Source organism: Arboricoccus pini (assembly GCF_900187945.1).
In the GTDB taxonomy this organism is placed as follows: Bacteria; Pseudomonadota; Alphaproteobacteria; order Geminicoccales; family Geminicoccaceae; genus Arboricoccus; species Arboricoccus pini.
Genome location: NZ_FYEH01000015.1, coordinates 1 through 56,049, shown reverse-complemented (window position 1 = coordinate 56,049; position 56,049 = coordinate 1). Strand labels below are relative to the sequence as shown.

The 56,049-nt window shown below is 64.3% G+C and carries 53 protein-coding genes; 25 read left to right on the top strand and 28 right to left on the bottom strand.

What is annotated here, in order from left to right; genetic code table 11:
- Positions 1-43: 43 nt before the first annotated feature.
- A complete protein-coding gene (locus tag CFB17_RS16300) occupies positions 44-1,000 on the bottom strand; it encodes an aliphatic sulfonate ABC transporter substrate-binding protein (protein ID WP_088562639.1) in 957 nt (318 codons plus the stop codon).
- A 263-nt stretch (positions 1,001-1,263) separates the two neighbouring features.
- Between CFB17_RS16300 and CFB17_RS16295 the strand changes: the two genes are divergently transcribed.
- Positions 1,264-2,235, top strand: coding sequence for an alpha/beta hydrolase (locus CFB17_RS16295; RefSeq protein WP_088562638.1), 972 nt, complete (start codon positions 1,264-1,266; stop codon positions 2,233-2,235).
- A 259-nt stretch (positions 2,236-2,494) separates the two neighbouring features.
- Here CFB17_RS16295 and CFB17_RS19300 read toward each other — a convergent pair whose 3' ends face one another.
- From CFB17_RS19300 to CFB17_RS16265, 6 genes are all read right to left on the bottom strand, one after another.
- The gene (locus tag CFB17_RS19300; RefSeq protein ID WP_088562637.1) at positions 2,495-2,704 is read right to left on the bottom strand and encodes a hypothetical protein; all 210 of its coding nucleotides are present in this window, start codon (positions 2,702-2,704) and stop codon (positions 2,495-2,497) included.
- Positions 2,705-2,976: 272 nt separating this feature from the next.
- Positions 2,977-4,203, bottom strand: coding sequence for an amidohydrolase family protein (locus CFB17_RS16285; RefSeq protein ID WP_088562636.1), 1,227 nt, complete (start codon positions 4,201-4,203; stop codon positions 2,977-2,979).
- Between the two features lie 14 nt (positions 4,204-4,217).
- On the bottom strand, positions 4,218-4,919 hold the full coding sequence (locus tag CFB17_RS16280; protein ID WP_088562669.1) for an SDR family oxidoreductase: 702 nt from the start codon (positions 4,917-4,919) through the stop codon (positions 4,218-4,220).
- A gap of 141 nt (positions 4,920-5,060) precedes the next feature.
- Positions 5,061-5,531, bottom strand: coding sequence for a PIN domain-containing protein (locus CFB17_RS16275; RefSeq protein WP_088562635.1), 471 nt, complete (start codon positions 5,529-5,531; stop codon positions 5,061-5,063).
- Positions 5,521-5,772 (bottom strand): type II toxin-antitoxin system Phd/YefM family antitoxin, encoded by a 252-nt coding sequence (locus tag CFB17_RS16270; RefSeq protein ID WP_207762140.1) that lies wholly within the window; start codon positions 5,770-5,772, stop codon positions 5,521-5,523. Before CFB17_RS16270 ends, CFB17_RS16275 begins: the two co-directional genes overlap by 11 nt.
- Positions 5,773-5,849: 77 nt before the next feature.
- Complete coding sequence (locus CFB17_RS16265; RefSeq protein ID WP_088562633.1) at positions 5,850-6,830, bottom strand: replication protein RepA; 981 nt, start codon at positions 6,828-6,830, stop codon at positions 5,850-5,852.
- A 620-nt stretch (positions 6,831-7,450) separates the two neighbouring features.
- On the opposite strand from CFB17_RS16265, the gene CFB17_RS16260 reads away from it, so the two are divergent.
- Both CFB17_RS16260 and CFB17_RS16255 read left to right on the top strand, forming a co-directional pair.
- Positions 7,451-8,698, top strand: a complete 1,248-nt coding sequence (locus CFB17_RS16260; RefSeq protein ID WP_088562632.1) for an AAA family ATPase — start codon at positions 7,451-7,453, stop codon at positions 8,696-8,698.
- Complete coding sequence (locus CFB17_RS16255; protein WP_088562631.1) at positions 8,691-9,704, top strand: ParB/RepB/Spo0J family partition protein; 1,014 nt, start codon at positions 8,691-8,693, stop codon at positions 9,702-9,704. Before CFB17_RS16260 ends, CFB17_RS16255 begins: the two co-directional genes overlap by 8 nt.
- 50 nt (positions 9,705-9,754) lie before the next feature.
- On the opposite strand, the gene CFB17_RS16250 is transcribed toward CFB17_RS16255, so the two are convergent.
- Positions 9,755-10,594, bottom strand: coding sequence for a ParB/RepB/Spo0J family partition protein (locus tag CFB17_RS16250; RefSeq protein ID WP_088562630.1), 840 nt, complete (start codon positions 10,592-10,594; stop codon positions 9,755-9,757).
- 296 nt (positions 10,595-10,890) lie between these two features.
- On the opposite strand from CFB17_RS16250, the gene CFB17_RS16245 reads away from it, so the two are divergent.
- The 3 genes from CFB17_RS16245 to CFB17_RS16235 all read left to right on the top strand — a co-directional run bounded on the left by CFB17_RS16245 (position 10,891) and on the right by CFB17_RS16235 (position 13,852).
- Positions 10,891-11,622, top strand: a complete 732-nt coding sequence (locus tag CFB17_RS16245) for a hypothetical protein (protein WP_088562629.1) — start codon at positions 10,891-10,893, stop codon at positions 11,620-11,622.
- A gap of 422 nt (positions 11,623-12,044) precedes the next feature.
- The gene (locus CFB17_RS16240; RefSeq protein WP_165769659.1) at positions 12,045-12,506 is read left to right on the top strand and encodes an SRPBCC family protein; all 462 of its coding nucleotides are present in this window, start codon (positions 12,045-12,047) and stop codon (positions 12,504-12,506) included.
- A gap of 152 nt (positions 12,507-12,658) precedes the next feature.
- Complete coding sequence (locus CFB17_RS16235; protein WP_088562627.1) at positions 12,659-13,852, top strand: aminotransferase class V-fold PLP-dependent enzyme; 1,194 nt, start codon at positions 12,659-12,661, stop codon at positions 13,850-13,852.
- A 77-nt stretch (positions 13,853-13,929) separates the two neighbouring features.
- Here the strand turns inward: CFB17_RS16235 and poxB are convergent, their stop codons facing one another.
- The 4 genes from poxB to CFB17_RS16215 form a co-directional block, all read right to left on the bottom strand.
- Entirely contained in the window at positions 13,930-15,657 is a 1,728-nt protein-coding gene (gene poxB, locus CFB17_RS16230) for a ubiquinone-dependent pyruvate dehydrogenase (protein ID WP_088562626.1), read from the bottom strand.
- 104 nt (positions 15,658-15,761) lie between these two features.
- Positions 15,762-17,087 carry an LLM class flavin-dependent oxidoreductase gene (locus tag CFB17_RS16225; RefSeq protein WP_088562625.1) on the bottom strand — a complete coding sequence of 442 codons (1,326 nt, stop codon included), beginning with the start codon at positions 17,085-17,087 and terminating at the stop codon, positions 15,762-15,764.
- A gap of 307 nt (positions 17,088-17,394) precedes the next feature.
- Entirely contained in the window at positions 17,395-17,958 is a 564-nt protein-coding gene (locus tag CFB17_RS16220; protein WP_088562624.1) for a flavin reductase family protein, read from the bottom strand.
- 63 nt (positions 17,959-18,021) lie between these two features.
- Positions 18,022-19,053, bottom strand: coding sequence for a histone deacetylase family protein (locus tag CFB17_RS16215; protein ID WP_088562623.1), 1,032 nt, complete (start codon positions 19,051-19,053; stop codon positions 18,022-18,024).
- A gap of 174 nt (positions 19,054-19,227) precedes the next feature.
- Between CFB17_RS16215 and CFB17_RS16210 the strand changes: the two genes are divergently transcribed.
- Complete coding sequence (locus CFB17_RS16210) at positions 19,228-20,145, top strand: ABC transporter substrate-binding protein (RefSeq protein ID WP_165769658.1); 918 nt, start codon at positions 19,228-19,230, stop codon at positions 20,143-20,145.
- Positions 20,146-20,158: 13 nt separating this feature from the next.
- Here CFB17_RS16210 and CFB17_RS16205 read toward each other — a convergent pair whose 3' ends face one another.
- Positions 20,159-21,148 carry a DUF808 domain-containing protein gene (locus CFB17_RS16205; protein ID WP_088562621.1) on the bottom strand — a complete coding sequence of 330 codons (990 nt, stop codon included), beginning with the start codon at positions 21,146-21,148 and terminating at the stop codon, positions 20,159-20,161.
- A gap of 143 nt (positions 21,149-21,291) precedes the next feature.
- Positions 21,292-22,005: an SDR family NAD(P)-dependent oxidoreductase gene (locus tag CFB17_RS16200; protein ID WP_088562620.1), complete on the bottom strand. Its 714-nt coding sequence runs from the start codon at positions 22,003-22,005 to the stop codon at positions 21,292-21,294.
- 88 nt (positions 22,006-22,093) lie between these two features.
- Between CFB17_RS16200 and CFB17_RS16195 the strand changes: the two genes are divergently transcribed.
- Positions 22,094-23,488 carry an amidohydrolase family protein gene (locus CFB17_RS16195; protein WP_165769657.1) on the top strand — a complete coding sequence of 465 codons (1,395 nt, stop codon included), beginning with the start codon at positions 22,094-22,096 and terminating at the stop codon, positions 23,486-23,488.
- 21 nt (positions 23,489-23,509) lie between these two features.
- Here CFB17_RS16195 and CFB17_RS16190 read toward each other — a convergent pair whose 3' ends face one another.
- From CFB17_RS16190 to CFB17_RS16170, 5 genes are read right to left on the bottom strand one after another with little or no spacing between them, the layout of a single operon-like run.
- Complete coding sequence (locus CFB17_RS16190; RefSeq protein WP_088562668.1) at positions 23,510-24,715, bottom strand: Zn-dependent hydrolase; 1,206 nt, start codon at positions 24,713-24,715, stop codon at positions 23,510-23,512.
- Positions 24,716-24,742: 27 nt separating this feature from the next.
- A complete protein-coding gene (locus CFB17_RS16185; RefSeq protein WP_088562667.1) occupies positions 24,743-25,465 on the bottom strand; it encodes an amino acid ABC transporter ATP-binding protein in 723 nt (240 codons plus the stop codon).
- Positions 25,466-25,512: 47 nt separating this feature from the next.
- Positions 25,513-26,409 carry an amino acid ABC transporter permease gene (locus CFB17_RS16180; protein WP_088562618.1) on the bottom strand — a complete coding sequence of 299 codons (897 nt, stop codon included), beginning with the start codon at positions 26,407-26,409 and terminating at the stop codon, positions 25,513-25,515.
- Positions 26,406-27,239, bottom strand: a complete 834-nt coding sequence (locus tag CFB17_RS16175) for an ABC transporter substrate-binding protein (protein ID WP_088562617.1) — start codon at positions 27,237-27,239, stop codon at positions 26,406-26,408. Before CFB17_RS16175 ends, CFB17_RS16180 begins: the two co-directional genes overlap by 4 nt.
- 41 nt (positions 27,240-27,280) lie before the next feature.
- On the bottom strand, positions 27,281-28,198 hold the full coding sequence (locus CFB17_RS16170) for a polysaccharide deacetylase family protein (RefSeq protein ID WP_088562616.1): 918 nt from the start codon (positions 28,196-28,198) through the stop codon (positions 27,281-27,283).
- 198 nt (positions 28,199-28,396) lie between these two features.
- Here CFB17_RS16170 and CFB17_RS16165 point away from each other — a divergent pair, with 198 nt between their 5' ends.
- The 4 genes from CFB17_RS16165 to CFB17_RS16155 are packed head-to-tail and all read left to right on the top strand — an operon-like array spanning position 28,397 to position 30,494.
- Positions 28,397-29,038: a TetR/AcrR family transcriptional regulator gene (locus CFB17_RS16165; RefSeq protein ID WP_088562666.1), complete on the top strand. Its 642-nt coding sequence runs from the start codon at positions 28,397-28,399 to the stop codon at positions 29,036-29,038.
- A complete protein-coding gene (locus CFB17_RS16160) occupies positions 29,035-29,490 on the top strand; it encodes a nitroreductase family protein (RefSeq protein ID WP_207762138.1) in 456 nt (151 codons plus the stop codon). Before CFB17_RS16165 ends, CFB17_RS16160 begins: the two co-directional genes overlap by 4 nt.
- A 6-nt stretch (positions 29,491-29,496) precedes the next feature.
- Entirely contained in the window at positions 29,497-29,724 is a 228-nt protein-coding gene (locus tag CFB17_RS20095; RefSeq protein WP_207762137.1) for a nitroreductase family protein, read from the top strand.
- Positions 29,721-30,494 carry a class II aldolase/adducin family protein gene (locus CFB17_RS16155; protein ID WP_088562615.1) on the top strand — a complete coding sequence of 258 codons (774 nt, stop codon included), beginning with the start codon at positions 29,721-29,723 and terminating at the stop codon, positions 30,492-30,494. Before CFB17_RS20095 ends, CFB17_RS16155 begins: the two co-directional genes overlap by 4 nt.
- A 15-nt stretch (positions 30,495-30,509) precedes the next feature.
- Here CFB17_RS16155 and CFB17_RS16150 read toward each other — a convergent pair whose 3' ends face one another.
- On the bottom strand, positions 30,510-30,965 hold the full coding sequence (locus CFB17_RS16150) for a hypothetical protein (RefSeq protein WP_088562614.1): 456 nt from the start codon (positions 30,963-30,965) through the stop codon (positions 30,510-30,512).
- A 138-nt stretch (positions 30,966-31,103) separates the two neighbouring features.
- Here CFB17_RS16150 and CFB17_RS16145 point away from each other — a divergent pair, with 138 nt between their 5' ends.
- Positions 31,104-32,420, top strand: coding sequence for an NtaA/DmoA family FMN-dependent monooxygenase (locus CFB17_RS16145; protein ID WP_088562613.1), 1,317 nt, complete (start codon positions 31,104-31,106; stop codon positions 32,418-32,420).
- A gap of 263 nt (positions 32,421-32,683) precedes the next feature.
- Here CFB17_RS16145 and CFB17_RS16140 read toward each other — a convergent pair whose 3' ends face one another.
- Positions 32,684-32,863 carry a hypothetical protein gene (locus CFB17_RS16140; protein ID WP_088562612.1) on the bottom strand — a complete coding sequence of 60 codons (180 nt, stop codon included), beginning with the start codon at positions 32,861-32,863 and terminating at the stop codon, positions 32,684-32,686.
- A gap of 255 nt (positions 32,864-33,118) precedes the next feature.
- On the opposite strand from CFB17_RS16140, the gene CFB17_RS16135 reads away from it, so the two are divergent.
- Genes CFB17_RS16135 through CFB17_RS16125 form a run of 3 tightly spaced genes read left to right on the top strand, consistent with a single transcriptional unit; the run spans position 33,119 to position 36,064 of the window.
- Positions 33,119-34,342, top strand: a complete 1,224-nt coding sequence (locus CFB17_RS16135) for an NAD-dependent epimerase/dehydratase family protein (protein WP_088562665.1) — start codon at positions 33,119-33,121, stop codon at positions 34,340-34,342.
- Between the two features lie 10 nt (positions 34,343-34,352).
- Positions 34,353-35,171 carry a glycosyltransferase gene (locus CFB17_RS16130; protein ID WP_088562611.1) on the top strand — a complete coding sequence of 273 codons (819 nt, stop codon included), beginning with the start codon at positions 34,353-34,355 and terminating at the stop codon, positions 35,169-35,171.
- Positions 35,156-36,064 carry an NAD-dependent epimerase/dehydratase family protein gene (locus CFB17_RS16125; protein ID WP_088562610.1) on the top strand — a complete coding sequence of 303 codons (909 nt, stop codon included), beginning with the start codon at positions 35,156-35,158 and terminating at the stop codon, positions 36,062-36,064. The genes CFB17_RS16130 and CFB17_RS16125 overlap by 16 nt, the downstream gene beginning before the upstream one ends.
- A 177-nt stretch (positions 36,065-36,241) precedes the next feature.
- Here the strand turns inward: CFB17_RS16125 and CFB17_RS16120 are convergent, their stop codons facing one another.
- A complete protein-coding gene (locus tag CFB17_RS16120) occupies positions 36,242-36,922 on the bottom strand; it encodes a DJ-1/PfpI family protein (protein WP_088562609.1) in 681 nt (226 codons plus the stop codon).
- Positions 36,923-36,977: 55 nt separating this feature from the next.
- On the opposite strand from CFB17_RS16120, the gene CFB17_RS16115 reads away from it, so the two are divergent.
- From CFB17_RS16115 to CFB17_RS16105, 3 genes are read left to right on the top strand one after another with little or no spacing between them, the layout of a single operon-like run.
- Positions 36,978-38,030 (top strand): GlxA family transcriptional regulator, encoded by a 1,053-nt coding sequence (locus tag CFB17_RS16115; RefSeq protein ID WP_088562608.1) that lies wholly within the window; start codon positions 36,978-36,980, stop codon positions 38,028-38,030.
- Positions 38,027-39,736 carry a gamma-glutamyltransferase gene (ggt, locus tag CFB17_RS16110; protein ID WP_088562607.1) on the top strand — a complete coding sequence of 570 codons (1,710 nt, stop codon included), beginning with the start codon at positions 38,027-38,029 and terminating at the stop codon, positions 39,734-39,736. The genes CFB17_RS16115 and ggt overlap by 4 nt, the downstream gene beginning before the upstream one ends.
- Entirely contained in the window at positions 39,733-40,698 is a 966-nt protein-coding gene (locus tag CFB17_RS16105) for a phosphoglycerate dehydrogenase (RefSeq protein ID WP_088562606.1), read from the top strand. Before ggt ends, CFB17_RS16105 begins: the two co-directional genes overlap by 4 nt.
- 24 nt (positions 40,699-40,722) lie before the next feature.
- Here CFB17_RS16105 and CFB17_RS16100 read toward each other — a convergent pair whose 3' ends face one another.
- From CFB17_RS16100 to CFB17_RS16085, 4 genes are all read right to left on the bottom strand, one after another.
- Positions 40,723-41,928: a mandelate racemase/muconate lactonizing enzyme family protein gene (locus CFB17_RS16100; protein ID WP_088562605.1), complete on the bottom strand. Its 1,206-nt coding sequence runs from the start codon at positions 41,926-41,928 to the stop codon at positions 40,723-40,725.
- 115 nt (positions 41,929-42,043) lie between these two features.
- On the bottom strand, positions 42,044-43,267 hold the full coding sequence (locus CFB17_RS19295) for a mandelate racemase/muconate lactonizing enzyme family protein (RefSeq protein WP_165769656.1): 1,224 nt from the start codon (positions 43,265-43,267) through the stop codon (positions 42,044-42,046).
- Positions 43,264-44,661 (bottom strand): MFS transporter, encoded by a 1,398-nt coding sequence (locus CFB17_RS16090; RefSeq protein WP_133063938.1) that lies wholly within the window; start codon positions 44,659-44,661, stop codon positions 43,264-43,266. The genes CFB17_RS19295 and CFB17_RS16090 overlap by 4 nt, the downstream gene beginning before the upstream one ends.
- Positions 44,662-44,776: 115 nt before the next feature.
- On the bottom strand, positions 44,777-46,153 hold the full coding sequence (locus tag CFB17_RS16085; RefSeq protein ID WP_088562603.1) for an MFS transporter: 1,377 nt from the start codon (positions 46,151-46,153) through the stop codon (positions 44,777-44,779).
- A gap of 152 nt (positions 46,154-46,305) precedes the next feature.
- Between CFB17_RS16085 and CFB17_RS16080 the strand changes: the two genes are divergently transcribed.
- The 5 genes from CFB17_RS16080 (at position 46,306) to CFB17_RS16060 (ending at position 52,161) form a co-directional block, all read left to right on the top strand.
- Positions 46,306-47,013, top strand: coding sequence for a FadR/GntR family transcriptional regulator (locus tag CFB17_RS16080; protein WP_088562602.1), 708 nt, complete (start codon positions 46,306-46,308; stop codon positions 47,011-47,013).
- Between the two features lie 61 nt (positions 47,014-47,074).
- Entirely contained in the window at positions 47,075-48,064 is a 990-nt protein-coding gene (locus CFB17_RS16075; RefSeq protein ID WP_088562601.1) for a dihydrodipicolinate synthase family protein, read from the top strand.
- A gap of 367 nt (positions 48,065-48,431) precedes the next feature.
- Positions 48,432-49,835 carry an MFS transporter gene (locus CFB17_RS16070; protein WP_088562600.1) on the top strand — a complete coding sequence of 468 codons (1,404 nt, stop codon included), beginning with the start codon at positions 48,432-48,434 and terminating at the stop codon, positions 49,833-49,835.
- A gap of 21 nt (positions 49,836-49,856) precedes the next feature.
- On the top strand, positions 49,857-50,921 hold the full coding sequence (locus tag CFB17_RS16065) for an aldo/keto reductase (RefSeq protein WP_088562599.1): 1,065 nt from the start codon (positions 49,857-49,859) through the stop codon (positions 50,919-50,921).
- 19 nt (positions 50,922-50,940) lie between these two features.
- Positions 50,941-52,161 carry an MFS transporter gene (locus tag CFB17_RS16060; protein WP_207762136.1) on the top strand — a complete coding sequence of 407 codons (1,221 nt, stop codon included), beginning with the start codon at positions 50,941-50,943 and terminating at the stop codon, positions 52,159-52,161.
- A 307-nt stretch (positions 52,162-52,468) separates the two neighbouring features.
- On the opposite strand, the gene CFB17_RS16055 is transcribed toward CFB17_RS16060, so the two are convergent.
- Positions 52,469-54,793, bottom strand: a complete 2,325-nt coding sequence (locus CFB17_RS16055) for a tetratricopeptide repeat protein (protein WP_133063937.1) — start codon at positions 54,791-54,793, stop codon at positions 52,469-52,471.
- 321 nt (positions 54,794-55,114) lie between these two features.
- On the opposite strand from CFB17_RS16055, the gene CFB17_RS16050 reads away from it, so the two are divergent.
- Positions 55,115-55,549 (top strand): hypothetical protein, encoded by a 435-nt coding sequence (locus tag CFB17_RS16050; protein ID WP_133063936.1) that lies wholly within the window; start codon positions 55,115-55,117, stop codon positions 55,547-55,549.
- A 318-nt stretch (positions 55,550-55,867) separates the two neighbouring features.
- Here the strand turns inward: CFB17_RS16050 and CFB17_RS19290 are convergent.
- On the bottom strand, positions 55,868-56,049 hold a 182-nt coding region (locus CFB17_RS19290), incomplete at its 5' end, for a hypothetical protein (protein ID WP_165769655.1).

Genomic DNA, 56,049 nt, shown 5'->3' with positions numbered 1-56,049 from the left:
AAAGTTCAGATTTACCGCCAAGGAGCTGGCCGGCGAGTTGATCTCAGGATGGCCGCCAGATCGGCACGGCGCTGGTATTGAGCGACGTCGGGATCAGTCCGGCATCGTGGAAGACATCCGCCAGCTTCTGCTGGCTCTCGAGATCGACCGCCGTCACCGGTGCCACATCGTAACTCCGCCTACTGTTCACCTTGGCGATCACCGGCACTGGCACGTCGCCCCAAACGGGAGCCAGCAGGGAGGCCGCTTCAGCCGGGTGGGCGCGCATCCAGGCCCCGGCCTCAGCCAAGGCGCCAAAGACGGCCTTGACGATTTCCGGATTCCGGCTGGCGAAATCGGTCCCCACCATATAGTAGCGGGTATAGTCGGTAAGCCCGTCGGCACCATCGGCCAGAATCCGCACTGGCGATCGCGCCTCGGCGATCGCCAGGAACGGGTCCCAGATCGACCAGGCGTCGATGCTGCCGTTCTGAAACGCGGCCGATGCATCGGGCGCCTGCAGATAGGCGATCGTAACGTCTTTGACCGACAGGCCGGCCTTGCCCAGGGCAGCGATCAGAAGATAATGCGCGCCGGAACCCTTCTGCACGGCAATCGTGCGCCCCGCGAGATCGCTCACGGCCTTGATCGGTGAACTGGCGGGCACGATGATCGCTTCCGCGTGCGGCGAAGGCAGCTCTTTGGCATAATAGGTGAGCTCGGCGCCGGCCGCCTGCGTGAAGATGGGCACGGCATCGGCACAATCTGCATGGAAGTCGACGACCCCGGCGTTCATCGGCTCCATGACGCTGGTGAACTCGGAAAAGACAGGCTCGCAGCCAAGCGGCGAGAGGCTGGCAGCCAGCCTGCCATTCGACTTTAGGACGAGCAGGAGGGCTGAAGATTTCTGATAGCTGAAGCGAACGGAGGTGGCCGCGCGAGCCCGGCTTCGAGCGGACATCCCGGCTACGCTGAGAGTGGCTCCGGCGCTAAGGAGAAAACGACGCGACATGACGGACATGGAAGATCCAAGGACTGCTGATGGGGCCATCAAAGCCACTAATAAGAAAGCGCTGCCCTGTAAATCAGCGGCGCTCATGCCGGTCCGCGCGCGGAGCGGGTGAATCGATAGACTTGTTGGTGGAAGGCCCTGCCGGTATCGATAGCGACGGAGGTAGGCCATTGCCGACGAGGCCCTTGCATGACGTTGCCCCTCTCGGCCGAGAGTTCCTCCTTTCAGGTTCCAAGCGGGGCATCCTCACCCGTGCCAACGGAGGTCGAACGATGAGCAAGATCCCGACACTCGATCTCGACGCCGCACCCAATGCTGAAACCGCAGCGCTCATCCGCCATTTGGCACGCGAAGAAGGCCGGTTGGCGGACTGGCTCACGCTTGACGCGCCAGCAGGCCGCGCCCTTGCCGAAGAGACCAATCGGCGCTGGAACGTCGATCTGCCGCCGCTGGCGCTGGTCCGTCATCTCAAGATACAGGCCAATGACGAGTTGGGCACGCCGACCTTGGCGGCCCGCCTATTCGCACCCGCGAATGCCCATGGCGTTCTCCTCTATGTTCATGGCGGTGGCTGGGCCTTTTGCAGCCTTGCCACACATGAGCGCGCCATGCGCCTTCTGGCATTGGCGTCGGGGATGGCGGTTGTCGGCGTCGCCTATCGACTGGCACCGGAACACCCCTTCCCAGTCCCGCTTCTGGATACGGTCGCGGCGTGGCGCGCGCTCTCCGACGGTCAAATCGTCGGGGGTGGCCCTTATGCGATCGGCGGCGATTCCGCCGGGGCGAACCTGGCGCTCGCCGCCATGCTGCATGAGCAGCGCGAAGGGCGCGTGCTGCCTCGGCTGGCCCTCCTTTATTATGGCGTCTATGCCAATGACCACTCGACCCCCTCGCATCGCGCTTATGGTAGGGGCTTCGGCCTGACCACGCAGGGCATGGAGCGGTACTGGGCCTGGTACATCCCGGATGCCAGCAACCGTGCCAATCCCCTGGCGAGCCCGCTGCTTGCTGAGGATGCGGCGCTGGCCGGACTGCCGCCGCTGTGGCTGAACGCAGCCGGCCTGGACCCGCTCGCCAGCGACAGTCTTTTGCTAGCGGCTCGACTTCGAGACCTCGGCCGTGACGATCCGATCGTCCTGCACGCGGGCGTGCTGCACGGCTTCATGCAGCAAGCAACGGTGGTGACCGAAGGCAGGCAGGCCTTTCAAATGTCGGGCGACTGGGCCAGGGAAATTCTGGCTTAGCCGAACTGACCGCTGCGATCGTACCCGGAATTACGGCGCGCCGGAAGCTGCGGGGTCATACATCGACGCTGAGAGGCTGATCGCGCGATCCTGACAGCGGGGGCGCCGTCGATCCTCCTGACCCGGCCCCGCGCCAAGCTGCATCGGAACGTATCGCCTGCCCCGTCTGCCAGTTTCGATCGGCGCTCGCTCCGTTCGAAACTGGCATAGCAGAACTTCCGCTCCCAACCACCAGCGTAGAGATCATCCCCGATGGCACTCAGGGGAGCATGCCTGCCTCGGCAAGAATCCCGCCGTCATCTTTCAGTCCGATAAAGGCGGGTGTCCGCATAGCATCCGTGGTCGCCCCGGACACACGGCCAGGCAGATGGTCGAAGCAGGTGCGCACGTCACGCATCCCGACATCGCACGGTCCTACTTGTGAAACGCGGCCGCCCTCAATCGACGGATCGCCGGTGGCGGCGGCCATGGACCTCTCTCTATCACGGCATCGGCCGACGCCTATTTCCGCACCGGGAAATCTGCCGGACTTATCATATGCCGCATCGCTGATGCTGGGTCGGCATCTCCTCGCATTCGCAAGCAGAACCTTCATCCGGCGCTAAAAAACGCGGCGTGACATGACAATCGTGGCCCGGCCCCGATAGACGATCAACGGTTACGCGAGATGAGCAGCATTTCGGGAGATGATTGTGGCAAGGCTCTCACCCCCAGGGGTGGCCGGTCGTAGCTCCCCGGCGGTCAAGCTTCGCCCGAACGATCGACCAGATAGCCATCCCGAGCAACGAGCCGACCGGCCCGATACACGTCCTGCCGTGGCGGGCAACTGGCCACAGCCTCGGCACCATGCGATGCCTTGAGTGTGACGAAATCGGCGCGCGCACCGACGCGCAGGCCGTAATCGTCCAATCCCAGCGCCTCGGCGGCGGCATCGGTCGCAAGATCGAGGGCAACCTCGAGCTCGTCGTCTGTGTAGAAGCCCGAACGATAGCCGATCATGTTGGCCCGTCGGAGCATGTCGCCATCGCCGTAGGGCCACCAAGCATCCCTGATATTGTCGTTGCCACTAAAGACTGTGACGCCTTCCTGGCGCAACGGAAGAACCGGCGGAAAGGGATGATTGCCGGGCGCGTTGGTCATGATCGCCACGCCAGCTTCCGCCAGTTGGGCGGCCGTGCGTCGCATCGTCCCCTCATCCACTTCACCCAAGGCGTAGGCATGACTCACCGCGACCTTGCCCTGCATGCCGAGAGCCCGCGTCCGCTCGGCGATTTGCTCGAGCTCGAAGATCCCGAGCCGGGTAGCGTCGTGTAGATGAATATCAACACCCACCCCGCGGCGCTCGGCGATGCCGAAAACAACATCCAGATGTCGCTCGACATCGCGATCGAAGCTGGCAGGGTCGAGCCCGCCTACGAGGTCCGCTCCCTCGACAATGGCGGCATCCAGGAGTTCCTCCGTCCCCGGTGCCGCCAGGATGCCGCTTTGTGGAAAGGCAACGATCTGGATCTCGACCAGGGAGGCAAAGGTTTCGCGAGCTGCCAGCACTGTCTCCAGATGCCTAAGCCCGACGTCGACATCGATGTCGACATGGCTGCGCATCCGCGTCGTGCCCTGGGCTATGCAAAGACGGAGCAATGCCGCCGCCCGCTCATGCATGGGCGCCGCACTGGTAAAAAGCTCCTTTTCGATCGCCACGCGCTCACGCACGTCGAAGCCATCGGCGCAGGCACGATGCGGCTTCCAGACATCGCCGACGAAAGATTTGTCCAGATGGATGTGGCCATCGACCAGACCTGGCAGCACCAGCCTGCCGCCGAGATCGACGATCTGAGCCACGGCCTCCTCGGGAATGGCGGCGCCCGGGGTGATGGACTTGAATCGTCCGTCCTGAACCGACAGCGTCGCCTGGCTGCCATCGGCCAGTCGGGCATTCCTATAGACGCATGCGCCCTCCGGCTTCTCCATCCGTTCCTCGCCCGTCAGCTGATGTTGAAGCCGCCATCCACGGAGAGCATGACGCCGTTGATCATGGCGGCACGCTCGCTCAAAAGAAAGGCGATCGCCTCGGCCACCTCGATGGGCTCGGCGAAGCGGTTCAGCGGGATGCGCTGTAGCATCGGTGTGGCCTTGGTCGCATCGCTCCACGCCTTGGCGCCCATGGGCGTCAGGGTCACGGTTGGCAGGACGGCATTGGTGCGGATGCCATACGGGCCCAGTTCCTTAGCCATCACCATGGTAAGCGAATCGAGCGCGCCCTTCGACGTGCAATAGGACGTGTGATCGACGATGCCTACCATCGAGGCCTGGCTGGAAACGTTGACAATGGCGCCTTTCTGCCCCCGATCGACAAGGCCGCGGGCGACGATCTGGCTGGTAATCAGCGCCGCACGGACATTGACCGCCATGACGCGGTCGAAATTCTCGATTGTGGTATCCAGGAACGGCGTAAGATCGGTGATGCCGGCACAGTTCACCAACAGGTCGATCGTGCCCGCTTCATGCGTGGCCGCCTTGGTGGCCTCGGCATCCTCGAGATCGACGGCGAATGTCTCGCAATCGATCGCTGCCTTGAGCGCCTCAAGATCACCAGCCGAACGCGTGAGGGCGATAACCTTGGCCCCTCGCCCGGCCAGCAATTCAGCCGTCGCGCGTCCGATCCCTTTACCAGCGCCTGTCACCATGACGCGCTTGCCGCTGAATTCGCCGTTGATCAAAGCCCTAGCCCCTGTCGATCATATTTGGACGGAAGGCGGCTATCGGCCGGGCCTTCCCTCGTGGATTCTGAGCCTAGGCGGTTTCTTCGCCGGCGAATACGGGCATGCTCACGCATGGCGCGCCAGGTCGAGAATCTGGCTCGCCGCCCGGCTCAGTCCGACGGGACCGAAGGGATTGACGATGCGCACCCCTTCCAGTCTGGTGCCATCGGTCAGGTCCTCGGTAAGGATCGTAGTGCATCCCCCCTCCCCCGCTGTGGCTACAAGGAGGGCGTCCCAATAGGAGGCAGGGCCGCCGCGGACGCAACCGAGTGCGCGGCGCACGGTATCGTCACTGGCCAGTAGGCAGGGGAAAAGCTCCAGCCAGTCCTCCGCCTGGGCAGCGGCCTCGTCGACAGACATGCCGCATTTGCGCGTTGCGGCAGCGCAGAACTCAGAGACGACCTGAAGGGTCAGGTGGCAGTCCTGCGTGATCGCGGCCTCGACGATACAAACGGCCTGCTCGTGCCTCAGCCCCGCCGTCCGGTCGATGCTGTAGACAAGAATATTGGTATCGAGCGTGAAGCGCTCAGCGCTCATGCAGCGACGCCCGATCGAAAGTCGTGTCGACCGAACCGGCGCGGCTAGCCGTCATCCTCGCGCGGGTCCGTGCAAGCGCCTCTTGTTGACGCGGCGTCAGCATGCGACGGACGCCCATCGGCACCAGGCGGGCTACGGCGTTGCCATTGCGCGTGATGACGAATTCCGTACCGGATTCGACTTCGCGGACGCATTTGGCGAATGACTGATTGGCGTCGCGTAGCGATATGGTCTTGCTCATGCGATAGCGCTCCGCTTCCGGACTCATGTAGCACGAACCGTGCTACAGGTCGAAGAACTTAGCCGCCGACCGGAATATCAGCCTATCTCGCGCGACGCTAGACAGGTATTGCTCTCGCGCGTCACCAGACCGAGGCTGCGTCGCTCGATCGGAGATGGCGATGGATGCAAGAGGAGACCTTTACTCGAGGCGTCGACGCGCGCCTGCGGGTAGACGGCCAGGGCCATCTCGAGTGCTTGAAGGAAGCGTTGGCGGAAGGGCTTGACGCTCGCATAGCCTGGGCCGAACTGCTCCTTCATGGAGAGCCAAGAGACGGTCGTGGCTTTGGTCAGCGAATGCAGCCGATAGGCCAGCCAGATATAGATGTCGATTGTCAGGCTCTGATTGGCGATATGGCGGATCGCAGGCTCGAAGATGGGTACTGGGTGGCGACGCAGTTCCTCAAAAAAGGTCTCGCCTAGCCGCACCGTCTCGTTCCAGAGCGAGCCTTGGGCATCGTCGCCGGCGAGGTCATGCAAGGCAAAGCCGCTTTTGATGATATGGTCATGATCCCAGGCGCTGATCTTGCCATCGTCGGAATGCCATTTGAAGGTCAGACGACAGGAGCTGATGCGCGAGGCCTGTTCGCGTACGTCCTTATAGGATTTGCCGCCGATACCGATATCCATCCGCCGCAGCCATTCGCGCATCGAACGACCAAGTTCGACTTCACGGCTATTGTTACGGACAGCTTCGGTTTGAAGATAGAGTAGGATCAGTCTAGCGCGCGATCCGTAGGGCACGCCGATATAGCGATTGTCACCTTGGCCGTGGACTCTTGTAGGCTCGATCAAAAGGCTGATGTTACGCGAACTGCGTTGCCATATCTGATCGTCAGGCAGTCGTTTGTGCGGCAACGCCGTAAGGCAAAAACCGCTATAGGTGATGCCTAGTTCCTGCGTGTCTTCGGCGAGGATCTCGGCCGCGATGCGCGCAAGGCGCCGTGCTTTTTCTGTCTGGGCCATTTCGACTACGTGGTCACTCCCATGCACGCGCACGAGATCATGCAGCTTACCCATGGGCTTTTTCCTCGAACGGCCTGCAGGTGATCGGCATCGTTTGGACTCTGGCTGCAGTAGCTAGATAATATACTAGATTCTTATATTTGCTTGGGAACCAGGAGTCCACGGATAAATCAGGGTGGTTGCAGCACGAATCCAAATATTCGGCAGCAAGAGTCCAGTATTGCAACTCATCTGGAAGCAAGAGTCCACGGCTTATGCACATTGGAAGCAAGACCCCAAGCCCATCCCGGACGTCTTTTCCCTGGTGGAAGCAAGAGTCCAATCAAAGAGAAAAGGACTGAGAGAATGTCGCCGACACCTTGGAAAGGCTGGTTTTTCGAAACGCTTCATGGCAGCAGGAGTCCAACGGGCCGGGCGTCATGAATGATCCCCTCGGCCAACGTGCTGACGGAAAAGGAACCGGATGCCTCTCGTCGGCACGTTCGTCGCAGCAAGAGTCCACGCGTCATGGAAGGATCCATATATCGAGCCTTTCGCGAGTTAACGAAAAACATGAGGATCTACAAGCTATTTTCCTAAAACGGCTCGTTTTTATCCTGTTTTCAGTTTATGGGATGGTTATCCGACAGCCATTTAGGCCCCTTAGGGCCAAGCGAGTGAGTTGAAGACCGTCAATGGCACTCAAGAATCCTGCCCAGGATCTCCAGGAACTCGCTGACGCGGTCGGCGACCTGCAAAAGAACATCCTCGAGGTCGTCTACGAGCCCGATGCCCGCAAGACACTCCGCTCGTTCTCCTTGCGGGAAGCAGCGCGTTGGATCGGCGTCTCCGTCCCTACCCTGCGCGCACTATGCGCCGAGCATGGCTTAGGCGCGGAGAACGGGCGTAGTGGCTCCAGGGGTGGACTCTTGCTTACCGCTGAGGAGATGGCGACGCTGCGGAAGCAGGCTGCAGCCGCAGCCGCAGCCGGTGGCCGTAAGCGGCGTTTATTGCCAGGACGGGTCGAGGGCGAGACCGTTCAAGTCGTGGCTTCGATGATCTTCAAGGGAGGTACCGGTAAGACGACGCTGGCCGTTCATTTTGCCCAATATCTGGCTCTCCGGGGCTATCGGGTTCTCGTGCTCGATCTCGATCCGCAGGCATCGGCGACCACGCTCTTTGGCCTCAATCCGGCAGCGGAGGTGGAGGATGACGCAACCTTCTATGGCGTGGTAGGCGGCCAGCGGACGATGGCGGAGATCGTCCGGCCGACCTATTGGCCGGGCCTCGATCTGGTGCCAGCGAACTTGGCTCTGGCCCTCACCGATTTCGAGATCGCTGGTCGCGCCAAGCTGGAGCCCCGACCCATCCATCTCTATCTTCGCGACGCCCTGCGTGACGTGAAGGAGAACTATGACGTCGTGCTCCTGGATTGTCGGCCGGATCTGGGCATGACGACATTGAATGCCCTCCTGGCGGCTACCGGCATCTTCGTGCCGGTAACCATGAGCCAGTTGGACATCGCCAGCATGGGCGAATTTTTTCGCTTTTCTTCCTTCCTCTTGGAGCAGTTGCCGCAATTCGGCCTGGGCGAGGAGGGCATCGGCCTCGATTTCGTCAAGCTCGTCATCAACAGGTTCGACCCGACTCAGGCGGCCCAGGCGCAATGCCATCATTGGCTGTTGGCCCGTATGCCGGACTGGGTGTTGCGCACGCCGATGCTGCAAACGGCCGCTTTAGGCCACGCCAACGCACAATGGCAGACGCTCTACGAATATGAACCCGACGAAGGTCGGCGGCGGGCCTATAACCGGGCGCTTGAAGCGTTTGACAGGCTTTGCTTCGATCTTGAATCGACGCTCTGGCAGGCTTGGGGACGTAAGGGTTCGCCCCATGCCCTGCCCTCTGCCAGCACGCTAACGCGCGGAGGCGCTCATGACTAAGCCTAAGCGACCCAAGGATCTGCGGGCGGGGCTGGCCAGCATCTATGGAGGGACGCCACGGGCGCCCAGCGAGGATCCGGCGCCTAGGCGCGAGGTGGGTGTGATCGCCAGCGGCGGGGCGCCTGGGGTCTTCCTGCGCGAGCAACGTCAAAACCTGGTCGAGGAGAACGCCACACTCCGGAGCGAGCTGTCGCAGCTCCGCCAGGACGGTGGCGCCGACCTGCTTCTCGATCCGGCTGTGATTGGCGATCGCTTTCCATCTGATCGTACGCGGCATGCCTTCGCCGACGAAGCGTTCGTCGCGCTACGCGAGAGCATCAGGCTCAACGGCCAGGATCAACCCATCCTCGTCCGACCGCATCCGAGCGAGTCCGGACGCTACGAGATCGCCTACGGCAGGCGGCGACGGGAGGCTTGCCGACAGCTCGGTCTGCAGATCAAGGCGCGCGTCAAGGTCCTCGACGATGCCGAGCTTCTTCGTGTCATGGTGCGCGAGAATCAGGAACGGGAGCAACTGAGCCTCTACGAGCGGGGTGCCTTCGTCCGCCAGCTGGCGATGGCGGAGAAGCTTTCGGTGCGCGCTCTTGCCGAAACACTTGGAATTTCTGCTGGGTATGTCAGTCGTCTCATGCGCCTCCCGCTATTTTCGCCGGCGCTGGAGGAGCTGATAGGTGACCCGCGCGGCTTCAGCATGCGCTTGCTCGAGGAGTTGGCTCAAGTGTTGGGTGGGCCAGCCGCTGAGGAACGTGTGCTGTCGGCATGGGGTAGCGTTCGGCCCGCATCTTCGCCTGATGGGCGGGCCCGCCAAGTGCTGGCCCTTTTGCGTCCGGCCGCTGAAGATGATGACAGGCGGACGCGTAAAGTGTTGGTCAGGCGAGGGGGCAAGCCGCTGGCTTGGCGACGCGAGCGCGCGGACGGTGGTGTCAGTATCGATTTTGCTGCATCGCTGGCGCCGGCTGAGATCGACGGTGTCGTGGCTGCCCTGCACAAGGCGCTGGGTGTTTAACTGTTAAACACCGTCGCCGTGCGGACAAGGAAGCAAGAGTCCAAGAGCCCTCAGTCGCCGGCCAGGACCCGATCGATCTGATCCCGCAGCGCCTTGAGCGAGGTGCGCAGATGAGCCCCAGACTTTCCACGCAGATCGATGGTTTTTAGCGATACACGAAAGCGGTCGACGTCGCGTACGTAAGCTAATGGGGAGTTGGCGCCGGCGGTGGGTTTCCGGTCCGGGCGTCTGGCCGCGCGGGCGGCATCACGTTTGCCGCCCTCACTGGAGACGACTTTGCGCCATGTGCGCGCCTGTTCCGTCTTGTCCTTGATGCGCGAAATCTCGACCAGCGTTCCGCGCGGCACTGGCTTTCCCGCACTCTCCCGCGCCCGGGCCTCGTCGAGAATGGCGCGTGGAAGATTGGCGATGCCGACGATTTCGGAAAGGTAGGAGACGCTCTTGCCGACCAAAGCGTGCATCTGGGCCAGTGTCAGGCGCCGCTGGCGCTTGAGCCACGCCAGGCCCTCGGCCTCCTCAATGGGCGTAAGGTCGCGGCGATGGAGATTCTCGACCATCGCCATGGTATCGGAATCGGCATCCGGCAGGATGACGGCTGGAACGCGTGTCCGACCGAGCCGGCCATGCGCTGCGAGCCGCCTTGACCCCGCAATCAGCTGATACCGATCGCCGATGCGCTGCAGGACGATCGGCTGCAAGAGTCCATGCGCCTCAATCGAGCGCGCCAGCTCCTTGAGGGCTTCCTCATCGATATGCCGTCGAGGTTGATTGGGATGGGGATCGATGCTGGCGATCGCCACCTCGCTGACCGATGCTGGCCCCTCCGCGGCCTTTTTCGTCGACCGCACCGCTCGACCGCTTGCCTTCACCGTCGTCGTCCGCTGCGCCATCAAGCCTCCCTATCGTCCAAAGAAGCCATTTTACCCAAGGAGCGACTCCAATCTTTCGCGATGCTACCGCGCGGCAGCGACACGATGTCGATATCCGTCCTCGACCTTCCCAGGCCCGGCGGTCCATTTTCGTCGTTCAACCTACCGTTCCCTTGCCAAGTCTAGGGCAAGGCGCACCGGACGTCCAACAACACGCTGGTTTGTCGCGATCATCCTCCGAACAAGGCGAAAAGCGGTATCCCGCGGGTTATCCGCGTCGCCGGAAACGTTACTGATGGTATCGCTCGGGGATCGACATGGCCGTCAGAACTGGCGAACCGGCGCCGTTTTTCTACGTCGACCCGGATTGCTACTTCGAGTCGGCCGAGGGGCGTTATCTGGTGCTGACTTTCTTCAATGGCTTCACGTCATCGGCGGGCGCGGCGTTGCTGGCCGACCTGTCGGCCAAACGCGTCTTCGACGGTCTGGGTGCTGCGCTCTTCGTCGTTACTGATCCAAACGAGTCCACCAGCTCGCTCTTGGACGCCCTGCTTGCGGGCATCAAGGTGTTCCTGGACGACGGTGCGATTGCCCGCCACTATGTTGTCCGGGGAAGGGGAAACAGGGCGGTCTCGAATATCGTCTCGCCGCGCCAGCAGGTAATCGGCTTGGTTGCGGGTGAGCCTGCAACCCACGCGGCACTGATCTTTGCCTTACTGCGCGCGCGGCCGCATCCCCAACGACTCGGAAGAGTCGTTGGGGACCCGCTCGTGCTGATCATCCCGCATATCCGCGGGCCGCGTATCTGCCGGGAGCTGATCGCCGCCTATGAGCGGCATGGCGGCAGGCCCAGCGGCTTCAAGCGCGATGTGGCTGGTCGCACGGTTGAGATCACCGATCGGCAGTACAAAGTCCGTCGCGACTGGTCCATCGAGCAACTTCAACTGAAGGCTGCTATCCGGGAGCGTTCTATCCGCCGTGTGGTGCCGGCGATCGCGAAATCACACCAGCGCGGCGTCACCTGTATGGAGCGATGCGGCATATCATGATACGCCGCCGCCCGGCGGCATTTCAACACCCTCCGCGACAACACTACGCTTGGCACTTCCGATTGACGATTTGCCGTCTCCGTCAACCTGAATGCCGAGGGATTCTAGGGAGGCGAACCCCGCTTGGCGGAATTCGTTCAACAAACCTACCGGCCGCCAACAGGAGGTGGCATCGTGATTTCCTGCTCGATGCCCCACGAGGCGCTGCCGGCCACCCGGGGGGGGGCGGCGCTGCGCGTCCCTTCCATTCCTCTACGACGAGGCGGCGCGGGCGATTCGCGATATCAATCTGCGCCATGTCGGCAAGGGGAAGGGAAGGGGTGGTTACCCCCTTGATTCTGCCGTGGATCGAGCGCTTTGCTAGCCCATAGGATTTATCTTATGGGAGGCATTGGATGCCGCGCAAACTCGCCCTAGGCCTGATGGCGGCCGCTTTCACCTTCGCCATGGCCGCTGAAGCGGACGCCGCAGATGTGCGCAAGCGCCGCGAGTATGGTTCGACGCCGGAACAGGCATGGGCGGTAATCAAGGATTTCTGCTCGATCTCGACATGGCATCCGGGTATCAAAAGCTGCGAACTGAGCACCAAGGACGGTGCTACGGTCCGTACCTTAACGACTCAGGACGGCGCCAAGTTCGTCGAACAACTGGTCAGCGCCGACGACAAGACGACGACGCTGACCTACAAGATTCTCGAAAGTCCGCTACCCGTCCAGAATTATGTTTCCAGCATAAAGGTCGGCTGGGACGACGATGGTTGCGAGGTCGTCTGGACCAGCAAGTTCGACCCCAAGGGCGCCTCCGAGGCGGACGCCATCAAAGCCGTCACCGATGTCTATACCGCCGGATTGAAGGGTTTGACCCGGGTCCTCAAGCAGACCTGAGGAACGGGCCTCGGTCGCAGCTGGCATCGGCCACCTGCAGCGGGCCGCCGGCCGGAGCGCTCCTCTATTTCGGCCGGCCGTAGCCCCCATTGCGGCTATTGTCGACCGCGCGTTTTCCTGGCTTCCTCCTGGCGGGAAGGGGGAGCCCGACCATGGCTGGGAATGAGGATTGGCTTAACCTGAAGGCATTTCGCGCGGCGACGCCGGCGGCAGCAGTTGGTGTGCATCTCAACGCCGCCAGCGCCGGGTTGCAGCCACGCGCCGTGCAGCAGGCTGTGGCTGAGCAGCTCGATCTCGAGCTGCTCAAGGGGCCCCACGCGGCGATGGCGCATGCCGCTGTTCGCATCGAACCCGTCCGTGAGGCCGTGGCCGAGCTGCTAGGCCGCATGCCCGACGAGATCGCCTTTGGCGAAACTTCAGGCCGCCTCTGGGCCATGGCCTTCCATGCGCTCAGGCTGTCTCCTGGCGCCAAGATCATCGTCTCGCGCGGGGAATGGGGCAGTAATGTCCTCAACATTCTGCGTCGACGCCAGCTAGAGGACATCGAGGTGGCGGTCGTCGAGCGTGGTCGGGACGGACAGCTCATCGTCGACCATCTCCGCCATCTCATCGACGAGCGCACGCAGGCGATCTGCATGCCCGTGGTCGAAAGTGCCACGGGATTTCGGCAGCCCGTAGAGGCCGTGGGTGCCCTGCCGCGCCCCGATTCGTGCCTCTTCTTCGTCGATGGTGCGCAAGCGGTCGGGCGTTTCCCGGTCGATGCGATGGCGTTGAATGCCGATATTCTGGTGGCGCCCGCCCGGAAATGGCTGCGCGGTCCGCGTGGCCAGGCATTGATGGCACTCTCGCCGCGAGCTTTGGAGATTCTGGGCGATCCGCCGATCATCGATCAGCTGGCCGGAACCACTTTTGGGTGGGATGGCTATGCGCTCCGCGACGTCTCGCGCCGTTTCGAGGCTTATGAGTTTTCCTGGGCCGCCCGGTTGGGGCTCGGTGCCGCGATCCGGCATGTGCAAAGCTGGGGCATCGCCGCGATAGCGGCCGCGATCGATGCCAGGGTGGCGCAGATCTGCCAGGGACTGCAGGCCATCCCCGGGGTCCAGGTTTGGGAGGCGCAGGCGGATCGCCCGGCCTTCCTCACCTTCGCACTGGCCAATCACGAGGCTTCTTCCGTGACGGCGAGGCTCGCTCAGTCCGACATCACGATCGCCACGCTTGATTGGCGGACGACGCGGCTCAATTTCGAACCGCCCCGCACCTGCAATCGCGTGGCACCGCATGCCTACACGACCGAGGCCGACATCGCCCGTTTCCTGGACGCCATACACAGCCTAGCGTCGCTTTGAGCGTCGATCCGGCGAGGGGAGGGGGGAACCAACGGCCATCTTGAGGAGACGGCCGATTTTGATTCAGGTGGCGCCGCTCACCGCCGCCAGTTGCTCGTCGCCATCTCGACGAGGGCATTGCTGCGGCCATTCAGGACGGCCTTGAGCATGTACATGGTAAAGCCCTTGGCCATCTCGGCCGTGACCTTGGGCGGCATGGCGAGCTCGGACCGATTGACGACCGCATCGATGACGACGGGCCCGGGATGCGCGAACGCTTCGCGGATCTTGGATTCGACGTCGGCTGGGTTCTCGATGCGCACGCCCTTGATGCCGCAGGCCTCTGCCATGGCGGCGAAATTGGGATTGTCGAAATCAGTGCCGGTGTCGAGGAAGCCCGAACTTTTCTGTTCGAGCTCGATGAAGCCCAGGGCGCCGTTATTGAACACGACGACCTTTACCGGCAAATCGAGCTGCTTCAGGCTGAGAAAGTCGCCCATCAGCATGGTGAAGCCGCCATCGCCCGACAGCGATACGACCTGGCGCTCGCGAAACGCTGCCTGCGCACCGATCGCCTGCGCCATCGCGTTCGCCATCGAGCCATGCCAGAACGAGCCCAGGAGGCGGCGCTTGCCATTCATGCCGAGGTAGCGGGCCGCCCAGACTGTCGGCAAACCGACATCGCAGGTGAAGACCGCGTCCTCGGCAGCGATCTCGCTGACGACGCGGGTGACGTGCTGCGGGTGCAGCGGCCCGCCCGCGCGGCCGGTCGCCAGCTCATCCAGCTCCTTGCGCGCCTTCTTGTAATGGTCGAGCGCGGAGTCCAGATGCCGCCGTGTGGACTTGGCCTCCAGGCGTGGCAGCAAGGCACGCAGGGTCGACTTGACGTCGCCCTCAATGCCGAGATCGACCGGCACCCGGCGACCGATCTGCGCGCCTCTTTTGTCGACCTGGGCGATCTTTGCTTTGCCCGGATAGAACTGACGATAGGGAAAGTCGGTCCCCAGCATCAAAAGCGTGTCGCAGTTCTGCATGGCATGGTAGCCCGAGGCGAAGCCGATCAATCCCGTCATGCCGACATCGAAAGGGTTGTCCCATTCGACGTGCTCCTTGCCGCGCATGGCGTGCACGATCGGCGCCTTGAGTGCCTCTGCCACCGCCAGAAGTTCGGCGTGGGCGCCGGCACAGCCTCCGCCGCAAAGGAGTGTGACCGCCTTGGCCTCGTTGAGAAGCTTGGCCAGACCGTCCAGCGACGCTTCCCCCGGAATGAGCGAGGCGGGCTCGGGGAGGAGCCCGGCTGGCTTCGGCGCCGGCGTGGGCAAGGCAGGGAGCAGGGCGACGTCGCCCGGGATGACCAGGACCGAGACCCCGTTCGTCATCACGGCATTGCGGATGGCTATCTCGAGCATGCGCGGCAATTGCTGTGGCGAGGCCACGAGCTCGCACCAGGAGGAACATTCCTTGAAGAGATTCTCGGGATGGGTTTCCTGGAAATAACCGGAGCCGATCTCGGCTGAAGGTATCTGGGCGGCGATCGCGAGGACCGGCACCCGCGAGCGATGGCAGTCGAAAAGACCATTGATCAGATGCAGATTGCCCGGCCCGCAGGACCCGGCACAGACGGCAAGCTCTCCCGTCAGATGCGCCTCGGCGCCAGCCGCGAAGGCTGCCACTTCCTCATGGCGAACATGCAGCCACTCGATTTCTCCCTGACGGCGGAGCGAATCGGTAAAGCCGTTCAGGCTGTCGCCGACGATCCCATAGATCCGCTTAACTCCGATGGCAGCCAGTGTCTGCACCATCTGATCGGCAACGGTCTGCGCCATGGGATATCCTCCTGATTCAGGTAGGCTCTAACCATATGACGCGCAGCCTCGGAGGCAAGCGGTGGTCAGGTCTGTTCAAATGCCTGGAACCGCAGTCCTGGCGCTCAATCGAAGAAGCGATTGGCCGGTCGCGGCAGCCCCAGATTCTCCCGCAGCGTCGATCCCTCATAGGCCAGACGGTAGATCCCACGCCGCTGCAGCTCGGGAATCACCTTGTCGACGAAATCGAAGAGCCCGTCCGGCAGATAGGGAAACATGACGTTGAACCCGTCGCAGGCCTCGCTTTCCAGCCACGCCTCCATCTCATCGGCAATCGAGGCCGCTGTTCCGATCATAGTCAGGCCGCCATAGCCGCCGAGCCGCTGGGCCAGCTGCCGCACCGTCAGATTTTCGCGCCGCGCCATTTCGATGACACGTTCGCGCCCGGAGCGGCTCTGGTTGGTCTCCGGAAGATTGTCCGGCAGCGGCCGGTCGAGATCGAAGCTGCTCACATCCAGTCCCAGCCAGACCGACAAGGACGCGATCGCACTTTGCGCATGCACCTTGCTATCGAGCAAGGCACGCCGCTCCTGGGCTTCTGCCAGGCTGTCGGCTACGATCACAAAGAGGCCGGGCAGGATCTTGAGATGCTCGCGCGGACGGCCAAGCCGATCCATCCGCTCCTTGACGTCCGCATAGAAGGCGCGGCCCGCCTCGATCGTGTTCGCGGCGCCAAAGATGGCCTCGGCGGTTTCCGCTGCCAGTTGGCGGCCCGGCTCGGACGAACCGGCCTGGACGATGACAGGCCAGCCCTGGACTGGGCGGGCGATGTTGAGCGGGCCGCGGACATTTAGGAACTCGCCCTTGTGATCCAGGACATGCATGCGGGCGGGGTCGAAATAGATTCCCGTCTCGACGTTGCGAACGAAGGCATCATCGGCAAAGCTGTCCCAGAGGCCGGTGACGACGTCGACGAACTCGCGGGCCCGGCGATAACGCTCGTCATGGTCGAGCAGATCCTCGCGACCGAAATTACGGGCAGCGTCCGGGTTGGAGGTGGTAACGACGTTCCAGCCGGCCCGGCCGCCCGAAATATGGTCGAGTGAGGCAAAGCGCCTGGCTATATGGTAGGGTTCGTCGAATGTGGTCGAGGCGGTAGCGACCAGGCCCAGATGCTCGGTGGCGCCGGCCAGCGCCGAGAGCAGCGTGAAGGGCTCGAAGGACGTCACCGTGTGGCTGCGCTTCAGTGCCTCGACCGGCATGTTGAGCACGGCCAGGTGATCGGCCATGAAGAAGGCGTCGAAGAGGCCTTCCTCAAGCTTTTGCGCCATGCGCTTGAGATGCGCGAAATTGAAATTCGCATCCGCCCAGGCGCCGGGGTAGCGCCAGGCGCCCGTGTGGAGGCTGACCGGCCGCATGAACGCGCCGAGTTTCAATTGCCGTTTGGCCATGCGAGCCTCCTTGGTAAAAGTGGCTGTGGGGGACGCGGGCTTGGCTCCATGTCGATCATGGCGCGCACGGCCGGCTTTGTCACCGCGCCTTGGCAACTGCTAAGGGCCGGCCCATATGCTCGGCCACATCGAACGCCCAGCTGCGAACGGTCACGCCCGGCCTGGAGCCGTCATCGTCCCTTCGAGCTCGGATCCCCGGCCATGTCAAAAATGGGCGGTGGATTGGGGGGAGCGGGCGTGCTCATCTACGTGATGCGAGCGCAGGCGTCGAGCAAGACGGAGCGCGGGCCGTCACCAGCTCGAATCGTCAGTCGAGCAGCTCCGGCCGGAACAGCGAACGTCGGCTGATGATCCTGCCCGACTCCATGAAGACCCCGTCGCCCGTGTAGTGCAGGGTCCGGGGATGCTCGGGCGAGGGTGCTACATGCGCCTTTACCACCTCGAAGATGAAGAAATTGTAGCGCTCGACCAGCGCATCCTCGTGCATACGGCACTCGAAATTCGCGTGACATTCACCGATGAGCGGCGCCTCGACCTTGGCTGCGGCTTCGGGCGTGAGGCCGAACGCCGCGAATTTGTCGAGCTTGGCACCGGACGTATTGCCAATCTTGACCACCTCGGCGGTCAGGGCCGTCGTTGGCAGGTTGATCACGCATTCGCGGCTGCTCCTGATTAGCTCGAAGCTGTGATTGCCCGCCGAGATCATGAGCCCGACCAGCGACGGCGAGAATTCCAGCACCGTGTGCCAGCCGAGCGTCATGATGTTGCGCTGGCCCCGCCAGCTGGACGAGACGAGCACGATCGGACCCGGCTCGAGGAAGCGGCGCACCTTGCCGGTCGGGAAATCCACTTTCGGCTTGGAGCGGGTCATCGCCTGACTTCCTTCGCGAACGGGCAGGATCGAAAGCTTCCAGCTGGCGGTCTGTCGCTGAGCTCAGGCGCCGAACCCGTCGAGGAAGCGTTGCAGCAAAGTGCCCAGATGGTCGACGGCGTAGCCGCCTTCCTGGACGATGGCGGTGGGCCTGCGCGCCCGGGAGATGGCCTGGCCGGCGCGGGCGAAGCCATCGGCGGTGATTTTGAGAAAGCTCAAGGGCTCGTGCTCGGAGGCATCGAAGCCGAGACTGACCACGACCGCATCGGCGCCAAAGCGTTGGGCAGATTCGAGAGCATTATCCAGGGCCGCCAGCCAGGGGCCATCGCCGGTACCCTGTGCTAGAGGCTGGTTCAGCGTGCAGCCCTGGCCCGCACCGGCGCCCGTCTCGTCCGCATGGCCCACATACCAGGGATAGTAGCCGTTCGGATCGCCGTGGATCGAGGCGAAGAAGACGTCATCGCGCTCCCAGAAGATGCCTTGCGTGCCATTGCCGTGATGACTGTCGATGTCGAGAATCGCCACCCGATCTGCGCCATGGGCCCGGAGACGCTCCGCCGCCAGGGCCGCGTTGTTGAGATAGCAATGGCCACCTGTCCGGGCCCGGTAGGCGTGATGACCTGGGGGACGCGCCAGGGCATAGGCATGCCGGCCCGCCGCCGCGTCGTCGGCGGCGGCGATAGCACCGGTCGCCGCCGCCAGTGCGGCCTGCCAGGTCGAGGGCCCGATCGGGCAGGCGAGGTCGGCCGTGTACCAGCCAAGGCGACCGACGATTGTGGCCGAGGGCTTGGCGCCATTGGCCAGCATTTCTGGCGTTGGATGAATGTTGGGGACCGCCTCGGGCGCGCTGTCCGGCATCGCCCGCCAATCGGTGGAAGCATGCTCGAGGAACGCCAGGAAGTCCGGCGCGTGCACGGTTTCCAGCTCAGAGGGATCGACCGGCGGCGGCGATGTGATCGTCAGTCCCATGGCCTTGGCACCCTCGAGTAGGGCTAGCGCCCGGCCCGGCACCTCGAAATGCTGACGCAGATTGCCACGCTGGAGAAAGAAGGCCGGGTCGTGGGCCAACTCCATCTCGTTCCAATAGACGTTCATCGCGTTCCCGCTTTTGAAGGGTAGATGCGCCTTAGTCTGGCCAGCCGCTCTCGAATGTCCAGTCAGTGGGGAAAGGACTAGCGGGGCTGCCCCTTAGGCTCTAAGTCCTGCCGCTGGACCATGCGAGTAAAGGGTAGTGCGATGCTGCGGCGGGGCCTTTTGGCGCTCTTCGTTATGACCAGTTTGTTGGCCGGAGGGGCGGGACCAGCCGCGGCGGCGCAAAAACTCCGCGTCCTTTTGGACTGGTTCGCGAATCCCAGCCACGCGCCCATCATCGTTGCCAAGCAGAAGGGCTTCTTCGCGGCCGAGGGGCTCGATGTCGACGTTATCGTGCCATCCAGCGCCGATGATGCCACCAAGCTCCTGATCGCGAGGCAGGCCGATGTTGGTATCAACTACGAGCCCCAATTGATCATGCAACAGGCGGAAGGCGTGCCGCTCGTGCGGATCGGCACGATTATCGACCGACCACTTACCTGCCTCATGGTCAAAAGCGACGGGCCGGCCCTGGACGACCTGAAAGGCAAGAAGATCGGCTACTCGATCGGCGATCTGCAGACGATCCTCATGCGAACGATCCTGGCGCGGCATGGACTGAAGCTGGGCGACGTCGAACTCGTCAACGTCAATTTCTCCCTGGCTTCCGCTCTGGCTAGCGGACAGGTGGATGCGGTGATCGGCGCCTATCGCAATTTCGAGCCCATCCAACTCGCCATGCAGGGTGTCTCGACGCATTGTTATCCTGTCGAGGAGGAGGGTGTCCCCAGCTACGACGAGATGGTCTATGTGGCCAATCGGGGCGATGTGGGCCGTCCGGAGCTGAAGGCCTTTATGGACGCCGTTACCAAGGCGGCCGCCTGGCTGAAGGCCAATCCCGATGCCGCCTTCGACAGCTTCAAGACCTTCGCGCCAGAGCTGGACGACGAACTCAATCGTCGGTCCTGGACCGTTACAGTTCCGGCCGTGGCCTCGCCGCCGGGCGCTTTGGACAAAGCCGGCTATGAGAAGGTCGCGGCCTATCTTCAGGCGGGTGGCTTGATCAAGGAGGTCTTGCCGCCCGAGCGCTACGGTGTGGATCTTACAGTACCCTGAGCGCCGCCTTTCTTCAGACGGCCTGACCGCGCCTGCCTTTGAGGGCGCGGGCGATCGGCGCCAGGCCATAGGTCGCCAGCGGGATGAGGAGGGCACCCAGCGCCAGGCCGACAATGCCGGAGGCCGCGGCCTTGACGATCCATGCGACGATGCTGCCGCCAGCCGGCAGTGGATGGGTAACGGTTTCGGCCGCCGTCTCGATCGCATGGCCCAGGGCCGGCAGGCCATAGACCTCGAGGCCGTGGATAATGATGCCGCCGCCGACCCAGATCATGGCAGCCGTGCCGACGATCCCGAGGAGCTTGAGGAGGATGGGCATGGTCTTGACGAGGCCGCGCCCGGTGCCACGGCCGATGCTGCCGAGGAAGGAGGCATCTCGGTTGCCCGCCAAAGCCAGACCCAGATCGTCCGCCTTGACGATGAGAGCCACGACACCATAGACGGCAAGCGTGATCAGGATGGCGACCAGGGCCATGATCACGGCCTGGACCCAGATGCTGCCGGCCGGGATCGATGCCAGCGTGAACGCCATGATCTCGGCTGAAAGGATGAAATCGGTCTTGATGGCGCTTTGGACCTTCTCGTCCTCCAATGTCTTGGGATCGGCGGCCACCGCCGTCGTTTCGGCACTGACCCCGCCATGGTGCGGCTTGATCGCCCCTAGCACCTTCTCCGCCCCCTCGTAGGAGAGATAGGCGCCGCCCAGCATCAGGAGCGGCGTGATGGCCCAGGGCGCGAAATAGCCGAGCAACAGGGCGGCTGGCAGGAGGAAAATCAGTTTATTGCGTAGCGAGCCCAGCGTGATCTTCAAGATGATCGGGAATTCGCGCGCCGGCGAGACGCCTACGACATAATTGGGGGCCACGGCAGCATCGTCGATGACGATGCCGGCAGCCTTGGCGCTGGCCGTAGCTGTCTGGCCGGCAATATCGTCGAGTGATGCCGCGGCCAGCTTGGCTATGGCGGCCACGTCATCCAGAAGCGCGATCAAACCGATGCTCATCTATTCGCAGTCTGCCGTTGGCTTGGGGCGCCTTGATGCCGATTTCACCTGGTTTCGCCAAGTTAGAGAACGGGGTGAATGGGCGGAAAGGCCTCACTTGTGTCCGCTGGCCGCACCCTTTGAGCAAGGGTCTTGGGATGGCTTCAAAAGCGCTCCACCCAGGGCCTGAGGTCGATTTCGTGCGCCCAGGCACTTCGGTGCTGGGCCAGGGTATCGAGATAGACGGTGGCGATCGCATCGGGATCGAGGGTGCTGTCGGGCGCATCTGCCGGGTCTGGCCGTTTAGCCGAGCGCACGCCGCCATCGATGATGAAATGAGCGACGTGGATGCCCTTAGGGCCGAGTTCGCGGGCGGCACTCTGGGCCAGAGCTCGAAGCGCGAACTTGCCCATGGCAAAGCCAGCTGAGCCTGCATAGGCCTTTAGGCTGGCGGTGGCGCCGGTGAAAAAGATGGCGCCGCCGCCTTGCGGGATCATGCGCCGTGCTGCCTGCTGCGCCACAAGAAAGCCGCCAAAGGCGCCGATCGCCAGCGCTGTCGCCACAGCTTCGGGTTCGAGCTCGGTCAGTGGTCCGCCGGCGCGCGCGCTGGGATTGTAGAGGACGAAATCGGGGCTGCCAAAACGTTCCTCGACCTCGACGAACAGTCTCGCCACGGCACCGGCATCGGTGGCGTCGGCGGTGAAGGCCGCAGCACCGGTGGCGTCCGCCAGCGCCGCCACGCGCTGGCCGTCCCGGGCACAAATCGCGACCTTGGCGCCGCTCGCCGCGAGTCGGCGGGCCAACGCACCGCTGATCCCGGGGCCGGCACCGACGATCAAGGCTACCTTGCAAGGAGCCTGCTGCTGTCTCAACGTCATGTCCCAGCCTCTGTCGTGCTGCCGATATCAAAGAGCGCTCATGCCGGGTAGCTTGTATCTGGCAGGGCGACATGAGCGGGGAATGAGGATGTGCCTTCTTTGCGGTCCGATCAACAGAAGGCGTTTCGGCGCCTTGGCGGGACTGGCCGCCTCTGACCTTGCAGCGCCAGCAGCATCGTCGCTCGCCGCTGCCGTCCGCGGGGAATATCTCATTCGGGCCGGTCGTGTGCTGACCATGGAGCCGGGGGGCGACGTCGAGGGCGGGGCGGTGCATGTCAGGGATGGCTGGATCGTCGCGGTCGGCAAGGCGATCGAGGCGCCTGGTGCGACGCTGATCGACCGCCCGGATGCCGTCTTGATGCCGGGTCTGATCGATACGCATTGGCATATGTGGAATTCCGTCGGCCGCGGTCTTGCCGGGGGGCAGGCGGGCTATTGGCCAGCCTGGCGCCGCTTGGCGCCAGCCTTCAGGCCGGATGACAATTATCTGGGTGCCAGGCTGGCTCTGGCCGAGGCAGCTTATAGCGGCATTACGACCGTGCATAATTGGTCGCACAACACACGTGGTTACGATCATGCGATGGCGGAGATCAGAGCCCATCGAGAGAGCGGATTGCGGGGCCGGTTCGCCTTTGGTTACCCCCAGGAGATGGGGCCGGGTGCGCGGATGGATTTTGCCGCGCTGGAGCGTGTGCAGAGCGAGGTCGGCGCGGATGACGGCCTCACGAGCCTTGGCATGTGCGTGCGCGGCCCGGAGCGGAGCGAGGCCGCGATCTGGCGCGAGGAGTGGGCCTTCGCGCGCGCTCAGAAACTGCCCTTGAGCGTGCATATCGCCATCACGCGCGAGCTTGCCAAGCAACAGGCCATCGCAACGCTGGCCCGCGAGGGGCTGCTCGGCCCCGACATCCAGCTCGTCCACGCCACGCATGCGACGGTCGAGGATGCGCGTGCCATCGCTGCCAGTGGCTCACCCGTCAGTCTCAGTCCATGGACCGAGCTGCGCGTCGGGTTTGGCATCCCGCCGATCGGGCTGCTGCACGACGCCGGCGTGAAGCTGAGCCTGTCGATCGACAACACGCCGCTCGCGGGCAATGCCGATTTCTTCAATGTGATGAAGATCGCGCTTAACATCGCCGCCGGGAGTGCCGAGCGTCAGGAACCCATTCCCGCCCGAACCTTCCTCGAGTGGGCAACGATCGGCGGTGCAAGCGATCTCGGCCTTGCCGACGTCACGGGATCGATCCGCCCGCACAAGCGCGCGGATTTGATCCTCGTCGACATGGCGGACATCAATACCGGTCCGACCGCCGATCTGGATGCCGTCCTCACGCATGCGGCACAACCAGCCAATGTCAGCTTCGTCATGGCCGACGGACGGATCCTCAAGGAAGCGGGCAGACTCAAGGATGTCGACGTGCCGGCTCTGGTGCACGCGGCAGAGGACGCGCTGGCGGGCATACGGGCACGCGCCGGCCAGGGATGATTTCAGGCGGCGCGGGCCTCGTCAGCCAGCCAGGAACCGTTCGGCCGCCGTCGCCAGGATCTGGCAGCAGAGCGCCAGATCCTCTTCCTTGGTGTCCTCGGCCCAGTGATGGCTGATCCCGCCGATACTCGGGGTGAACAGCATGGCGGCCGGCATGATGCGGGCGAGATTTTGCGAATCATGCCCGGCGCCGCTTGGCATGAACTGCCAGGCGTCCGGGGCATGCTCGCGGGCGGCGGCCTCGAGGGCCGTCATCATGGCGGGGTCGCAGACGGCCGGGATGGCCTTGTCGATGACCTCGAGGAAGGCCTCGGTCCGCTCGTTGCGATTGCTCTCCTGAACGAGGCGGACGAGGCACTCCTCCATGCGCTCGAGAACGGCCATCTCGACGTCGCGGAACTGGAAGAGGATGTTCGCCTCGCCCGGGATGATCGAGGGCGCGCCGGGGCTGAGCGTGATCCGACCCGTGGTCCAGGTGGAGCGCCGGCCGCAGACCTTGGGAAACTCCCGATCGATCGCTGCCAGGAGGCGAACCGCCGCCAGACCCGCATCCTTGCGCTCGGCCATCGTCGTGCCCCCGGCGTGATCCTGCTGGCCGACGATACGGATGGCGAACTGCCAGATCGCGACGATGCCGGTGACGACCCCGGCGCGCAGCCCCTCGCGCTCCAGCTGCGTGCCCTGCTCGATATGCAACTCGTAGGCGCCCTTGTAGCGCGTGGGATCGAGGCGGAAGCGGGGTTCTCCCGAGAGGCCCGCCGCCCGCAGCGCCTGGCGAAGCGGCGTCCCGTCGGTCCGGTTGCGCGCTTTGTCGAGATCGGCCTCGGTGAGATCGCCGATCAAGGAGCGGCTGCCGAGGAAGCCGACATCGAAATGGCCCTCCTCGTCGACATAGGCGGCCACATCGACGGGCAGGCCGCTCCGTGCCAGGGCCAGTGCCGCGACGACGCCCAGCGCGCCGTCCAGCCAGCCCGCCTGGTTCTGTGTCTCGATATGACTGCCGACCAGGAGATGCGGGCCCGGGCCGGGGTGGCGGCCGATGACGTTGCCGATTCCGTCCATCTCGGGCTCAAGGCCGATCTCGGCCATCTTCGTCATCAGCCAGCGACGGGAGTCCATGTCCTCCTTGGAATAGGTCGGCCGGTGCACGCCGGTCTTATACGTGCCGATCTGGCGAAGCTCATGCAGATCGGCCAGGAAACGCGCGGTATCGACGACGACGGGCATCGACAAAATCTCCGGATTTTGAAAGGTTCAGCCGCGGGTCAGGACCCGACGGAGGAACTCCTGGGTGCGGGCAGCCCGTGGGCTTGCCATCAACTGGGCGGCAGGGCCGGTCTCGACGACGCGGCCTTTGTCCATGAAGACGATACGGTCGCCAACGTCACGGGCGAATTCCAGCTCGTGCGTAACGACGATCATGGTCATGCCGCTGCTTGCAAGGTCGCGCATGACGGCCAGGACCTCGCCCACCAGCTCGGGATCGAGGGCCGAGGTCGGCTCGTCGAAGAGCATGAGCTTCGGGCGCATCGCCAGCGAGCGGGCGATCGCCACACGCTGCTGCTGGCCGCCGGAAAGTTCGGCTGGAAAACTGCTTTGCTTGTCGGCCAGCCCCACCCTTGCCAACAGGGCTCTGGCTTCCTCGCGCGCCTCGTCTGGTGGCCGCCTCAGGACGTGCACTGGCCCCTCGATGATGTTCTCGAGGGCGGTCATGTGAGGAAAGAGATTGAAGCGCTGAAAGACCATGCCCGTCACGCGTCGCTGGCGGGCGATCTCGGCCTCGCCTAGCGGGTGCAACAAATCGCCTTGGCGGCGAAAGCCGTTGAGTTCACCGTTCACCCAGAGCGCACCGGAATTAATGCGCTCGAGCTGGTTGATGCAGCGCAGGAACGTCGTCTTGCCCGAACCGGAGGGGCCGATGATGCAGACGACCTCCTTTGGCATGACGTCCAGCGTCACGTCGACGAGGGCCGCCATCTCGCCAAAGAGCTTGCCCACCTTGCGGGCGGCGACGATCGGCGCCGTCAACGCCGGCCGCTCCCGCTAAAGCCACGGCCGAAGCGGCGCTCGATGAAGCCCTGGCCGAAGGAGAGGACGGAGACGACGATGAGATACCATATGGCGGCCACAATCAGGAGCTCGATCACCTTGGTGTTGGTGTAATAGACGTCCTGGGCGCTGCGGAGCACGTCGTTGAAGCCGACGATGCTTGCAAGCGAGGTCATCTTGATGAGGCCTATGAACTCGTTGCCGAGCGGTGGCACGACGACGCGCATGGCCTGCGGCAGGATGATACGCCGGAGCGCCTTCATTTCGCGCATGCCGATCGAGCGGGCTGCCTCGTACTGGCCGCGATCGACGGAGAGGAGGCCGGCCCGGACGATCTCGGAGACATAGGCGCCCTCGTTCAGACCGAAGCCCAAGAGTGCCGCCACGGCCGGCGTGATGACCGTCACCGTCCTGACGTCCCAGACACCGGCGATACCCAGGCGGGGAAAGACCAGAGCCAGGTTGAACCAGATCAGGAGCTGGAGGATGACGGGCGTGCCACGAAAGAACCAAGCATAGAAGATCGCGGCGCTGCGCACGACGGGGTTGGGCGAGTTGCGGGCGATGGCGCAGGCAACACCCAGGGCGATGCCGATCGCCATGCTGGCGATCGAGAGCCAGACGGTGTTGACGACGCCCATGAGGATGGTCGGCCAGGTGAGGTAATTGCCGACCTCCGGCCAGTCGATCTGGCCCTCCGCGAAGGATTTGATGAGAAAGCCCGCGAAGAGGACGATCAGCAGCACCGCCAGGATGCGGCCATAATGGCGCGGCCGGACATGGCGCAGGCGCGCGATGTCGGTATCGTCGATGCCGACATCGCCATCCGAGACGCACAGGCCCGCCGCGGCGCGGCCCTCCGCCTGCGTCATGGCGCCGGACCGAGGTTGACGGTGGCCTCCTTGTAGCTGCTGAGGTCGAGCTTCCATTTGGCGATCAGGGCGTCATAGCGGCCATCGGCGATGACCTTCTTCAGGCCCTCCTGGAAGGCGTCGCGCAGGCCCGGATTATCCTTGCTGAACGCCATGCCCATGAGGGTCGAGGAGAAGGGCTCGCCCATCGGCCGGTACATGCCGGGATCCTGGGCGACGATCGTCGGCACGGCCTCCAGGCCCTGTACGGCGGCATCGGCGCGTCCCTGCTTGAGATTGCTCAATTGCTGGCCAAGATCGGTGTCGACGATGACGGTGATCGGCTCCTTGCCGGCACAACTCTTGTCGCTCAGCGCCTTGATCGTTTCGGGGAAGCTGGTGCCGCGCGTGGTCGTCACCGTCTTGCCGCAGAGGTCGCTGACCGTCTTCAGCTCCTTGCTCGCGGCCAGCGTGTAGAACTGCGCGCCCGCCTTCAGATAATCGACGAAGTCGAACATGCCCCGGCGCTTGGGAATGTCGTAGAAGCCGCTCATGATCATGTCGGCGCGACCGGATTGCAGCGATGGCGTGAGCTGTTCGAAGGCGCTCGTCTGCCATTCGATCTTGAGGCCGAGATCGCTGGCGATCGCCGTTGCCAGTTCGACGTCGAATCCCGTCAACTCGTTGGTCTTGGTATCGCGCATCTCGAGCGGCGGGTAGCTGGGCTCGAGTGCCAGGCGCAGGGTCTTGCTGGAGGCGATCTCGGCCGGCAGCGACGCCGCGTCGGCGACCGGCGGACAGAGCGACACAAGGAGGGCTGCGGCCAGCCATCCACGGCAACGAGAGTTCATGGGCCAGCTCCTAAGGGCCAGGGTGCGACGAGGAAAGATTGCTAGCGGCTCGGCACGACGAGTTGCGGCACCGGTTCCGGCCAGAAGGGGAGGGTCTCGCGACGCGGCGTCCAGAGGCCCTTGGCGGTGACCTCCTCGATATGGGCCGCGATCTCGGCTAGCGTCGCGAACCAGACACCACCCTTCGCCTGCATGTGCTGGATGAGCTCGACCATGGCCTCGGCCCTGGCGAGCCGGCCGGAGACGAAGGGATGCCAGATCGCCGCCCAGAGGCCGCCATGGGCGTGCGCCGCATCGAATTCGGCACGAAAGACGTCCATCGCCCGTGCCGGCGACTGGATCGTCATGCCCATGTTGAATTCCTTCATGTTGACATATTGCGGCCAGTCATCGAGCGCGTGATCCGATGGCAGCTCCAGGAGCGAGCCCGTCTCGCCTTCGATGCGATAGGGAACGTCGTCGCCGCCAAGCGAGGCGTCGTAGGCGAAGTTCTCGGCCAGCAGCAGGTCGAGCGTGTATTCGGAAAACGCACCCGACGGACAGCGATAGCCCTTAGGGCGCGCCCCTGTCGCGGCGATGATGGCCTCGATGCCGCGGATGAGAACGAGACCCTCGTCGTCGCGCGAGAGCTGATTTGGCCGTTCGTGCAGCCAGCCGTGGTGGGCGATCTCATGGCCGTCGGCCAGGAGTGCTTCGATCGCCTTGGGATAGGTCTCGATGCACCAACCCGGCACAAAGACCGTCTGGCGCATGCCGAAATGGCGCCAGATCTGGACCAGGCGGGGGATCGCGACGTTCGCGCCATAGCGGAGGGACGAGGAAAGGCTGATGCGGCGGCGCGAATCGGCCGGATAATAGAGGTGGAGCAGACTTTCCGCGTCGAAATCGAAGGAGAAGCAGACGGCGCAGCGGGCGCCATTCGGCCAGGGCGGCGGATTGTCGATCAGCCTTAGACTCATGCGCACTCTTCAAGCAAATAGCGAGTAGGGAAGGCGACATTCGAAGATCCACGGACGGTCGTCTCGATCCCATCCGATCACGCCTTGTACTCATACTCTGCGCGGCGCATAGCTCTAGCGTCAACTCCATATTTGGAGTTCAGTAGAAATATAGATCGGCGGCTGACCGCCGGCACGGGCAAGACCAAGGGTGAAGGCATGGCTGGGGTCAATCTACGAGCGAAGCATCGACAAAGGCGTGTGGCACAGGTCCTGGACGCAGCCGACCTGCTCTTCGCCCGCAATGGATATGAGGCGACGCATATCGAGGAGATCGCCGAGATTGCCTCGGTGGCACCCGCTACCGTCTATAATTACTTTGCCACCAAACCCAATCTTTTGATGGAGCTGGCGCTCCGGCATGTGCGCACGGCCCTACCGGCCAGGCGCCGCATGGTGCGCAACCCGCCAGATGATCCCTTTATCGGCATCAACGCCTTCGAACGCCTGCTGGCGGAGCAGGCGTTGCAGCACCTCTCCAAGGGATGCTGGCGCGCGATCCTGGCGGCGCAATATCTGGAGCCGGCCGGCAAGGCGCAAAGGGCGGGCGGGCGCTTGAACCTCTTGATCAAGCGGCAATACGTGACGCTGCTTAGGACCTATCAGGAGCGCGGCCGGCTCGCACCCGACGTGGATCCCGTCGTCCTGGCCGACCTCATCGTCGGTATCACGACATGGAATTTCAGCCGCTTCATCGCCTCGGAGACTCTGGCGGCGGAAGACATGCTGAAGGCTGGCTCGGCCCATCTCGCGGTGATACTGCGCGGCTTGGTCCGGAACGGGAAGGGCGGCAGCGCATGAGCAGCGTGACCGCCGCCGTCAATGGCCGCCACTCGGTGCGCGCCTTCCTCGACCAGCCTGTCGAGGGTGAGAGGCTGCGGTCGATCGTGCGACAGGCGGCACGCGCACCCTCGGGCGGCAATCTGCAGCCCTGGTCGGTCGAATTCGTCGCGGGCGAACGGCTGGCGATGCTCAAGGCATTGATGCGCGAGCGTCGCGTCGCCGAGCCCGCGGGTGAGCCCCTGGCGCATGACTTCTATCCCGCAAGCCTGCCGGCGACCTACCAGGAGCGCCGGCTGCGGAACGGCGCACTTCTCTACGGGGCACTCGGGATCGCCCGAGATGATCGGGCGGCGCGGGCGGCCTGGATCGACGAGAACTTCCAGTTTTTCGGCGCGCCGCAAGGCCTTTTCTTCCTGATGCCGGCCGCTTTCGGTCGCTATCAATGGTTGGATCTGGGTATCTTCCTGTAGACCGTCATGCTGTTGTTGCGTGAGGCCGGGATCGATACCTGCCCGCAGGCCGACTGGGCCATGCATGCGGGTGCGGTGAAGACCTTCCTCGGTGTTCCGCCCGACTGGGATCTCGTCTGCGGCATGGCGGTGGGCTACCTTGACCCAACGGCGCCCATCAACCGGGTCCGGAGCGAGCGTGACGACCCCTTTGCCACCCCTTGGCGCATGCCCCTCGACGAAATGGAAGGATGAAGCCGTTGCTGAAGCCCCCGAGAAAACCCGATCCCGACCGTCGCCCGACCGAGATCGAGCTGCGCGAAGACCTGGCGGCCGCCTATCGGCTCTTCGCGATCTTCGGCATGACCGACCTCGTCTACACGCATCTTTCGGCGCGATTGCCGGGGCCTGATCACCGCTTTCTCGTCAATCCCTACGGGCTTCTCTTCGAGGAAATCACCGCAAGCTCGCTGGTTGTCGTCGATGCGGGCGGCGAGCCGGCCCAAGAGACCAGCTGGCCGGTCAACCCCGCCGGCTTCGTCATCCATTCGGCCATTCACCTGGGCCGTCCCGATGCGCATTGCGTCATGCACACCCATACTTTGGCTGGGATGGCGGTGGCGGCGCAGGATCAGGGCATATTGCCCTTGAACCAGATGAGCATGGAGTTCCACGGCAAGGTCGCGATCCACGATTACGAGGGGATTGCTGACAGCGACAATCTCTCCGAGCGCGAGCGGCTGGCCAGGGACCTCGGCGACAAGCCCTGCCTGATCCTGCGCAACCATGGTCTCCTCACCGTCGGCCGCACGATCGCCGAAGCGTTCTACTGGATGTATTATCTGGAGCAGGCCTGCCGTATCCAGCTCGCCGCCCAGTCGGGTGGCGTGAAGCTGGTCATGCCGGGCGAATCGACGGTTGCCCGGGCCAGCCTTCAGTTCACCAGCGATGCCAGCAAGGGCTGGCTGCCCTGGCAGGCGCTGCGCCGCAAGCTCGACCGCGAGCAGCCCGACTACAAGGATTGAGGCAGCGCGGCTGCGTCAGGTCGCCTGGTTGTCGAATTGGCTGCCGGCGGTGACGAAGGGCAGGATCTTGATGCTGCCCTCAGCCGTACAGACGAAGCTGCGGACGCCGGCATAGGAAATGGCGGCATCGTCCAGGAGCTTTTGCGCCGCCGCCTCCATGCCCGCCGGAACGTAGACGAAGAAATGGCGGACATGGGTCGGCGTGTCGGTGTCGGTCGCTTCGGAGACGGCCTTGAGCGATGCGGTCGCCGCCGGATCGACGGTCATCAGCACTTCGCCCGCCTCGCGCAGGCGGCCGGTCGAATCGACGATCGCGATGTCGGGATAGTGATAGCCGTCGGCGAACGGGATGGCGCGCTTGGGCTCGGGGACATTGACGATCGTCACATAATCCTCGGGCCATGTGGTCTGGCCGGCGAATGGAAAGCGTGTGGCCGCAACGTGCGCGACGACGGCGTCATGATCTGACATCGGTTTCCCTTCGGTCGAAGCGCGGCGATGACACTTGACTTGGAGTTGACTCTAAATCCACTATCGAGGCTGATCACAGGTCGTCAAGCTGCTTTTCCTGGAAGAGCGCGGGCGGCCGGCAGCGAAGGAGCGATTTCGATGGCGGACAAGCGTTTCCATCTCGGCTGGTTTCTGGCCGGCTCCAGCGTGCAGGCCTGGGGTGAGCCCTGGTCGGGCAATATCGGCAAGGAGTGGATGGTCCCCGATTTCTTCGTCGACGTCGCCAAGCTCCTGGAGAAGGCCTGCTTCGACTACGTGCTGCTCGAGGATTCGAGCTATGTGGGCGAGAGTTTCGGTGGGTCGCGCGACATCTATCTGAAGAATGGCCTCTCAGTGCCGCGCCAGGATCCCTCGGTGGTGGCCAGCCTGATGATGGCCGCCACGCGGCGGATCGGCATCGTGCCGACGCTGGCGACCTTCGCCTATCCGCCCTATCTCCTGGCTCGTCTCGTGGCGACCCTGGATCAGGTCTCGCAGGGCCGGGCCGGCTGGAACATGGTGACCGGCAGTTCGGACTTCGCCGCCCGCAATTTCGGCCTGGATGGCATGCCGCCGCACGATCAGCGCTACGACATGGCCGATGAATATATGGAGGTCGTGAACGGGCTCTGGGATTCCTTCGAGCCCGGCGCCATCGTCGCCGATCCCGAGAGCGGCGTGCTCATCGATCCGGCGAAGGTGCATGCCATCGATTATGCTGGCCAGTACTACAAGTCGCGTGGGCCTCTCAATTCCGGGCCTTGCGTGCAGGGGCGTCCGGTGATCGCCCAGGCCGGCGGCTCGCCGCGTGGGCGGCAATTCGCCTCGCGTCACGCCGACACGATCATCGCCGCCACCTACGGCATCGAGGCCATGAAGGCCTATCGCGAGGACGTGAGGGCGCGGGCCAAGGCGCAGGGCCGTGATCCCGACACGATCAAGGTACTCTTCCTGATCTCGCCCACGATCGGCGAGACCGAGGAGGAGGCGCAGCGTTTGCGGCAGCGGCGCCTGGAGCGCCAGTCGGAGAAGGTGGAGCAGCGCCTGGCCTTTCTCGGCAAGATCACCAATATCGATTTTGGTAAGATGGATCTGGACACGCCGGTCAGCGCGCTCGAGCTTAAGACCAATGGTCACCAGCAATCGCTTGATGAGTTCAAGCAAAAGGCCGGCAACCGCACTTTGCGTCAGGCGATGAACGAGGATACCGGCGATCGGTCGCTGGAACTTGTCGGAACGCCCGAGCAGATCGCACGGCGCATGGGGGAGGCGATGGCGGAAGTGGGCGGCGATGGCTTTCTCGTCACGCAGTCCAATACCAGCCGCCGCTCACTGTCCGAAATCACCGACGGCTTGGTGCCCGCCTTGCAGCGTCAAGGGTTGATGCGTCGTGAATGGGCGCACGACCACTTCCGCGACAATCTGCTGGAGTTCTAGCACTCCCGGGAGCCTCCGCAGGGCTCTCCGTCATCCTTGACTCGGAGTTGGCGGTCGTCCTGGAGATGACGGCCGCCTTCTTGCATGACGATCCGGCGAAACCTTGCAAGGAATCGTCAATGATAGCGATCAGCGTCAAGAACTCGCCGGATCGGGCGGTCCCCAGCGCCTATAGCTTGGCGATGGGGGACCAAGCGCTTCCTGTATGTGGCGGGTAAGGTTGGGCTCGGTGCTGACGGCGTGCTGGCGGTGGGCATCGCGGCTCAGCGTGGATCGTCTTCGCCAATATCGCCGACATTCTCGAGAACGTCTGTGTGGCGGTCGAGAATATCGTCCAGACCATGGCTTATCAGACCGATCGGGCGGACCGCGAGGACGATGCCCGCATCCGGACGGTAGCCTAGAGCAGCTGGAAGCCGGCGCTTGGCCCTGGTCTTCGTCATTGGACGCGTTGACCCAACGATGCAGTCTAAGTCGACGTGACCGCGGTCGCCTAGCAAGCTTTCGTGACTTGCGCCGCTTGGTGCGGACGGCGATGATCCAAGATCGGGCTCGGCCTATGGGGCGGCCCGTATCGATCCTGCGGCACAATCCAGCAGCGCACAGGACGGCAGCTTGTCGCGGTGCTGCCGCGGATTACAACTAAAGGACGGATAAGACCTTGCGAAAGGCGGCGCGTCGGCTTGGAGGGTGAAGGCATGCGGATAGCGGTTCTAGGTGGCGACGGCTTCGTCGGTTGGCCGACAACTCTGCATCTTTCAGCGCGGGGCCACGATATCCATATCGTCGACAATCTGAGCCGGCGCTGGATCGATGCGGAGCTGGGCGTGCAGTCGCTCACCCCCATGGATTCGATTCAGGAGCGTATCCGTATCTGGAAAGAGCAGACCGGGCGGCAGCTCGGCTTTCAGTTGATCGACATCGCCAGCGAGTATGAGCGCTTCAAGATCTGGCTGGCCGAGTTTCGTCCCGAGGCGATCGTCCATTTCGCCGAGCAGCGGGCAGCGCCCTATTCGATGAAGACCGATCGCCATAAGGGCTACACGGTCAACAACAACGTCAATGCCACCCACAATGTCCTGAACGCCATAACGGCCCTCAAGCTGGATGCGCATCTGGTCCATCTGGGCACGATGGGCGTCTATGGCTACGACACGATGGGGGCGGCCATCCCCGAGGGGTATCTGAAGGTGGGTGTCCTGGACGCGGAGGGTCAGCCGGCCGAGAAGGAGATCCTCTATCCGGCCAATCCAGGCAGCATCTACCACATGACCAAATGCCTGGATCAGCTCCTCTTCCAGTTCTACGCCAAGAATGACAAGCTCAGGATCACCGATCTGCACCAGGGCATCGTCTGGGGAACGAACACCGAGGAGACAAAGCGGCATCCGCAATTGGTTAATCGCTTCGATTATGATGGCGATTACGGCACGGTGCTCAATCGCTTTTTGGTGCAGGCAGCGATCAATTATCCTTTGACCGTGCATGGTCAGGGCGGCCAGACGCGGGCCTTCATCCATATCCAGGATTCGGTCCGATGCATCGAGATCGCCCTGAACAATCCGCCGACCGCAGGCGGCAGGGTACAGATCTTCAACCAGATGACCGAGAGCCATCGCGTGCGCGACCTGGCCGCTATCGTGGCCGGCATGGTGGGTGGCGAGGTCGTGCATCTGCCCAATCCGCGCAATGAGGCCGAGGAGAACGACCTCGTCGTCAGAAACGAGCAATTCCTTCGCCTGGGCCTCGAGCCGACGACGCTGGAGGCGGGGCTGCTTGCCGAGATCGTCGACGTCGCCAGGCGCTTTGCCCATCGCATCGATCGGGCGCGCATTCCCTGCGTCTCCGGCTGGACCGCCGAACGCTCGCTTCTTTTGGATCGCGACCCGGAGCGCCGACGTCTCAGGGTGGTCGGGGCCTGAAGCGCGGCTCATGTGCGAAGTCTATGCGACGCTGGTGACCAATGCCGATTATGCGAGGGGCGCGCGCGCCCTGGCCCGCTCGCTTCGGCAGGCTGGAGCCACGCGCCCGCTTCTGGTGCTGGCAACGGAGTCTGTCCCCGATCTCGAGCCGTTGCTGCGCGAGGGCTGCTTGGTCGAGAGGGTGCGCCAGCCGGCCGTCTCCGCAGACTTCAGGGCCCGCCATGCCAGGCCCTCCTTGCACGCGGCCGCCCCCTTCAGCAAAGGCGAGAAGCCGCTCTTCCACGATCCATTGGACAATTTCTGCAAGCTCTCCCTCTGGCGGCTGGAACGCTATCAAAAGATCGTCTTCATCGATGCGGACGCGCTCGTGCTGCGCAATGTCGACCGGCTGTTTGCCTATCCGGCCTTTGTCGGGGCCCCGAACATTTACGAGCAACTGAGTGATGTCGGGCGACTGAACTCAGGCGTCTTCGTCATGCGGCCGAACCCGCGCGAGTACGATCACATGCTGGCCACCCTGGATGCGCCCGGAGCCTTCTGGCGACGGACCGACCAAACCTTCCTCGAGGCCTGGTATCCGGACTGGCACGGGCTGCCCTATACGTTCAACGTCTTGCAGTATGTCTTCTTCAACCTGCCCCAACTCTGGCACTGGCCGGCTTTGAAGATCCTTCACTACCAGTATGAGAAGCCCTGGGCGGCGTCGCATCCCAAGCGGCATCTCCTAGGTCCCCTGATCGATCTCTGGCAGCGGCTGGATGGCGGCGGCAGCCTGCCGGCTGACCTGCCCACACCTTTCGGCGGTGAAGCGGCGTGCGCGTCGCGCTGACCGGGGCCACGGGCCTGGTCGGGCAATATATTGCCCGGGAGTTGCAGGGCCAGGGGCACGATCTCGTCCTCCTGCTCCGTCCAGGCGCGCGGGTGGCTCCCTTGCCGCGACCCGCCCTCATTGTCGAAGGCGATCTTGGCGCCACGCCGCCCAGGACTTTTCTCCATGGCACCGACGCCCTTGTGCATGCGGCCTTCCAGCATGAACCCGGTCGCTATCGTGGCGGGCAGGGCCAGGATCTCACGGGCTTTCTTAGGACCAATCTTATGGGGAGCCTCGCTTTGCTGGAGGCCGCACGTAGGGAAGGGGTAGGGCGCGCCATCCTGCTCTCCAGCCGGGCGGTCTATGGCCAAAGGTCATGGGCCGGCCGGCTCGACGAACGGCATCCGGCATGGCCCGAGACCCATTATGGCGCCCTGAAGCTGGCGCTGGAGGGCTTCGCGCGGGCGTTCGCGAGGGAAGATGGCTGGCCCGTGACCGTGCTCCGTCCGACCGGGGTCTACGGCATCGCCGAGCCGTTCGAGCGCACCAAATGGCTGGGGCTCGTCAAGGCGGCCATCGCCGGTGATGTCGTGCCCGTGGGGCGGGCCAGCGAGGTACACGCAGCGGACGTGGCGCGGGCGGTCGCTCTCCTGCTCGAGCAGCCGACGGCGTGTGTGGGGGGCCAGTGTTTCAACTGCAGCGACCGCATGGTCTCCACGCGGGAGATTGTGGCGATCGTCCAGTCCATGACCGGTGCGCGCGGCCCGCTGCCGGGCGAGCAGGTGGACGACGCCTTCATCGAGATGGACAGCGGCAGGCTGACGGCGCTGGGCCTGCGTTTTGGCGGCCTGCCGCGCCTCGAGGCCACGCTTAAGGAGATATGCGGCCGGCTGGGGGTCCTTGCCGCCTGAGACGGCCTTCGACCAGGCTCAGCTTCTCGACGGGAGACGTGCCGGCGGCCGAAGTCGAGCAAGCGGCAGAGAAGCCCGTGTGCGGTATCAGCATTCAGGACGTCGCCCTCCACCGCTCCATGTCCTTCAAGGTGGTAAAAAGGGCACCTTGAAGGAGCAAGCGTCCGTAATCGAGGCTTAGCGAGGGGCGCCAAGGCGAGAGATGATGGCTTCGCGTGCCAGCCGGACGGCCTTGCCGCGCTCGCGCACGCGGGCCAGGACGGCGGGCGGCGCGCTCGTGGGATGGCCGGCGCCGAAGGGTGGGGCTGGCGCATATTCCAGCGCCAGTTGCACAGCCTCGGCCGTTGCCTGGTCGAAGATCTCGGCCACGACGGTAAGCGCCATGTCGATACCGGCCGTGACGCCGCCGCCGGTGAAGAACTTGCCGTCGCGCACGACCCGCGCCGCCGTCGGTCTGGCGCCGAAGGCGGCCAGCAGGTCGTGGCTGGCCCAATGCGTGGTCGCCTGTCGACCGGTAAGCAGTCCGGCGGCCCCCAGGACCAGCGAGCCCGTGCAGACCGAGGTGACGAAGCGGGCGGTCTCGGCCTGCGCGCGAAGGAAAGTGAGTATTGACTGGTCGTCCAGGAGGGCGTTGACGCCGACGCCGCCCGGCACGCAGATCACATCATACGGCAACGCTGACGCCAGCGTCTGGTCGGGAGCGAGGATCAGGCCGCTCGCACTTCGCAGGGGCTGCGTCGACTTGCCGACGAGTTCGACCGAAAGGCCGGGTGTTGAGGCGAATACCTCGAAGGGGCCTGTCAGATCGAGTTGCTGAACATCGGGGAACACCAGAATTCCCACGCGTTGATCCGCCATTGTCGCCCTCCTTCAGCTTGACGGCCTTATTCTAGCGACGCACGCTGCGGCCGATATGTCAGAATGCCTGCAAATCCGGCCAACCTTCGGCGGACCTCACCCCGTCGACATCCTGGCGTTCGCCGATGCCCAGCTGCTGGACATTGCCGGGCCGCTCCAGGTCTTTGCCAGCGCCAACGATCTTCTGCGCGCCGCCGGTCGCCCGTCCGCTTACGCGACGCGGGTGCTGGCGAGGGAAGCGCCGCTGGTGACCACTTCATCCGGTCTGGCGCTGGCGGCATCGCCCTTGGCCGGTGTTAGGGAATCTCAAGGCAGCCTGATCGTCAGCGGCGGGCGGGGCGTGCATGCGGCAGCCGACGATCCGGCCCTGCTGAACTGGCTGCGCGGCCGTGTCGGCGGCGGTCGGATCTGCTCGGTCTGTACCGGTGCCTTCCTGCTCGCGGCGGCGGGTATCCTCGATGGGCGCCGCGCGGTCACGCACTGGAAACATGTCGAGCGCCTGGCCCGGAGCTACCCGGCGATCCGGGTCGAGGCCGATCCCCTTTTCATCGAGGATGGCGACGTCTGGACCTCTGCTGGTGTCACGGCCGGGATCGACCTCGCTCTGGCGCTGGTCGAGCGGGACCAGGGCGCGACACTGGCCCTGGCGGTGGCCCGCAGTCTGGTCGTCTTCCTGAAGCGCCCGGGCGGCCAGGCCCAGTTCAGCCAGACCCTCTCGATGCAGACTAGGGCGGATGGCTTTGCCGACCTGCATGCCTGGGTCGAGGGGCATCTCGATGAGGATTTGAGCGTGGCGAGGCTGGCGCGGCGGGCGGCCATGAGCGAGCGCAGCTTTCGCCGGCATTATGCCGAGGCCACCGGTACGACGCCCGCCCGGATGGTGGAGCGCCTGCGCGTCGAGGCGGCGCGTATCCTCCTGGATGGCAGCGGCGTGTCGCTTAAAGAGATGGCACGGCGCCTGGGGTTTGGCGGCGAGGAAAAGTTGCGCCGGAGTTTCCAGCGGCAGCTCGGTGTCACACCCAGCGATTATCGTCAGCGCTTTGCCGCCTCTGCTTTCAATGGGGGGGATGGCGTCCCGGCGCGGACCAAGAATAGGAGGCTTGCATGAGTGTTGGCTTGAGTGCGAAGGACTGGCGATCTTCCTCGCCGGTCGAGTTCGTCTGCGAGAAGCGTCCGGCCATGGCGGCGGGCGGCATGGTCGTCACCAATCATCCGCTGGCCAGCGCTGCCGGTGCTGAGATCCTGCTCGCCGGCGGCAATGCCGTCGACGCCAGCGTCGCCGCCATGTTCGTGCTTAGCGTCGTCGAGCCCATGATGGTGGGCATCGTCGGCGGCGGCGTGGCTCATCTACGCCTTGCCGAGGGCAGCCACCATATCGTGGACGCACTCAGCACGGCTCCCCTTGCGGCGACGCCGGACAGCTTCACGCCGCTGGCCGATCATGGGCCGGACTATATGCAGGTCGAAGGCCAGCGGAATTCGCTGGGGGCGGCGTCCGTTGCGACGCCCGGCAATCTCAAGGGCTGGTGCGAGATGGCGGCGCGCTACGGCACGTTGCCCCTGGCCGACCTTGTCGATCCGGCGATCAGGGTGGCGAGGCGCGGCTTTCGCATCAGCCCCTACCTCGCGGGGGCCATCCGCGAGGCGGCGCGCGAGCTGGCATTGGATCCGGCGATCGCCGCACTCCTCCTGCCGGGGGGCAAGCCGCTCTCGGCCGGCGATCGCCTTGTCATGGGCGATCTTGGCGAAAGCCTGAAGCTGATTGCCAGCATGGGACCGGGTGCCCTCCACGGCGGCCCGCTCGGCGACGCGCTGGTTGAGGCGATCCAGGCCAAGGGCGGCCTGTTGCGGCGCCAGGATCTCTTGACCTATCGCACGGTGGCGCGGCAGCCCATCACCGGCAGCTATCGCGGGTTTAAGATCATCGGCCCGCCGCCTCCAGCTTCCTCGGGCGTGCATATCGTCCAGATGCTCAATGTCCTGGAGCAGTTTGACGTGGCCGCGATGGGCTTTGGCACGCCGGCCGGGCTCGAACTCCTGATCCAGGTGATGCAACTGGCCTTCGCTGATCGCCGCACCTTCTCGGGCGATCCCGATTTCGTCGACGTGCCGGTCGAGCGCCTGACCGGCAAGACCTATGCCCGCGAATGCGCCCAGAAGCTCCGCAACCTACCGGCATCGGCGCCAAGCCTTAAGGAATCGCGCGACACGACGCATCTGACCATTGCCGACAAGGATGGCAACGTCGTCGCCGCGACGCACACGATCAATAGCCTCTTCGGCGCGCGCTTCGTCGTACCCGGGACCGGCATCATTCCCAACAACTACATGAGCAATTTCGATCCGCATCCGGGCAAGGCCCTCTCGATTGCACCCGGCAAGCGCGTGCCCACCTCAATGGCGCCCATGATGGTGCTGAAGGACGACAGGTTGCATCTGGCCCTGGGCCTGCCGGGCGGTACGCGGATCTTTACCTCCGCCCTGCAGGCGATCCTCAATATTCTCGACCATGGCATGACGCCGCAAGATGCCGTCGAGGCGCCAAGGGTATGGACGGAGGGCTCGGAGGTCGAGATCGAGCGCGGCTTCGAATGCAGTGCCGGCCCCCTTCGAGCGGTGGGCCACGATGTGCGGGTGATGCCGCATGTGGGCGGTGGGATGAATCTCGTCAGCCTCGCGGCGGATGGCATGATGACCGGGGCTGCCTGCTGGCGCGCCGATGGCACGGCCATCGGCATCGGCGGCGGCCAAGCTCGGCCGGGCGTGCGCTTCTGGCCGGACCGCGCGCCGGCCGAGGCGGATGATGGCGAATGAGTTGGCGGATCGTCGTCCTCGATCCCTTGTCCGAGTCGCGTCTTTTGACCATGCGGCGTCTGCTGCCGGCGGGTTTCGAGCTCGCGGCCGCGAGCTCGCCGGCGCCGGAAGACCAGGCCCGGGCCATCGCCCATGCCGATTTCGCCATCGCGGGCGACATGCCGCTCACGGCCGATCTCCTGGCGCAGGCTCCCCGACTGCGGGCCGTGCATAAATGGGGCGTGGGCGTCGATAATTTCGACCTCGAGGCCGCTGCAAGGCGGAGCATCCGCGTCCTTCGCACGACGGGCAGCAATGCGGGCCCGGTGGCGGAGACGGCACTGGGCCTCATGCTGGCTCTACTGCGCCAGATCTCGGCCGGCGATCGTGGCATGCGGGCGGGACACTGGGCCAAGGCCGATCTCGCCCCGCGCAGTTTCACGCTGGGCAGCCGGACGGTGGGACTGGTGGGGCTGGGAGCGATCGGCGGCCGGCTTGCCACGCTCCTCCAGGGCTTTGGTTGCCGTCTTCTCTATGCCAAGCCCAAGCCGTTGCCGGAGGCCCGGGCCGAGGCCTTGCACCTCACGCATGTACCGCTCGAGACGCTTTTGGCGACAAGCGACATCATCTCGCTGCATTGTCCGCTGACGCCGGCAACCCGACGCCTCATCGACGCTGCCGCCCTGTCCCGCGTGAAAGAGGGTGCCCTCCTGATCAACACGGCCAGGGGCGATCTCGTCGACGAGGCGGCCCTGCTGGCGGCCCTGGTCGAGGGCCGGCTGGGTGGCGCCGGCCTCGATGTGTTCAGCGAGGAGCCTTTGCCCAGCCTCCATCCGCTAGCGAGCGCACCCAACGTGATCCTGACGCCGCATATCGGCGCGTCGGCCGTGGACAATCTCGTTCCCACGCTGGAACGCATGTTCCGTAACCTCGCCTGCGTGGCTGAAGGCCGCGCGGTCGATCCCGGGGATGTGGTGATCTAGCGAGCGATGCCAGGCCGTCTGGCGCTAGAGGCTGGCTTTGTCCGTCATCCTGGATGAATAATCGCTGCGCTTGTGCAGGTCGGGGAGCAAGCTGAGGCCGATCCCAGGCGCGTCCGGCACGGTGATTCGTCCCTTGGCCAAAGGCGGCAGACCCGTCACCACGTCCGAATACCAGCCATAATAGAACGCGCGCACGACTTCCTGGATGAAGCAGTTCCTGGCGTTAAGGGCCAGATGCGTCGAGGCCGTGAGGACGACCGGGCCCGTGCAGTCATGGAAGGCGACCGGCAGATGGTAGGCCTGAGCCGAGGCCGCGATCGCCTTGGCCTCGGTGATTCCGCCGCACCAGGACATGTCCATGATCAGGAGGCCGAGCGACTTCATTTCCAGCAGGGTGCGGAAATCGCTGCGCATGCCGCGCGTCTCGCCGACACCGATGGGACAGCGCGTGGCCGCCGCCACGTCGGCGATCTCGGCCATGTTGTCCATGACGACGGGATCTTCGACCCATAGCGGGTTGATGGGTTCTAGCGCGCGGGCGATGCGGATCGCCATGGGCTTGTTCCACATCGAGTGGAGTTCCGCCATGACCTCCATCTTGTCGCCGACGGCGTGGCGGATCTTCTCGAACGGCACGAGCGCCTTCTTCAATTCGTCGAGCGAGATGTATTGGCCCTGCGTTGCTTCGGCGGCATAGTCGAACGGCCAGATCTTCATGGCCGAGATGCCCATCTCCAACAAGCTGGCGGCCAACTCGTCCGCCCGTTCGAGGAAGGCTGAGAGATCGTCATACTTGCCCTCATCCTTGCCGATGCCGAAATTCTGCGTGCCCTTCAGGTTGTTATTGCGGGTGTAGGAGTAGCCGGCGCAGGTGTTATAGACCTTGATGTCGTTTCTGACGCGGCCACCCAGGACATCGCATAGGGGCAGATCGACGGATTTGCCCAGAATGTCCCAGAGGGCGGTGTCGACGGCCGAGCGGGCCCGGGTTTCCGCGCCGCTGCCGGCAAAGCCCAGATAGCCCGTGAAGTGGAGCTGGTGATGCTCGATCTGCCGCGGGTCCTTGCCGATGAGGTAGGGTGCCAGCACATCATGGACGTGGGCCTCGGTCGCGGCCGGATGGAAATAAGTCTCGCCCAGGCCGGTGATCCCCTGGTCGGTGTGAACGACGACCCAAAGGATATTGGGAAATCCGCCTAGTCTGACGGTTTCGACGCCGGTGATTTTCATTGTGCTTGTCTGTCCTTTAGGGCGTGTCGCTAGCGATGCCTGCTTTGGGATTGCGATCGGCCAGTCGGACACGCCGGGAACGAAGGGTGCTGCTATGCCGCCCTTCCTCTGGCTCTCAGGGAGCCGTCGAATCGATCGAGCCCCAGAGGCGGTCGTCGTCGCGGGCGGCAAGCTCACGCGCGACCTTCTCGTTCAGATTGTGGCCGAGGCCGGGGCGATCGGACGGTACGACGGCGCCGTCCTTCCACAAGATCGGCTCGTCGAGCAGATCGGCATGCACGCCCTCGAACTTGCCCAGCCCCTCGCAGATGAGGAAATTGGGGCTGGCCAATGCCAGTTGGATGGAGGCGGCAGCGACCAGGGGACCGCCATAGACGTGCGGTGCGATCTGGATGTAGCTGGCTTCCGCCATGGCGGCGATCTTCTTGGCTTCCCAAAGGCCGCCCACCTGGCTGACATCCAGATTAAAGATCGCTGCCGCCTCTTCCTTGATCAGCCGCGCGAACTCCCACTTCGTCGACAGCCGCTCGCCCGTCGTGATCGGGATCGTCGTGCCCCGGGCAACCTTTGCCATCTCGCTGGCAAGTTCGGGGGGCACCGGCTCTTCCAGCCAGAGCGGATCGAAGCGTTCGAGGCGCCGGGCCACGCGGATCGCCGAGCTGGCGGTCATCTGGCCGTGCGTGCCGATGATGATGTCGGCACGGCTGCCGACGCGCTTGCGGATACCGCCGATCGTGGCCTCGGTGAGATCGAGGGCTTCCAGCGACCATTGAAGCGGTACCACCTGGTTCTGGTGCTGCGTGCTGCCGGTAAGGAGCGGGAAGGGATCGAGCTTGAGGGCGGTGAAGCCCTGCTCGACCAGTTCGCCCGCCCGCTCCGCGACCAAGTCCGGGTTGAGCCAGAAGTCGAAGCCAAGGGCCGCCTTGGACGGTGGCGCGCTGATATAGGTATAGGTGCGCACGTTCGGCCGGAAGCGGCCGCCAAGCAGCGCGTGGGCCGGCCGATCGAGCTCCTTGCCCAGGGCATCGACGCAGGCCATCTCGATGCCGCTATAGATGGCGGTCTTCAAAAGATCGCCGTTGTGGCTGTAGAAGCTGTTGTAATATTTGTGGAAGAGATATTCGAGATTGGCGACGTCCTGGCCGACGAAGAAGTCCTGGCCGACCTCCTCGATGATACGCGCGAGCGTGCGGGGCCGCAGGCAGGATTGCACGGCCAGGATCTCGCCATAGCCCCTGATGCCCTTGTCCGTGTCCAAGCCGACGAAGAGCCAGACAGGACCGCCGATATAGGGCGTGGGATTGGTGACGGGAAAGGCTTCGATGCCGGTGATGATCACGGGGTCTGGTTCCCTTGCGTTGACGACGATGAACCGAGGCTGGCGCCGTTTCGCGGCAGCCCTGGATGGGTTTCGGGGCCGATGATGAGGGCCGCCGAGGTGACGATGCACATCGCGACCATGAAGGTGGCGACCGGCCAGTAGCCGCCAGCCGCGCTTGCGGTGATTGCCGTCGCGATGATGGAGGCGGGGCCGCCCAGGACGGCGGCCGTGATCTCGCGCGCTGTCGTGAAGCCGGTGACGCGAAGTCTGGGCGCGAACAGCTCGGAGAAATAAGAGGCCTGGGCCGCGAACATGGCCTGATAGGCCACCGCCAGCATGATGGCCATGGCCGGCACGATCTGCCAGGCTTGGCCGCTGTGCAGCATGGCGAAGAAGGGCCAGACGAAGAAGCCCATGAAGATCGCGCCGCCCATATAGACCGGCTTGCGTCCGACCTTGTCGCTGAGCGCGCCAAAAAGTGGGATCGAGATCAGCGAGAGCGCTTGGCCGACCTGGATGCCGATCAGGCCCACGCCTTGTGCACTTGTCGTCCAGGCCGCGAGGTAGGAAAGGATCCAGACCTGGAAGACATTGACGCTGGTGATCTCGGCAAAGCGGGCGCCGAAGGCAACAAAGAGATTGCGCCGCGCATCCTTGCTGGCGAACACCTCGCGCACGGGTGCCGCGGCCAGCATCGCCTCTTCCTTGAGCTGTTCGAAGACAGGTGATTCCTGGACCCGCAGTCGCACATAGCTGCCGATGGCCACCACAAGCAGGCTGAGTAGGAAGGGAAGGCGCCAGCCCCAAGCCATGAAGGCATCCTCGGGCATCAGGCGAAAGAGACTGAAGAGGGCTGCGGAGAGCAGGATGCCGGCGGAGACGCCGATGCCTGGCAGGCTGGCAAAGAAGCCGCGCCGTTCGCCAGGCGCGTGTTCGGTGGTCAATGCGACCGCGCTCGCATATTCCCCGCCGGCGGCAAAGCCCTGCAGGAGGCGACAAAGGCAAAGGATAAGGGGCGCCCAGAGCCCGATCGAGGCATAGGTGGGCAAGAGGCCGACGATGGCGGTCGCACCGCCCATCAGCAACATGGTGATGAGGAGGACCTTCTTACGGCCCAGCCGATCGCCCATGCCTCCAAAGAACAGGCCGCCGATGGGGCGGGCGATGAAGCCCAGGGCCAGGGTGCTGAAGGAGGCGATGACGCCCGTCGTCGGATCCAGCGACGTGAAGAAGAGCTGGCTGAAAATCAGGGCGCTGGCGGTGCCATAGAGGTAGAAGTCATACCATTCGAGAATACTGCCAAGTATCGAGGACAGGATGACCCGCCGCAGGCCGGCCTGTTCCTCGGCGGTGCGCGCCCGGGCCGGCGCCATGCCTCTTTGGGTGAGTGCGCCGGTTCCGGCCGCGCTCAAGGCATGTCTCCTGCGGTCCGAAAGACGGCGCGCGAGGCGGTGGCAGTCACTTCCAGCCGCCGCAGGACATTAATGCGTCCCTTGATGGTCATCTGGTTTACCCTGATTGCCGTTCTCAGGCGCGGGACGGCCGCTCGGGTCGCGATTCCGTCGTCTCCAGCGTGTGCGGCCGCAGCGTGTGCGCGGGGATGGCCAGGATGAAGATGACCGTCAGCAGGAGCGAGGCGCCGAGCACGTAGGTGCCGCTGCTGTAGGAGCCGGTCCAGGCATGCATGTACCCGGTGATAAGCGAGCCGGTGACACCGGACAGGCTGCCCAGGCAATTGATGAGCGCGATGCCGGCTGCGGCGGCCGAGCCCGAGAGGATAGCACCCGGGAATGTCCAAAAGACCGGCATAAGGCCAAGGACGCCGGAGGCGGCACAGGCAAGGAAGACGATCGAGAGCGGCAGATTGTTGGCAAAGATGGCGCTCAGGATCAGGCCGATAGCCCCAATCAGGGCCGGGATCGCCGCATGCCAGCGCCGTTCGCCGGTCCGCGCCGAGTGGGCGGCGTTCACGACCATGACGACGCAGGCGCATGCATAGGGGATGGCGGCCAGCAGGCCGATATGGAAGGAGCTCTCGATGCCGCCGGCCTTGATGATCGTCGGCAACCAGAACGAGAGGCCGTAGAAGCCCGTATTATAGGTGAAGATGATGCCAACCATCAGCCAGACCCGGTAGTCGCGGAGCGCGGCGCCAAAGGAATGGTTCTTGTGGCGATCGTCGCGTTTGAGGTTGGCCTCGATAATTTGGCGTTCGTCGGCATTTAGCCATTTCGCCTTGGCGGGCTTGTCGTCCAGGAGCAGGAACATGACGACACCCAGGATGATCGCCGGCAGGCCCTCCAGGCCCAGCATCCAGCGCCAGCCATTCATGCCCCAAAAGCCGTGCGTCGAATCCATGAGCCACCCCGAGAGTGGTGCGCCGATGACGAGGCTGAGCGGCAACGCCAGCAGGAATCCCGACATGACCTTGCTTTGCCGGTCCGAAGGCAGCCATTGATTGAAATAGAAGATGACGCCGGGAAAGAAGCCCGCCTCACAAGCCCCGAGCAGGAAGCGAAGCGTGTAGAACATCGTGCTGTTCTGCACGTCAAACAGGGTGGCCAGGGGCTCGATATACATCATGGCGATGACGATCAGGCCCCAACTTACCATGATCCGCGCGATCCAGGCCCGGGCGCCGAACCGTTCCAGGAGCAGGTTGCTTGGCACCTCTAGGATCACGTAGCCCCAGAAGAAGATGCTGGCCCCGATCGCGTAGACCGTGTCGCTGAGACCGAGATCGCCCAGCATCTCAAGCTTGGCAAAGCCAACGTTTACCCGATCCAGATAGGCCACGATGTAGCCAAGGAGGAGCAGCGGCACGATGCGCCAGAGCACCTTCTGGTAAACGGCAGTGGCCGGGTCCTCGTCGGCCTTCGCGAGAGGCAAAAGCGTTGCTGCCATCGACGTCTCCCTGATCTACTTGGTCAGCATTAGGTCTGCTGTTAGACGTAGGTTGTCAGACATCAGCGTTCGGTGCAATATCATTGTGGATCCGAACGGAATAGCTACGGTCAGTGCAGTCGCCTCACAGAGCCGAACGGAGAACTCAGACGATGCAGCTCCAGCCCTTGCCCCCGCGCGGCAGCCTCGTCGATCAGGTGGTGAGCAAACTCACCGCGCAGATCCGCGATGGGACGGTCAAGCCTGGCGGTCGCCTGCCGGGCGAGGTTGAGATTGCGCGTCAGTTGCGCGTCAGCCGTTCGGTAGTGCGCGAGGCCCTGACGATTCTGCGCGCCGAAGAACTGATTGAGAGCCGGCGCGGCCAAGGCGTCTTCGTCAACGAGCAGGGCACGGCCGGTGTGCTCAGGCTGAAGATCCCCGATTTGTCGGAGATTAAGCAGGTGCAGGACATGCTGGAACTGCGTGCCGGCCTCGAGGCACAGGCGGCTCAGCTCGCAGCCGCGCGACGCAGCGAGGAGGACGTGGCGCTGCTCGAGGAGGCGCTGACCAGCATGATCGTGGCCGGCGAGGCGGGCCTGCCGGGCGTGGAGGAAGATCTCTATTTTCACCAGCTCGTGGCAGCCGCCTCCAAGAACGCCTCGATCATCGAGGTGCTGAATTTCCTTGGTGGCTCACTGCGTCGCTCGATCGGGCGCAGCCGGGCTAACGATGCGCTCCGTATCGAGTTCCTCTTGGAAGCGCGCGAGGAACATATGGCGATTGTGCGTGCCATCGCGCAGGGCGATGGCGAAATGGCGGGGCTGAAGATGCGCTGGCATATGGAACGTTCGTGGCGGCGGCTGAAAAAGGGCCTCTGCTAGGCTACGGGGTCGGTCGACCCTGGTAACGGCGATGGCAAAATAACGAAGGGCAGCGACATTCATGACCAATCCCGATCAAACCGACCGCCTCTGGGTTCCGGCCCTTTGCCATTACCGCCGCGACGGCGGCCGCGTCGCCCTCGATAGTCAGCGCACGGCCGCGCATCTGCGCGCGATGCAGCCAGCCGTGCGCCAATTCCTGCTGGCGGGCTCGACCGGCGATGGCTGGGAAATGGCGATGGACGAACTCGAAGCCCTGCTGCGCCTGACCACCGACGCGGCTACCTTTGGCGATACGCGCTTCCTGGTCGGCATCCTGCGGCCGACGACCGAGGAAGTAGTCGAACGCGCGCGGCAGGTGGAGCGGCTGCTGGAGGGGCTCAAGGGCCGTGCTGGCCAGTTCGTCGGCTTTGCCGTCTGCCCGCCGATCGATGCCAAGGCCAGCCAGCCGGATATCCGCGCCCATTACGAGGCGGTGCTGGCCGCCACGAGTTGCCCGATCGCCGCTTACCAGCTACCGCAGATTACACATTGTCGCATCGAGGCCGAGACCTTGCGCGAACTGGCCGCCAATCCGCGCCTTGGCATGTTCAAGGACACGAGCGGCGAGGATACGGTTGCCAAGGCCGGTCGTATCCAGGGGGTCACCTTCGTGCGTGGCGCCGAAGGTGGCTACCTGGAGGCGCTTGGTCCCTCCGGGCCTTATGATGGCTGGTTGCTCAGCACCGGCAATGTGTTCGGGCGGCTCCTTCGTACGTTGCTGGATCTGCACGCGCGGGGCGAGGCCCTGACGGCGCAGCGTCTCTCCAATGTCATGAGCGAGCTGGTGGCCGGCCTGTTCGCCGCGGCGGCGGAGTTGCCGTTCGGCAATCCTTTTTCCAACGCCAATCGCGCGGCCGATCATCTGGCGGCCCATGGCGACGCCTGGCGGGACCAGCCGCTGCCACTCACCATCTCCGGTAACGAGCTGCCCACATCCTTGCTGCAGGCGGCCTTCACGCTGCTGGGCCATTTGCCCCGGGCCGGTGGCCAAGGCTATCTCCGGGCTTAGCGGTCGCGCCGGACCAAATTCGGCTTGGATAGGCGGCCAAGGCGCCGGATCTGGGATGACGAGGGCCGTCTCTTGCGACCGGCCGGACCTCAAGGGCGGACGATGCCGAAGGCGCTTGGGACGGCCAGCGCCGCTGGCGGGATGCGCTGGCACGCTCCGGACTAAATTGCCCCGCCGCCCGGGCGGCGGGGAACGTGGCGGCGATGCCGTGACGCGTGGTCAGCCAGGCGGGCGGTATGGACGAGGTCCGTCATGTTCCTGATCTTTCGCTTCCAGCCTTCCTGGCCCGCCGGCAGGTAAAATTCGACGCTGCCTGTTTACGGCCGGGGCGCATGCACGATATTGCGGTGCGGTACATAGGCGGAGGATGAGCTTGCGGGTTTCGAGCGTGTCGGCCGTGGCCCTCCTGGTCGCCAGCACCTTCTTCATGGAAAATCTGGACGCGACCGTCATCGTCACAGCGTTGCCGGCCATGGCGCATTCGTTCGATGTGGGTCCCGTCGATCTCAATGTCGGTATTTCCTCCTATATCCTGACGCTGGCGGTTCTCATCCCGGCCAGCGGCTGGGTCGCCGATCGTTTTGGTGCCCGTCCCGTCTTTTCCGCCGCCATCACGATTTTCACCCTGGCCTCCGTCCTTTGCGGCCTGGCCCCGAACCTCTGGAGCTTCGTGGCAGCCCGTATCCTGCAGGGAGCCGGTGGGGCGATGATGGTACCGGTCGGACGCCTCGTCGTGCTACGCTCGACCGCCAAGCGGGATCTCATGCGAGCCATCGCCACCATAACCTGGCCGGGCCTTGCCGCCCCCGTCCTGGGGCCGCCGCTGGGCGGTTTCATCACGAGCTATACCTCCTGGCGTTGGATCTTTTTCCTCAATCTGCCGCTCGGCATCCTGGCTCTCCTCCTGGCATTCAAGATCGTGCCGGCGACGGTGGGCGATCGCGGCAGGCCCTTCGACCTGCCGGGCTTCTTCCTGACCGGCCTTGCCTGCATGGGTGTCATGGCCGGGGTGGAGATGCTGAGCCATGGCGGCAACACCTCCTGGCTGGCCCCGCTCGTCCTCCTTTGTGGTGCTGCCCTGGTCCTGGCCGCGATCTACCATGCACGGCATCGCCGCCAGCCGCTCCTCGACCTTCGCGCCATGGCGCGGATGAGCTACCGGATGACCATCCTTAGCGGCTCGCTCTTTCGCATCGCGATCGCCGCCATTCCCTTCCTCCTGCCCCTCTTGTTCCAGCTGGGCTATGGGCTCTCGGCCTTTCATGCGGGCCAGCTTCTCCTGGTCGTCTTCGCCGGCAACCTCGCCATGAAACCCATGACGACGCCGCTGCTCAAGCGCTTCTCCTTCAAGCAGGTTCTGGTCGGCAACGGCCTGCTTGTCATCCTGACGACGCTGGGCTGCGCCTTCGTCTCGCCGCTCTCGGCACCCTTGTTGACGATGCTCCTTCTCTTCGTCTCGGGGCTCTGCCGCTCGATGCAGTTCACAGCCCTGAATACGCTGGCCTTCGCCGACGTGCCCGAGGGCGAGATGAGCGGCGCCAACGCGTTCTACAACATGATCCAGCAGATGGGGCTGGGCATGGGGGTCGCGGTCGGCGCCCTCAGCCTGCGGCTGGGCGGCATACTGGCCGGCGGCGATGGCGCAACGCCCACGCTTTTGGATTTCAGGCTGGCCTTCTTCGCCGTGGCGGCCCTGGCCGTCGTGGCGCTCTTCAATGTCAGGGACCTGCACCCGGCCGCCGGCGATGCCGTGCGGCCGGGTGCGAGGTAACGCAAGGATCGGAGAACGACCATGGAATATCGCCAGCTCGGTAGATCGGGCCTCCTCGTCTCCACGCTTTGCCTCGGGACCATGACCTTTGGCGGCAAGGGCGCCTTTGCCGCCACCGGCTCCACGGATGTAGCCGGCGCCCGCCGGCAGGTCGACATGTGCCTCGAGGCCGGGATCAATCTGTTCGATACGGCCGATGTCTATTCGGCCGGCCTGTCGGAGGAGATCGTCGGCGAGGCCATTGCCGGTCGCCGGCAGCAGCTGTTGATCGCCACCAAGGCGCGGTTTCGCATGAGCGAGGGACCGAACGGCACGGGGCTCTCGCGCCTGCATCTGATCGAGGCCTGCAATGCCAGCCTGAAGCGGCTGAAGATCGAGCATATCGATCTCTATCAGCTCCATCAGTGGGACGGGCTGACGCCGCTCGAGGAGACGTTCGAGGCGCTGGACACGCTGGTGCGTCAGGGGAAGGTCCGTTATGTGGGCGTGTCCAATTTCTCGGCCTGGCACGTCATGAAGGCGCTCAAGGTGGCCGATGAGAACCGCTTCATCCGTCCGGTCGCCCAGCAGATCCACTACACGCTCCAGGCACGCGAAGCGGAACAGGAGCTGGTCCCCTTGTCGCTCGACCAGGGCCTGGGACTCCTGGTCTGGAGCCCGCTCGCGGGCGGTCTGCTCTCGGGCAAGCATCGTCGCGGCAAGCCGACGCCCGAGGGGACCCGCCAGCTCGCGAACTGGAGCGAGCCGCCGGTGCACGACCAGGAAAGGCTCTTCGACATCGTCGAGATCCTGGTCGAGATCGGCCAGAAGCGGGGAGTTTCCGCCGCCCAGGTCGCCCTCGCATGGTTGCTGACCCGACCGGCGGTGGCTTCCCTGGTGATCGGCGCGCGCACTGAGGCCCAACTGGCCGACAACCTGCAGGCTGCTGCGCTCGTTCTCTCGCCGGAGGAGATCGGCCGGCTAGACGAGGTGAGTCGGCCGCCATTGGCCTATCCCTATTGGCATCAGGCAAAGGCCGCCAAGGACAGGCTGTCGCCGGCCGACAAGTCGCTTTTGGGGCCGCATATCGACAAAGCCGGCGTCTGAATTCGAGGGATTGCAGCTGATGGCAGACGCTCAACCGATCGCAGGCGGGCGGCCCGTTCTTGACGATCCGGCGGAACGCGGACCCTCCGCGCTCATGACCTTCGTCTTCGCGCTTGCCTGCGGGGCGATGGTCGCCAACATCTATTACGCCCAGCCTCTGATCGAGTTGATCGGCCCTGAGCTCGGTCTACACGCGGCACTGGCCGGCCTCGTCGTCACCGTCACCCAGCTTGGTTATGGGGCCGGCCTTGTCTTCCTGGTGTCGCTGGCTGATCTTGTCGAAAATCGCCGGCTGATCCTGGTCATCGTCGGCGGTGCCATCGTGGGCTCGCTCATCGTGGCGTTCTCCTCCAATGCCTGGATTTTCTTTGCGGGCTCCTTCATGGTCGGGTTCTGTTCGGTCGGCGCGCAGATCCTGGTCCCGCTCGCCTCGCATCTGACGCCGCCCAGCCAGCGCGGTCGCGTCATCGGCAACGTGATGGCGGGCCTGTTGACCGGGATCATGCTGGCAAGGCCATTCTCCAGCTCCGTCGCGGCCTTGGTCGGCTGGCGGGGTATCTTCGTCGTCTCGGCCCTCATCATGCTGGGCTTGGCCCTGATTCTCATGCGGATGCTGCCGACGCGACGGCCGCAGGCGGGCATGCATTATGGCCAGATCCTCCTCTCGCTTGTGCGCCTCTTCCTCACGCTGCCTGAGCTGCGGCGGCGCACAGCCTATCAGGGCCTGATGTTCGCCGGCTTCAATCTCTTCTGGACGGCAGTGCCCCTTGTCCTTTCGCATTCGCTAGGCTTTGGCCAGCGCGGTATTGCGCTCTTCGCGCTGGCCGGTGCCGGCGGCGCGCTCATGGCACCCATAGCCGGGCGCCTCGCCGATCGAGGCTATACCAGGCCTGCGGTCGGCATCGCCATGGCGACGCTCGCCGCCGCCTTCGGCCTGGCCGGCTGGGCGGGGCTGAGCGGTGCCATCCTGGCACTCGCCTTCGCGGCCGTCGTTCTCGACGCCGCTGTGCAGACCAACCAGATCCTGAGCCAACGGGCGGTCTATGAGCTGGGCGTGGAGATCAGGGGGCGGCTGAACGCCGTCTACATGATGGTGGTCTTTCTCTGCGGCGCCGTCGGTTCGATGGCGGCCACGCTCTCCTACGAGGCGGGCGGCTGGCCGCTCACGGCAACGATCGGCGTGGGGCTGGGACTGGTGGCGCTGGGCTTCTACGCGACCGAGTTCCGTGCTCGCCGCTGAACGTGCCGGCGCACCGGGTGTTCGAAGCTGCAGCCGCACATTGCCCGTTTGGCGCAAGCAGGCGACGCTGGTTACCGGATAGTCTTGCACGCAAGCTGGAGGGGGGCGTCGCGGCGGCATTTTCTCGCGCCCCCATGCAATGACGGCCGGCCAGCACCCGCAAATGTTGCGATGGCGGCTTTGGCGGATCGCCATCGGCCGCGGCCAAATGCTGCGGAGTGACCACCCCTCTTTGTCGCCGCATGCCGTGACACGGGTTGGCAGGTGCTGAACGGTGGTGGAGCGAGCGCCGGCCAGACCGTCTATTCTAGCCGGGCACGCTGAAATGAGCGGGAGGCAGGCCGGCCTCGTGCCTGGCCTGCATCATCGAGAAGGCCCGCTCGATGGCGGCGGTGAACCTGACTGTATCGAACAAGGGCGAGGCCGAACGGGCGTGTTCAAGGCGCTCCTTCAGCGCCGCGCATCGTGCAGGATCAAGCGCCAGCGCGCGGGCCACCTCCTCGTACGCGGCCAGCGAGTGGGTAACGAGCTCGGGCAGGCCGGCGGCGTGCACGATGCTGCCGCCCGCACGGGCGGCGAAGGTCCGGCCGGCACAGGTCAAAAGCGGCAATCCCGCCCAGAGCGCGTCGCTGGCCGTCGTATGCGCATTGAAGGGCAGCGTGTCGAGGAAGAGATCGGCCAGCCGCATGCGCGCCAGATGGTCGGCCGGTGGCACGCTCGGCGCGAAGACCAGCCGGTTCGCGTCCACGCCCCTGGTCTCAGCCTCGCACCGCATATGGTCTGCGTGGACGGACCCGCCGGCCAGCAGCCAGAGCACGCTGCCCTCGACAGCGCGCAGCAGGCGCATCCAGATGTCGAAGATCGCGGGGTTGATCTTGGTCGACTTGTTGAAGCTGCAAAAGACGAATCCCGTGGGTGGCAGTCCGGCCGCCTTGCGCGTCGGCACGACCCGGCTGATGACCCGATGCCGGTCGTTGGGCTGATAAGAGATCGGCAGATGGACGACCTTCTCACTGAAGAAGCGCCGGTTCGCCTCGGGAATGATGAACGCGTCGGCCAGGATATAATCCAGATAGGGCGCGCCGGTCGTGCCGGGGAAGGCCAGGAAATTGACCTGCAGCGGGGCTGGCCGATGCGCCATGACGCTCCATTCGCTCGCGTGCGTATGCCCCTTGAGGTCGATCGCGATGTCGATCTCATGCGCCCGCATCAAGGAGGCGACCTGGCCCGCCGTCAGGTGCGCCAGGTCGAGAAAATGATCGAAGGCGCCCTCGAGGCGGCGGCGCATCGGCTGATCGCGCTTTTGCCCCTGTGAGATCGCGAAGGTCTCAAAGCGCGCGCGGTCGTGCGACTCGAACACGCCTGCCATGAGATGCGGTGTCACGTGTTCATGGAAGTCATGCCCCACATAAGCGATCCTCAGTCTCTCATGACCGTAGCGTTCACCGCGCCACAGAGCGGGCTGGGCAGGGAAATGGCGGGCGACATAAGCCGATGCCAGCGCCAGCTCGCGCGCTGGATCGCCATTCCAGGTCATCGCATCGAAAGGCAGGACGACGTCCCGAGCGGCATCGAGTCCTGCCTCGAGCCTCGCCACATGGGCGTCATGGTCCTGCCAATTGCCGATCAGCAGTCGGGCATCGAAGAAGAGCCCCTGCGCGAACGGAAAGTCCGGGGCCACCTTGACCAGACGTTCGTAGAGGAAATAGGCGGCCTCGCGCCGCTCAAGCAGCATGAAGAGATTGGCCAGACCGAACAGGATGTCGGGATCGCCGGGCTTGAGCTCCAGGGCCTTCAGATAGGCGGCCGCCGCTTCCTGAAAGCGCTTGAGCGCGTTCAGTGTCACGGCCAGGTTGCGCCACGCCACGGCATAGCCGGGATCAAGCGCCAGAGCGCGCTCGTGCAAGTCCAGTGCCTCCTTAAACCGGCCGAGGCGCCCCAGGATGAAGCCGCGGCTGGTCAGGATGACGGGATGGTCGGGTCGGCAGGCAAGCGCCCGGTCGTAGGAGGCCAGCGCCTCATCGAGGTGCCCGAGATCGCCCAGCACGGCGGCCCGGTTGCACCAGAGACCGCCATCCAGGGGATCGCCGGCCACCGCCTCGTCATGATCGGCCAGGGCTGCCTCGAAACGCCCGAGCTGGCGCAGCACGTTGCCCCGGTTGGAGAGCACCGCCGGCAGGCGCGGTGCGATCGCCAAGGCCCGGTCGTAAGCTGCCAGGGCCTCGGCCTTGAAGCCCGCCGCCACGAGGAGGTCGGCGCGCTTCAGGGTCATGAGGTAATGGTCGGGATCGAGGGCCAGTGCCGCCTCGTAGACGGCAAAGGCACCGGGCAGATCCCCCTGGTCCGTCAAGACCTGGCCCAGGGCCGCATGGGCCTGCAGCGAGGTGGGGTCGAGGGCCAGTGCGCGCCGCAGCACCTCGATACCCTCCAAGGGGCACGCGGCCTGGATCAGGGCGTGGCCTTCCGCCAGCAGTTCCGTCGCGATCGCTGCCCGGGTCGGGCAGGAGGCGGAGGACGCCGCAGACGCCAAGGTCTCGTCTAGCATGACCTTACGGCCGCGCTGGCGCAAGGGATCACGAGCTTCGCCATTCTGTCCTTGTCCCGAGCAGATCTGCGCAAAGGCTAACGACAAGGGATTAACATGGCGTTAGCGCCCGGCCGGGCCTTGAAGCGAGCCTAGGCCAACACCTCCCGCATCGGTGCGCGCGTCAATTTTGCTGCGTTGCGCTAGCACGCGAATAAATCACCCCATCGTTTTGTTAAGCATGATGAGGGTTGAATTGCGGGCGACGGGACGTGGCGCGATCCATCGTGGCGGGGCCCCCTTAAAGTCGCAGCTGACGCGGAGGCTAGTCTTTCGGTTCGCTGGCGACGACGCGGTAACGGGTCGCCCGACTTCACCAGCGCCGTCGAGGCATGGCCCTTCGACGACGCGACGATGGGCCGAACTTACTTGGACCGTCCATCGTTTGATTACAGTGTAAAAATCAAGATAGATGCGGGGAATATAAAAATGGTGAGTTTTACTGGCGTGAGTGCCAATGAAACGATCGCGACGTCGACGGTGTCGGCCACCGTGACGAGTGATGTGGCCGGCGGCAGGCCCAGCGATCTTGTCGATTCGCTGAATGGTACCGGCGGTCCCGGGGCGGATAGGATCCATGGCGGGCCCGCCGATGATCTCATCCGTCTCAATACTGCCGCCAACGACTTGGCGGGCGGTCAACGCACTGAAACGTTTTGTGGTGGTCGAGGCGCCGATTGCTTTGCGTGCAGTCCGTTCAGCGGCATGGACCCGGTAGGCACCTCTGCCAACGGCGTCGACAAGATGAAACTCAGCGGCGCCAGCACCGCCACCGATCCGTGCTTGGTAATACCCATCGCCTAACTCGTCCCCGCCAGCCCGACAGCGCCTTGGACGAACGAACAAGGGGCAGGGCAGCCATGGTTGTAGTCGAGTCTAACCTCTCTCGAATCGTCGAAATGGAGTGAAGATGGTTGAGTTGGTCGTACTGGCCTGCCTTATCGCCAAACCTAGCTATTGCCAGGGGTTCAATATCCCGTTCCAGGCCACAAACATGAACCAGTGCGTTTGGCAGGCGCAGATCCATGCCGCCGAATGGAGCGCCGGTCATCCCGGGTGGTTGATCCGCAAGTTTACCTGCAGGCTACCGTCCGCATGAGGCGAGCCGGGGTTTCTTGATGGCTACCGCCCTTCGGGCTGCTTGAGTCGGGGTCGCGTGGCGCTGCCCATGGGAAAGCTGCCTTTGTAGGTTCGCGACGCGCTGTCGGTCGCCTCGACGATAGCATCGATCTGCACGCCCTGATCCTGCAGCTTTGCCACCTGGCCGCGCAGCCAGCTTAGATAAGCGCGCACGGGGGTCAGGG

Bases quoted from the DNA above. Each gene is read 5' to 3' on its own strand.
- CFB17_RS16300 (WP_088562639.1), bottom strand. From the start codon at position 1,000: ATGTCCGTCATGTCGCGTCGTTTTCTCCTTAGCGCCGGAGCCACTCTC.
- CFB17_RS16295 (WP_088562638.1), top strand. From the start codon at position 1,264: ATGAGCAAGATCCCGACACTCGATCTCGACGCCGCACCCAATGCTGAA.
- CFB17_RS19300 (WP_088562637.1), bottom strand. From the start codon at position 2,704: ATGGCCGCCGCCACCGGCGATCCGTCGATTGAGGGCGGCCGCGTTTCA.
- CFB17_RS16285 (WP_088562636.1), bottom strand. From the start codon at position 4,203: ATGGAGAAGCCGGAGGGCGCATGCGTCTATAGGAATGCCCGACTGGCC.
- CFB17_RS16280 (WP_088562669.1), bottom strand. From the start codon at position 4,919: ATGGTGACAGGCGCTGGTAAAGGGATCGGACGCGCGACGGCTGAATTG.
- CFB17_RS16275 (WP_088562635.1), bottom strand. From the start codon at position 5,531: ATGAGCGCTGAGCGCTTCACGCTCGATACCAATATTCTTGTCTACAGC.
- CFB17_RS16270 (WP_207762140.1), bottom strand. From the start codon at position 5,772: ATGAGCAAGACCATATCGCTACGCGACGCCAATCAGTCATTCGCCAAA.
- CFB17_RS16265 (WP_088562633.1), bottom strand. From the start codon at position 6,830: ATGGGTAAGCTGCATGATCTCGTGCGCGTGCATGGGAGTGACCACGTA.
- CFB17_RS16260 (WP_088562632.1), top strand. From the start codon at position 7,451: ATGGCACTCAAGAATCCTGCCCAGGATCTCCAGGAACTCGCTGACGCG.
- CFB17_RS16255 (WP_088562631.1), top strand. From the start codon at position 8,691: ATGACTAAGCCTAAGCGACCCAAGGATCTGCGGGCGGGGCTGGCCAGC.
- CFB17_RS16250 (WP_088562630.1), bottom strand. From the start codon at position 10,594: ATGGCGCAGCGGACGACGACGGTGAAGGCAAGCGGTCGAGCGGTGCGG.
- CFB17_RS16245 (WP_088562629.1), top strand. From the start codon at position 10,891: ATGGCCGTCAGAACTGGCGAACCGGCGCCGTTTTTCTACGTCGACCCG.
- CFB17_RS16240 (WP_165769659.1), top strand. From the start codon at position 12,045: ATGGCGGCCGCTTTCACCTTCGCCATGGCCGCTGAAGCGGACGCCGCA.
- CFB17_RS16235 (WP_088562627.1), top strand. From the start codon at position 12,659: ATGGCTGGGAATGAGGATTGGCTTAACCTGAAGGCATTTCGCGCGGCG.
- poxB (WP_088562626.1), bottom strand. From the start codon at position 15,657: ATGGCGCAGACCGTTGCCGATCAGATGGTGCAGACACTGGCTGCCATC.
- CFB17_RS16225 (WP_088562625.1), bottom strand. From the start codon at position 17,087: ATGGCCAAACGGCAATTGAAACTCGGCGCGTTCATGCGGCCGGTCAGC.
- CFB17_RS16220 (WP_088562624.1), bottom strand. From the start codon at position 17,958: ATGACCCGCTCCAAGCCGAAAGTGGATTTCCCGACCGGCAAGGTGCGC.
- CFB17_RS16215 (WP_088562623.1), bottom strand. From the start codon at position 19,053: ATGAACGTCTATTGGAACGAGATGGAGTTGGCCCACGACCCGGCCTTC.
- CFB17_RS16210 (WP_165769658.1), top strand. From the start codon at position 19,228: ATGACCAGTTTGTTGGCCGGAGGGGCGGGACCAGCCGCGGCGGCGCAA.
- CFB17_RS16205 (WP_088562621.1), bottom strand. From the start codon at position 21,148: ATGAGCATCGGTTTGATCGCGCTTCTGGATGACGTGGCCGCCATAGCC.
- CFB17_RS16200 (WP_088562620.1), bottom strand. From the start codon at position 22,005: ATGACGTTGAGACAGCAGCAGGCTCCTTGCAAGGTAGCCTTGATCGTC.
- CFB17_RS16195 (WP_165769657.1), top strand. From the start codon at position 22,094: ATGTGCCTTCTTTGCGGTCCGATCAACAGAAGGCGTTTCGGCGCCTTG.
- CFB17_RS16190 (WP_088562668.1), bottom strand. From the start codon at position 24,715: ATGCCCGTCGTCGTCGATACCGCGCGTTTCCTGGCCGATCTGCATGAG.
- CFB17_RS16185 (WP_088562667.1), bottom strand. From the start codon at position 25,465: ATGGCGGCCCTCGTCGACGTGACGCTGGACGTCATGCCAAAGGAGGTC.
- CFB17_RS16180 (WP_088562618.1), bottom strand. From the start codon at position 26,409: ATGACGCAGGCGGAGGGCCGCGCCGCGGCGGGCCTGTGCGTCTCGGAT.
- CFB17_RS16175 (WP_088562617.1), bottom strand. From the start codon at position 27,239: ATGAACTCTCGTTGCCGTGGATGGCTGGCCGCAGCCCTCCTTGTGTCG.
- CFB17_RS16170 (WP_088562616.1), bottom strand. From the start codon at position 28,198: ATGAGTCTAAGGCTGATCGACAATCCGCCGCCCTGGCCGAATGGCGCC.
- CFB17_RS16165 (WP_088562666.1), top strand. From the start codon at position 28,397: ATGGCTGGGGTCAATCTACGAGCGAAGCATCGACAAAGGCGTGTGGCA.
- CFB17_RS16160 (WP_207762138.1), top strand. From the start codon at position 29,035: ATGAGCAGCGTGACCGCCGCCGTCAATGGCCGCCACTCGGTGCGCGCC.
- CFB17_RS20095 (WP_207762137.1), top strand. From the start codon at position 29,497: ATGCTGTTGTTGCGTGAGGCCGGGATCGATACCTGCCCGCAGGCCGAC.
- CFB17_RS16155 (WP_088562615.1), top strand. From the start codon at position 29,721: ATGAAGCCGTTGCTGAAGCCCCCGAGAAAACCCGATCCCGACCGTCGC.
- CFB17_RS16150 (WP_088562614.1), bottom strand. From the start codon at position 30,965: ATGTCAGATCATGACGCCGTCGTCGCGCACGTTGCGGCCACACGCTTT.
- CFB17_RS16145 (WP_088562613.1), top strand. From the start codon at position 31,104: ATGGCGGACAAGCGTTTCCATCTCGGCTGGTTTCTGGCCGGCTCCAGC.
- CFB17_RS16140 (WP_088562612.1), bottom strand. From the start codon at position 32,863: ATGACGAAGACCAGGGCCAAGCGCCGGCTTCCAGCTGCTCTAGGCTAC.
- CFB17_RS16135 (WP_088562665.1), top strand. From the start codon at position 33,119: ATGCGGATAGCGGTTCTAGGTGGCGACGGCTTCGTCGGTTGGCCGACA.
- CFB17_RS16130 (WP_088562611.1), top strand. From the start codon at position 34,353: ATGTGCGAAGTCTATGCGACGCTGGTGACCAATGCCGATTATGCGAGG.
- CFB17_RS16120 (WP_088562609.1), bottom strand. From the start codon at position 36,922: ATGGCGGATCAACGCGTGGGAATTCTGGTGTTCCCCGATGTTCAGCAA.
- CFB17_RS16115 (WP_088562608.1), top strand. From the start codon at position 36,978: ATGTCAGAATGCCTGCAAATCCGGCCAACCTTCGGCGGACCTCACCCC.
- ggt (WP_088562607.1), top strand. From the start codon at position 38,027: ATGAGTGTTGGCTTGAGTGCGAAGGACTGGCGATCTTCCTCGCCGGTC.
- CFB17_RS16105 (WP_088562606.1), top strand. From the start codon at position 39,733: ATGAGTTGGCGGATCGTCGTCCTCGATCCCTTGTCCGAGTCGCGTCTT.
- CFB17_RS16100 (WP_088562605.1), bottom strand. From the start codon at position 41,928: ATGAAAATCACCGGCGTCGAAACCGTCAGACTAGGCGGATTTCCCAAT.
- CFB17_RS16085 (WP_088562603.1), bottom strand. From the start codon at position 46,153: ATGGCAGCAACGCTTTTGCCTCTCGCGAAGGCCGACGAGGACCCGGCC.
- CFB17_RS16080 (WP_088562602.1), top strand. From the start codon at position 46,306: ATGCAGCTCCAGCCCTTGCCCCCGCGCGGCAGCCTCGTCGATCAGGTG.
- CFB17_RS16075 (WP_088562601.1), top strand. From the start codon at position 47,075: ATGACCAATCCCGATCAAACCGACCGCCTCTGGGTTCCGGCCCTTTGC.
- CFB17_RS16070 (WP_088562600.1), top strand. From the start codon at position 48,432: ATGAGCTTGCGGGTTTCGAGCGTGTCGGCCGTGGCCCTCCTGGTCGCC.
- CFB17_RS16065 (WP_088562599.1), top strand. From the start codon at position 49,857: ATGGAATATCGCCAGCTCGGTAGATCGGGCCTCCTCGTCTCCACGCTT.
- CFB17_RS16060 (WP_207762136.1), top strand. From the start codon at position 50,941: ATGGCAGACGCTCAACCGATCGCAGGCGGGCGGCCCGTTCTTGACGAT.